The sequence below is a fragment of the Pseudorhodoferax soli genome, from assembly GCF_003337555.1.
Classification (GTDB): domain Bacteria; phylum Pseudomonadota; class Gammaproteobacteria; order Burkholderiales; family Burkholderiaceae_C; genus Pseudorhodoferax; species Pseudorhodoferax soli.
In genome coordinates this window covers 1-57,671 of sequence record NZ_QPJK01000007.1, presented here as the reverse complement: position 1 = coordinate 57,671, position 57,671 = coordinate 1, and the positions used below count along the sequence as shown (strand labels likewise).

Below are 57,671 nucleotides of genomic sequence, written 5' to 3'. Positions count from 1 at the left end.
AGCAGACGACTTCTTCGAACTCTTCGGCAAGCAGGTCACTTCACGTGCAGCCGATGGGAGCTCGGCGGCGAGCCCGGCAGGCCTGGACTTGGCCGCGTTGGGTGGCGTGGACCAGCAGGAGACAGCCGATGCTGCCGCCACCGCTTATGCTCCGACGTCCGCTGCGGCACCGGCACCTGTGGCGGCGACACCAGTTGTTGCCGCACAGACCGACGCATCTGTGCAGACATCGGACGCTGGCCGAGAGGCGGTTCCGCCCGCAGTGGTTGCAGCCTCTCCGGCTAAGCCGGCTTCCGTGTCTGCGGCATCGACCGCTGCGGCGATGGACGTCCTGACGGCCGAGCTGATCAAGGTGTGGATCTCCGACCAGATCGCGGTGGTCACCCTCAACCGGCCGGGAAGCCGCAACGCGATGACCTACGCGATGTGGCAGGCCATTCCTATCATCTTCGGCGCGCTGGCGCGCAACCCGGAGGTGCGCGCAATCATTCTCACGGGCGCTGGAGAGGACTTCTGTGCGGGCGCGGACATCGCGGAGTTCGAGGCGGTCCGTGGCAATGCCGCGCAGGCCACTGAGTACGAGGTCGCGGTCGATGGCTGTTGCGACGCGATCGCGAATGTGTCGAAGCCGACGATCGCGGTGCTCAAGGGCTATTGCCTGGGCGGTGGCGCGCACCTGGCGATGTCTTGCGACTTCCGGTACGCATCGACGAATGCTGTCTTCGGCATTCCGGCCGCGCGCCTGTCCATCATCTACGGCGTGAAGGGTACTCGCAAGCTCCTGAACCTGGTCGGCTTGCCGGAGGCTAAGAAGATCCTGTTCGGCGCACAGCGGTTCACCGCTGATCGCGCACTGCAGATCGGCTTCGTCGACCACGTCGCCACGGGCGGATCGGTGTCTGCGCGAAGCTGGCTCGACCGGCTGATCGGCGGCGGCAGGAAGGGTGAGGCCGACGTCGGCGACCCAATGGCAGACGCACGGGTGTTCGCACAGTCGCTGGCGGGCAACGCTCCGTTGACCATTTGCGGCGCGAAGGCGTTGCTGAACGGCATGGCGATGGGAACCGGCGCGCTCGACCTGGTGCACGCCGAGGCCCTGATCACGGCTGCGGCCGCGAGCGACGACTACCGCGAAGGCCGGGCGGCCTTCGGCGAAAAACGCGCCCCGCAGTTCAAGGGCCGCTGAGCGAGGAAAACGTGAAGCCGGCACCGTTCGACTACTGCTGTCCCGACTCGGTCGAGGAAGCCCTGGGCATCCTCACCGAGCGCGGCTCCGACGCCAAGGTCATGGCCGGGGGCCAGAGCCTGACGCCGATGCTGAACTTCCGGGTCGTACGCCCGGAGATCATCGTGGACATCAGCCGGCTCATCGAGCTGGACTACGTCTGCGACCGTGGCGACGGCGGCCTCACGGTGGGCGCGCTCACGCGTCACCGCGTGATGGAGACCTCGCCCCAGGTGGCCAGGGTGTTCCCGGTCATCCCCGAGACCATGAAGTACGTGGCTCACCTGGCCATCCGCAACCGCGGCACGATCGGTGGCAGCCTGTCCCACGCGGACCCTGCTGCCGAGTTGCCAATGCTGAGCCGCCTGCTCGACGCGACGATCGTCGCGCAGTCGGTGCGTGGAGAGCGTGTCATCGCCTCCGAAGACTTCTTTCTGGCGCCGCTGACGAGCTGCCTGGAGGACGACGAACTGGTCGTTCGCGTCGAGTTGCCCGGAATGGCGCACAACGGTTGGGCGTTCGAGGAGTTCTCGCGGCGCGCGGGCGACTTCGCCCTGGCGGCGGTCGGCGTCATGTTCGACGTGCGGGAGCGCGAGATCGTCGATGTGCGCATCGCCATGATGGGCGTGGGCGACACCCCGTTGCGGCGGCACGAGGCGGAAGCATCGCTCCTCGGCCGCAGCTTGGACGAGAAGACGATGGGCGTTGCCATCGATGCCGCCTGCGATTCGCTGGAGCCGCGCCAGGACCTGCAGGCCTCGCCCGCGTTCCGGCGCCACCTCGCGCGGGCCGTCATGGAGCGCGTCATGCGCAAGGCGTGGAAGCGCGCCACAGGAGAGACCGCATGAGCGAACGCGTCATTCCGCTGCATCCGGTCTGGATGCTGGTGAACGGCCAGGTCGAGGAGCACCGGGTCGAGCCGCGGCTGCTGCTGTCGGACTTCCTGCGGCACACGCTGGGCCTGACCGGAACCCATGTGGGCTGCGAGCACGGCATCTGCGGCGCGTGCACGGTGATGGTCGACGGAGACAGCGTCCGCTCGTGCCTGATGCTTGCGGTGCGCGCCCATGGCGCGGAGATCACCACCGTGGAGGGCATGGGCACGGTCGACCAGCTCAGCCCCATCCAGGAGGCCTTTCGGGAGTGCCATGGGCTGCAATGCGGCTTCTGCACGCCAGGGATGCTGGCCACCTGCCACGACGCACTCCTGAAGTACCCCCTGGAGTCCGATGAGGAGATCCGGGATGTCCTCTCGGGGAACCTGTGCCGTTGCACGGGCTACCAGGGAATCGTTGAAGCACTCCGCGTGTGCGCAACGGCCAACAACGCACTGCGCGAGGCCGCGGGCACCGACGGCGAAGAGAAGGAAAAGCGATGAAGATGCATCTTCTGTGTGGCGGGCGTCTTCGGATGCGCAAGAGCGTCTACCTCCCGGACGCGGAACGCACCGAAACGATCGAACTGCCGGTGTCGAGCGTGTTGTTGCGCCATGCCCAGGGAAACGTGCTGTTCGATACGGGCTGCCATCCCAGCACCGTGACCGATGCCGAAAGCCGCTGGGGCCCGATGGCCAAGGCCATGGTGCCCATCGGCGGGCCGAACGACAACGTGCTGTCCGAACTCGCCGCCCTGGGGATGCAGGCGCAGGACATCGACGTGGTCGTGGCCTCGCACTTCCATTCCGACCACTGCGGCTGCAACGAGTTCTTCAAGCGTGCCACCCTGGTGTGCCACCAGAAGGAGCTCGAGGCGGCGCAGGGCCCGGATGCAGTCCAGAAGGGCTATATCCCGGCCGACTGGCAGCATCCGATGCCGACCCGACTGATCGAAGCGCAGCACGATCTCTTCGGCGACGGCCGCATCGTCCTCGTGCCCTTGCCCGGTCACACGGCTGGAGCGATCGGGGCGCTGGTGTCGCTGGACCGCGACGGCCAGTTCCTGCTGGCCTCCGACGCTGTGGCCCTCCGGGCGAACCTGGAACGCGAGATCATCCCGAGGAATACCTGGGACGCAAACCAGGCATCGGCCTCCCTGCAAGAGATCCAGCGCATCGAGCGCTCAGGCGCCACGGTGGTCTTCGGCCATGATGACCAGCAGTGGAGTGAGATGCGCAAGGGGGCCGACGCGTATGCGTGAGCCAGGCGTCGACGCCTCCCGAGATCTGGACGAGCTCGACACCGGCAAGCTTGTCGGCAAGCCGGTGCGGCGCGTCGAGGACGCCCGCCTGCTGTCAGGCAACGGCCGGTACGTGGACGACAGGCCGTCGGCGCACGCCTTGCACATGGCTGTTTTCCGCAGCGACCAGGCCCATGCGCGCATCGATGCCATCCGCATGGACGCAGCGCGCGCCGTGCCGGGCGTGCGCGGCGTCTTCGTCTGGCAGGACATCGCCGGCCTGATCAAGCCGGCGGTCGCTACCTCCCGCATGAGTGGCTACCAGCCGACCGCCATCCACGCGCTGGCCAATGGTGTGGTGCACTTCGTCGGCGAACCGGTCGTGGCGGTGCTGGCCGACAGCCGCTACATCGCCGAAGACGCTCTGGAACTGATCGAGGTCGACTACACGCCGCTTCCGGTCGCGACCGATCCCGAGGAGGCCGCACACCCTGACGCTCCGCTCCTGCATGCCTCGCTCAAGAGCAACGTCCTGGTCGAGCGCGCCTTCGTGCGCGGCGAGGTCGACGAAGCGTTCAAGGGCGCGCCGCATGTCATCGGCGCACGCTTTCGCTTCCACCGCAAGACCTCACTGGCGATGGAGAACCGTTGCTACATGGCGGAGGTCGAACGCGGTCGAGACGCGCTGACCTTGTACACGTCGAGCCAGGTGCCCGGGATCATCCGCGACGGCCTGGCCAACCTGATGGGCATGCCGGGCAACCGCTTGACCGTCATTGCACCCGACGTCGGCGGCGGCTTCGGCGGCAAGACCTCCATGTACCAGGAGGAGATGCTGGTCTGCGTGCTGGCCCGCAAGATCGGCAAGGCGGTGAAGTGGACCGGAGACCGGCTCGAGGACCTGCTGTCCACCAGCCAGGCCTTCGACGAGCGCGTCAGCGCTTCGCTGGCCCTTGGTGACGACGGGCAGATCCTGGGGCTGCGGGCCGAAGTGGTCGGCGACGTGGGCGCGTACTCGATCTATCCCTGGACTGCAGGGATCGAGCCTGTCCAGGTCATCAGCTTCCTGCCAGGCCCCTACAAGGTGCCGTGCTACCACGGACACGTCAGGGGCGTGACGACGCCGAAGTCGCCGACCGGGCCCTACCGCGGCGTGGGACGCCCCACCTCGACCTTCGTCATGGAGCGGCTGCTGGACATGGCGGCCCTCGAGCTCGGCATCGACCCGGGAGAGATCCGTCGCCGCAACTTGGTCCGTCCGGACGAGTTCCCCTACAAGACCGCTGTCGGCATCGTCTGGGACCGCTCGGCCTTCATCGAAGGGCTGGATGCCGCGATGGAGCGCTTCGACTATGCCGCCGCACGCCGCGCGCAGGCGCGGGCACGCGCCGAGGGACGCTGGATCGGCATCGGCTTCGCTTGCTACGCAGAGCTGTCCGGTATCGGCTCGCGGATCTCGGCCTCGCCCGGCATGCCGATCAACACCGGCACCGACACCTGCGTGATCCAGCTCGACTCCACAGGCGCGCTCACGGCCTCGTTTGGCTGCGCCTCGCACGGCCAGGGCCACGAGACCACCCTGGGCCAGGTGCTCGCCGATGAACTCGGTGCACGCATCGAGGACCTGCGCGTCGTCACGGGCAGCAGCGCGGCTGTGCCTCACGGCACCGGCAGCTATGCCAGCCGCACGGCAGTGATCAGCAGCGGTGCCGGCATCCTGGCCGCGCGGGAGCTGCGTGCGCGGATGCTGCGCGTGGCCGCACACCTGTTGAACACCTCGCCGGAAGACCTGGACATCGTCCAGGGGGTGATCCGTGCACGGTCGACCGATGCAAGCCTGACGTTTCCCGAACTTGCCAACGCCCTGTACTCGCAGATGGGCCGCGTGCCCGCCGAAGTCCGCGAGGAACTATGCGTCACGCGCGTCTACGACCCAGTGGTGGGAACGACCAGCTCCGCCACCCACATGGTCCAGGTCGAGGTCGACCCCAAGACCTATGGCGTGCACATCCAGCGCTACGTGATCGCCGAGGACTGCGGCCGCATCATCAACCCGCTGATCGTGACGGGCCAGACCCGAGGCGCCCTGGCACAAGGGGTTGGCGCGGCGCTGCTGGAGGAGGTGGTCTACGACGCGGACGGCCAGCTGCTCACCGCCAGCCTCGTGGACTACCTGGTCCCTTCGGCCCCGGAGGTGCCGGACCTGGAGCTCGTTCATCTTCCCGCCGTCTCCCCCAACACCCTCGGTGGCTTCCGTGGCATGGGGGAGGGCGGAACCATTGGCGCGCCGGCGGCGATCGCCAACGCCATCTCCGACGCCCTCGCACCGCTGGGCGTGGGCATCACCGAACTTCCCGCGACACCGGAGCGCCTGTTCCGGCTGATCCACGCGGACCGACTTCAATCAACAAGGGAAGAAGCATGAAACTGGGACTCGAAGGAAAAGTTGCACTGATCACCGGCGGCGCGCGCGATGTCGGCCGCGAGATCGCCGTCGGCCTGGCCAACGAGGGCGCCGCGGTCGTTGTGAACTACAACGGATCAAAGGCTGCCGCGGAGGGAGTGGTCGCCGAGATCCGCGAGCGAGGCGGCAAGGCGCTCGCCATCGGTTGCGACATCTCCGACATGGAGGCCGTCCAGGCCATGGTGGCACGGACGGTGGCCGAGTTCGGCCGCCTGAACATCCTGGTCAACAACGCCGGACTGGTCATCCGCAAGCGCTTCGCCGACACCACGCCGCAGGAGTGGAAGCGCCAGATCGATGTGTGCCTGTACGGCACGCTGAACTGTACCCACGCGGCGTTGCCGCACCTCGAAGAGAGCAAGGGCGAGGGCCGCATCATCACCATCGTCGGCGACTCCTCGCGGATCGGCGAGTCCGGGTTGGCATTGGGCGCGGCTGCGCGCGCGGCCAACGTGGCGCTGATGAAGTCCATCGCACGCGAAACCCGCGCCGGTCTCACGGCCAACACGCTGGCCCTGGGCCTCATCGAGACCGCCCACGATCCGGAGTTCATCGCCGCCAACCGCGACAAGCTCACGAAGCTCTACCCGCTGCGCCGTCTCGGCCAGCCGAGGGATGTGGCGCCCATGGCGGTGTTGCTGGCCTCGGCGGAAGGCGGCTGGATCACCGGCCAGGTCGTCAGCATCAGCGGCGGCTTCAGCATGGTTTGAGCCCTTGGCCTGGCGCGCCACGCGCCGTCAGGACTGGCACTGGAGACAAGATGATTCGTACCGACTTGATCGCCCCGATCGGCGTGCTGGTTCACCGGCACGCCAAGGACCGCCCCGCCAAGGTCGCATTCGAAGACGCCCGTGGCGCTTCGGTCACCTACGGAGAGCTCGCTGCCAAGACGGCAGGCGCCGCCGGCCACTTGCAGGACCGGGGGCTCGACCCCGGCGACACCGTCGCCATCATGCTGCCCAACTCGGTGGACTGGGTGCTGTCGTGCGTCGCCATCGCCCGCGCTGGGTGCATCGGCGTTCCCATCAGCCACGAGGCCACCGAGGCCGAGGTTCGTTACCGTCTGGAGGACGCCCGCTGCAAAGCCATCGTGGTCGCGCCGCAGCACCTGCCGTTGATCGAGCAGTTGAGGCCAGAGCTACCGCACCTTCGGCTCATCATCCTCTCCGGCAGCGACGATCCGACGGATCAGCTTTCGCTGGCGCTGCTGGTGCAGAGCGCCGCGCGCTCCGAGCCGCGCGACCCCACGGACCTGCACGCGACCGCGTTCATCGTCTACACCTCGGGTACGACCGGACGACCGAAGGGCGTGATGCTCTCGCAGCACAGCATGCTGTGGGTCGTGGCCGCGTGCTGGGCGCCGATTGCCGGGTTGAGTGCCGACGATGTCCTACTGGCCCCGCTGCCGCTGTACCACTCCTACGCCCTGAACCTCTGCGTCCTCGGCGTGCTGGCGACCGGCGCCACGGAGTTCCTGCTCGAAAAGTTCTCGACCCAGGACGTGCTCGGCAAGCTTCGCAGCGGCCGGTACACGCTGATGCCAGGTGTGCCGACGGTATTCCACTACCTGCTCGAGGGCGGCCGTGCTGCCGGTGCGACTGCCGTACCCGGCGTGCGCTACTTCATCTCGGCGGGGGCTATCCTGCCTGCGGCTCTCAACCGCGACTTCGAAGCGGCGTTCGGCCGACCGCTGCTCGACGGCTACGGCATCACCGAGACGTCGACCATGGTGACCATGAACGCCCCCCAGGTTCCCCGCACGATGGGCTCCTGCGGCGTGCCGCTACCGGGCGTGGCGGTGCGCATCGTCGACGGCTCGGGCCAGGACGTTCCCGTTGGCGAGGAAGGTCAGCTGATCGTGCGCGGGCCCAACGTCATGCAGGGCTACCTGAACAAGCCGCAGGAGACCGCCGCAGCGCTCGCGGGCGGCTGGTACCAGACTGGTGACCTGGCGCGCAGCGATGACAACGGCTACCTGACCATCACCGGGCGGCTGAAGGAGCTGATCATCCGCGGCGGCCAGAACATCGCGCCGGCCGAGGTCGAGGAGGCGGTGCTGTCGCACCCGGCCGTGCTCGACTGCGCGGCAATCGGTGTCGCGCACCCGTTCCTTGGCGAGGTACCGGTCGTCTGCGTCGTGGCCCGCGAGGGGCACGCGATCGACGGCGAGGCCATTCGAGCGCACTGCGCTCAGCTGATCTCTCCCTACAAGGTTCCCCAGTCGGTGAACCTTGTGAGTTCCATTCCGCGCACTGGCTCCGGAAAGATCCTGCGCTTCAAGCTGCGCGAGGCGATCGGCTCCGTGGGAGCTGCCTGAGTCGCGCCGCAAGCTCCACCCAGCCGTACCACACAAGAAAACCATGACAGCCCTTCAATTGAAAGACCCGTCGCTGTGGCGGCACCAGGCCTGCATCGACGGCGCCTGGATCGACGCAGACGATGGCGCAACCATTGTCGTCACCAATCCCTCCGACGGCTCCGGACTGGGCACGGTGCCGCGGATGGGTGCCACAGAGACCTCGCGCGCGATCGCCGCGGCCCACGCGGCCGGCGGCGACTGGCGCCGCCGCACGGGCAAGGAGCGCGCGGCCATCCTGCGCCGCTGGTATGAGCTCATGCTGCAGAACCAGGAGGACCTTGCTGCGCTGATGACCGCGGAGCAGGGCAAGCCGCTGGCCGAAAGCCGCGGCGAGATCGGCTACGCCGCATCATTCATCGAATGGTTCGCCGAGGAGGCCAAGCGCGTCTATGGCGACACCATCCCGGGCCACGCCCCGGACAAGCGCATTGTGGTGATCAAGCAGCCGATCGGTGTCTGCGCGGCCATCACGCCGTGGAACTTTCCCGCCGCCATGATCACGCGCAAGGCCGGCCCGGCACTGGCCGCAGGCTGCACCATGGTGCTGAAGCCAGCGAGCCAGACGCCGTTCTCTGCGCTGGCGCTTTGCCTCCTGGCCGAGCGCGCCGGTGTGCCCAAGGGCGTGTTGTCGTGCGTGACCGGCTCGGCCGCCGCCATCGGCGGCGAACTCACGTCGAACCCGCTGGTGCGAAAGCTCAGCTTCACGGGCTCGACGGAGGTGGGCAAGGTCCTGTTGGAGCAGTGCGCCGGCACCGTGAAGAAAACCTCGATGGAACTGGGCGGGAACGCGCCGTTCATCGTGTTCGACGACGCCGACCTGGACGCTGCGGTCAAGGGTGCGCTGGTCTCCAAGTTCCGCAATGCCGGCCAGACATGCGTCTGCACCAACCGGTTCCTGGTCCAGGACGGCGTGTACGACGCGTTCGCGCGCAAGCTGGCAAAGGCCGCCGCGGAGATGCAGGTCGGCGACGGAGCCGCGTCGGGAACGGTCATCGGGCCGCTGATCGATGCCGGTGCGCTCGAGAAGGTCGAGGAGCATGTAGCCGATGCTAGGCGCCGCGGCGCGCGCGTGCTGGTCGGCGGGGAGCGCCTGGGCGGAAACTTCTACGCGCCGACCGTCCTGGCCGACGCGAAGCCCGAGATGCGCATCTTCAAGGAGGAGACCTTCGGCCCCGTGGCGCCGCTGTTCCGCTTCCACACGGAGGCCGAAGCGGTCGCGCTGGCCAACGACACGAACTTCGGCCTGGCCGCGTACTTCTACGGCCGCGACATCGCGCGTGTCTGGCGCGTGGCCGAGGGGCTCGAGTTCGGCATGGTCGGCATCAACGAAGGCCTGATCTCCACCGAGGTCGCGCCCTTCGGCGGCGTGAAGGAAAGCGGCCTGGGCCGCGAGGGCTCGAAGTACGGCATCGACGACTACCTGGAGCTCAAGTACCTCTGCATGGGGGGTATGTGATGGATGCGATGGCAAAGGACGTCCTGCTGGAAACTTCCGGCCTGCGTAAGGAGTTCAAGGGCTTCGTCGCCGTCGACGGCGTCTGCCTCAAGGTCCGCCGCGGCGACATCCATGCGCTGATCGGGCCGAACGGTGCGGGCAAGACCACGATGTTCAACCTGCTGACCAAGTTTCTGCCCCCTTCGGCCGGCAAGGTGGTCTTCAAGGGGCAGGACATCACGCACGCCGACCCCGCGACGACCGCGCGCATGGGCATCGTGCGCTCGTTCCAGATCTCGGCGGTGTTTCCGCACATGACCGTGCTGCAGAACGTGCGGATCGCTTTGCAGCGCGAGCTGAACAACACGTTCCACTTCTGGCGGCCGCGCCGCTCGCTGGATGTGCTCAACGACCGTGCGATGGCTCTGCTGTCGGACGTCGGCCTGTCTGGCTTTGCTCACGAGCAGACGGGCTCGCTTTCCTATGGCCGCAAGCGCGCGCTGGAGATCGCGACGACGCTCGCGCTCGATCCCGAGCTGATGCTCCTGGACGAGCCGACCCAAGGGATGGGCCACGAGGATGTCGGCATGGTCATCGAGCTGATCCAGCGCGTCTCAGCGAACCGGACCATCCTCATGGTAGAGCACAACATGAACGTGGTGTCCCGGATCGCAGACCGGATCACTGTGCTGCAGCGCGGCGCCATCCTGGCCGAGGGCTGCTACCGCGATGTCTCGAAGGACCCACGCGTCGTCGAGGCCTACATGGGGACTGCGGTCCACTGAGCGAGGAGATGACGATGGAAAAACGCTCCCCCATGCTGCGGGTGCGCGGACTGAACGCCTGGTATGGCGAGTCGCACATCCTCCACGGGATCGATCTCGAGGTCGCCGAAGGAGAGGTGGTCACGCTGCTTGGCCGCAACGGCGCGGGCCGCACCACGACTTTGCGGGCCATCCTGGGCATGACCGACCGGCGCGTCGGCGAGGTGCAGATCCGCGGCCAGGATGTGATGGGCCTGCCCGAGCACCGGATTGCCCACCTCGGCGTCGGCTACTGCCCGGAAGAGCGGGGCATCTTCGCCGGCCTGAGCACCGAGGAGAACCTGAAGCTCCTGCCAGTGGTGGGCGAGAACGGCATGTCGATCGAGGAGATCTACGAAATGTTCCCGAACCTGAAGCTGCGCGCCAAGAGCCCCGGCACGCGGCTGTCTGGTGGCGAGCAGCAGATGCTGGCCATGGCGCGGATCCTGCGCACCGGCGCCAAACTGCTGCTGCTCGACGAGATCACCGAAGGCCTAGCCCCGGTGATCGTCCAGAAGCTCGGCGAGGTGATCCTGCAGTTGCGCAGCAAGGGCTACACGATCGTGCTGGTCGAGCAGAACTTCCGCTTCGCGGCGCCGCTGGCGAACCGTCACTACGTGATCGAGCGGGGGCGGGTGATCGAGACGATCCACGGCGACGAACTCGCCGGCAAGCAGGAACTTCTTGACGAACTGCTGGCCGTCTGAGACCCCAAGAACCGACATCTGAGACACAGAGGAACGCACGATGGATGCACTGCTCACAATGAGCCCGCAGGCGCTGATCGCGCAGCTGCTGATCGGGCTGATCAACGGCTCGTTCTACGCCGTATTGAGCCTGGGACTGGCGATCATTTTCGGATTGCTCAACGTCATCAACTTCGCCCATGGCGCGCTGTACATGCTGGGCGCCTTCGTCGCCTGGGTCGGGATGACGCAGCTCGGGCCATGGCTGGGCCAGCCCGACCTGGTCGTCAACTACTGGCTGGCGCTTGGGCTCGCACCCCTGGTTGTCGCCGTCTTCGGGATGGCGATCGAGCGGACCATGCTGAGGCGGCTCTACCGCCTGGACCACCTGTACGGGTTGCTGTTCACCTTTGGGCTGGCGCTCGTGCTGGAAGGGCTGTTCACGCATTGGTACGGTGCCGCTGGGCAGTCCTACGCGGTGCCCGCGGCGCTGTCCGGGCCAGTGCGGCTGGAGCAGCTCCAGATCGTGTTGCCAAAGTACCGCCTGTGGGTGGTACTGGCCTCGGCCGCGGTCTGCTTCGTGACATGGTGGGCCATCGAGAAGACGAAGCTCGGCGCGTACATGCGCGCCGGCACCGAGAACCCCAAGCTGCTCAAGGCCTTCGGCGTCAACGTGCCGCTGCTGATCACGCTGACCTACGGCTACGGCGTGTTCCTGGCCGGCTTCGCCGGCGTGCTGGCGGCCCCGGTGTTCCAGGTGAGCCCGCTGATGGGGTCGAACCTCATCATCATCGTGTTCGCGGTGGTCGTCATCGGCGGCATGGGCTCGATCGGCGGGGCAATCCTGACCGGCCTGGCGCTCGGTCTGGTCGAGGGCCTGAGCAAGGTCATCTATCCGCAGGCTTCCGCCATCACCATCTTCGTCATCATGGCCATCGTGCTGATGGTCAAACCGGCGGGCCTGTTCGGCAAGACAGCCTGAGAGAAGCAGCATGAAGAATCCATCCCTGGCCGCGGCAATGCCGCTCAACGCCCCAAGAAGCGCAGCGCCTGCGGCGGCCCGCAACGCCAACGTCTGGTGGCTGCTCCTGTTGCTGCTTGCACTGGCGGTCCCGTTCCAGAGCGTGGTGTACCCGGTCTTCGTCATGAAGATCCTGTGCTACGCCTTGTTCGCCTGTGCATTCAACCTGCTGCTCGGCTATGCCGGCCTGCTGTCCTTCGGCCACGCGGCCTTCTTCGGCGGCGCTTCGTACGCCACGGCCTACCTGTGCACGAGCCTGGGAGTCGGGCCGCTGGCCGGCCTGGCCGCCGGTGCCCTGGTCGGCGTGCTCCTCGGCACCGCCGTGGGCGCGATTGCGATCCGGCGCACCGGGATCTATTTCGCGATGGTGACGCTGGCCCTGGCGCAGCTGATCTACTTCCTCGCGCTGCAGGCGCCGTTCACAGGCGGCGAGGACGGCATCCAGAACATCCCACGTGGCGAGTTGCTGGGGCTTGTCGACCTGAGCAACGACACGGCCATGTACTACTTGGTGCTCGCTGTCTTTTGTGCCGGCTTTGCGCTTGTCCACCGGGTGGTGCACTCGCCGTTCGGCGAGGTGCTGACCGCCATCCGGGAGAACGAGGCCAGGGCCACATCGCTGGGCTACCGCGTGAACCACTACAAGCTGTTGGCGTTCGTCCTCTCTTCGGGCTTGGCAGGTCTGGCCGGCTCGACGAAGGCCCTGGTCTTCCAGGTGGCGACCCTCTCGGACGTGCGCTGGCATGCCTCGGGTGAGGTGGTGCTGATGGCGCTGCTGGGCGGCGTCGGCACCTTGTTGGGCCCGATGGTTGGGGCCGGTGTGGTCGTGACACTGCAGAAGTATCTGTCTGGCGCGGGCTCGTGGAGCACCGTGATCATCGGCCTGGTGTTCATGGCCTGCGTGCTGGCATTCCGCCGCGGGATTGTGGGCGAGATTCAGGCATGGCTGGACCAGCGCGGTCGGCGCTGACGCGAGGCCTTGCACGTGGAACCACCCTGGACTTCGCACGCTTGAAAGCGTTGCAAGGCATGCCCGTGGGACCCCGCAGATGAGCAGCCATCCGCGTGCCGTCTATGTCGCACCAATGATCGATCGGACGACCCTGCCGGGCTACGGATCCATCGATCGGGTGCGCCCGGGCGATCTGAAATCCCTGATCAGGGCGGTTCGCCAGACAGGGTTGGAGACGGAGGAGGTCGAAGCGCTTCGCGTCGCGGCAATGGCCGATGCGCGGAGCGACCGACCGGACAACGGGTTTTGCATGACCCGTTGGTTCTCAGGCATGCGCGTGAAATGCGCGCATGGCCTGTGTGACGTCACAACCCAGACGCTGGTTTGGATAATCAACCCGATGTTGCATCGGTACATATCGAATTTATCGATCAATATCAGGTATGCGTAAGAACTGATATGCAAACGCGCCGATCCTGGTCGGCGAGATATGCCATCGAATAGATTTTCTCCGAGGTAAAACATCCTTGGACTACGCCAGGGGACATCCTCTGGGAGTAGCCATCTCGTCGCCTGCATTCGCACTTGCGCAGCAAGTGGGGGTGCAGCGCGGTCGTCAATTTCCCTGAGAGTGCCTGGCTCGCGACAATGAATCCGCGCGCTCATTAATTTTGCCTTCCACAAGGCGAATGAAGAAAATACGAACATCGTTATATCTCGGTAGACATAGCGATATAGACTCTGGCGTTCACTGCCTGTGGCAACCAACAAAGAAAAGGAGAATCCATGAAGAGACATCAGCGGCCTCGTCACCAATGGTGGATGCGGCGCGACCAAGGGAGCACAGGCAGGGGGAGGGCTGGCGCAAATGGTCCGTTGTTGGCGGCTGCGGTGTTGGCCAGCCCCCTGGCCATGGCCGCACCGGCCGGCGGCGTCGTCGTTGGCGGCGACGCTGCGATCGCGCAGAGCGGCAGCGTCACCAACGTCCAGCAGAGCTCCCAGCGGGCGGCGATCAACTGGCAGAACTTCTCCGTCGGTGCCAACGAGACGGTGAACTTCCTGCAGCCCAACGCGTCGGCGGTGGTCCTGAACCGTGTCGTCGGCAACGAGCGCAGCGTCATCGACGGCGCCATGAACGCCAACGGCCAGGTGTTCCTCGTGAACTCCGCCGGCATCCTGTTCGGCAAAGGCAGTTCGGTGAACGTGGGCGGTCTGGTCGCCAGCACGCGGCCCATCAGCGACACGGACTTCCTGGCAGGCCGCAACGTGTTCGGCGGCGGCGGCACCGCCAGCGTGGTCAACCAGGGGCGCCTCACCGCGGCCGACGGCGGGTACATCGCGCTGCTCGGTGCGAGCGTGTCGAACCAGGGCGTGGTCACGGCCACCAAGGGCACGGTGGCCCTGGCGGCGGGCGACCAGATCACGCTGAACTTCAGCGGCAACTCGCTGCTGGGCGTCAGCATCGACCAGGGAACGCTGGACGCGCTGGTGGAGAACCAGCAGGCCATCTACGCGGATGGCGGCACGGTGCTGCTCACGGCCAAGGCGGCCAGCGCGCTGCTGCGCTCCACCGTGAACGTGGGCGGCGTCGTGCAGGCGCAGACCATCGACGACCTGCTCGGCCGCGTGGAGGTCCGTGCACACGGCGGCACGACGTCCGTCACCGGCACGATCGATGCGCGGGCCATCGGTGCAGGCAACGGCGGCTTCATCGAGACCTCCGGCGACACCGTCAAGGTGGCGAACAGCGCGCAGATCCTGACGCGTGCCGCGCAGGGCAAGAACGGCAAGTGGCTGGTCGATCCCAACGACTACACCATCGCAGCCAGCGGCGGCGACATCACGGGCGCATTCCTCAGCAACTACCTGGACACCCAGGGCGACTACGAGGTGCAGTCGGTCGCTGGCGCCAAGAGCGGCCATGGCGACATCCACGTCAACGACGCGATCACCTGGGGAAGCGACAACAAGCTCACGCTCACGGCCCAGCGCGACATCAACATCAACAACGCCATCACCATCAACGGTGTGGGCGGGCAGCTGGCCCTGAACTTCGGTGGCGACTACCGCATCCGCACGCCCGCCAGCTATGCCGGCGCCGTGCTCGATGCCGACGGCAAGCCCGTGGCGAACACCGACACCAGCGGCGGCGTCTACGGCAGCGTGACCTTCAGCAACGATGCCAACCTGCGCGGCCTGACCATCAACGGCGACGTCTACACGCTGATCCACAGCATGGCCCAGCTCGATGCGCTGGACAACACGGATGCCGTGACCCTCGCGGGCAACTACGACACCGTCAACGGCAACTACGCGATCGCCAAGAACCTCGATGCCGCTGGCGTCACCTACGCCACTGCGCCGGTGTACTTGTTTGGCAACGGCACGGTGACCGGCCTCGGTCACACCATCAGCAACTTCACCATTGCTCCGGCGTTCGACTATGCCGGGCTGTTCGGCCAGGTGCTCGGCGTCGCCGTTTTCCGTGACATCGGCTTCCTGGACGTGGCCATCACCAGAGCAGTTACCGGCGTCGGCGCTTTGGTTGGTGGCGCACGAACGTACGGTGCCGAGATTCGCATCTACAACGCGTACGTCACTGGTGAGGTTCAGGGGAACTGGGGCGTGGGCGGTCTCGCAGGTAGTGGTGTAAACACGGTCGAGTACGCGTTCTCCGCCGCGAACGTGTCCGGCTTCTCTGGCGTGGGAGGGCTGGTGGGTGGCCTGGGCAGCTACTTCAACTCCAACCTCGAACCCTTTGGTAGCGGCTACGTTTCCTCCAAGCTCGCGCATGCGCACGCTACCGGAGTGGTTACGGCGTCGTACAGCGGAGCTGGCGGGCTTGCAGGTGGATTGACGGACACGACGGTCGACCTCGTCTACGCCAGCGGCAACGTAGGAGGCGCTGCAAACCTGGGTGGCCTGGCGGGAGAGCTGAGGCTGTCGGGCGGCCTTGTCGATGCCACGATCACGAATTCCTTCGCGACCGGGAACGTCACGGGCGAGAACAACGTTGGAGGCTTGCTGGGGCTCATGTCCGCAAGCATCAACAACGAGGCATTGGCAGGCCGAAAAGTCGGCGTTGACAACGTTCACGCGACTGGCAACGTGACGGCGACGCAGGGTGGGTTCGCGGGGGGGCTGATCGCTCAGATCGATGTGGGCAGCTGGAACATCTCGCGTTTCAGCAACCCACCAGAGTTTTTCGTCGCCAATGCCACTGCCAGCGGCGATGTGACCATCCTCGGGCAGTACACGGGCTCCTCGAATGGCACGAGCGCCAGTTCTGCTGGCGGGCTTGTCGGCGCGGTCCGCGGAACGCGCTACGGTGCTAACTTCTCCAACGTTTGCTGTGGCTACGGCGGGACCATCAGCAACAGCTCCGCGTCAGGGACTGTCGACGTGACCGGCAGCACCAACAGCGTTTTCGCCGGAGGCTTGGTCGGGACTGCTGCGAATACCGCCATCATCGGCTCATCGTCCTCCAGCGACGTCATCGCATCCACAGCGGTGACCGTCGGCAACGGTGCGTCCGCCGGCGCGTTTGGCGGTCTCGTCGGGTTTGGAACAAGCTCTTCGGTCGACAGCTCGTACGCAACCGGCAGCCTGACGGGTAATCCGGAGCGCTTGGGCGGTATTGTCGGCAGTGGGTGGGTGGTGATCGGCAGCAACAACTACTACAACACGGCCACTGCCGCAAACGGCTATGGCGATCAGAGTAACAAGGCGACAACTGGTGCGACCGACAACAGCCAGGGGCTGACCGGCGATCAGATGCAGGACATCCGGTACTACGCCAACGGCACCATCGGGCAGGTGCTGGCACAACGCGCGGCCGAAGCCGCCGCCGAGGAGGCCAGGCGCGCGGCCGAAGCTGCGGCGGAAGAAGCCCGCCGTGCGGCGGAGGCCGCAGCCGCGGCGGCGGAAGCGGCCCGTGTGGCGGCCGAAGCGGCTGCTGCGGAGGCACAGCGCGCAGCAGAGGCTGCAGCGGCCGAAGCGCAGCGCCTGGCAGAAGCAGCAGCGGCTGAGGCACAGCGCCTGGCAGAAGCGGCAGCTGCCGAAGCGCGTCGTGTGGCCGAGGCGGCCGCCCAGGAAGCCCGGCGCATCGAACATGCCGCCTACGTGCAGTCCGGCGTGCAGACGGCGAGCGCAGCCGTCGCGCAAGGCCTGGAAGCCAACGCGCGGCCTGCCGTGACGACCCCGCAGGGCTTACGCACACCCGCGGCCACCCTCGACCAGAACATCGTTGTCACCGAGACCAAGCGCTTCTCCGCCAACGTGCGCGAGATCGAAGTGGACGGCCAGAAGTTCTACCTCGAAGACGACGAACCCAACACTGGGATGCCCCAGTGACCGCGGCTGCGGCCGCATTTCAACAACGAAAACTGTAGGAGAGAGCATGAAAGCGCGTTTCATCCGTGGCGTGGGGGCATTGGGCATTGCGGCGGCAGCCATGTCGTCGCACGCGGCCTGCACGACCATCGGATCGACCGGCACAGTGGGTTTCAACCTGGCTGTCGCATCGAACTTCTACCTGTCGGCGCAGTCGATCGCCGCAGGCTTCCTGGCCATCGGCCCCAAGGCCTACGACATCTACATTTGCGAAGGTTCGTCAGCCGCGCTGTACAGCGCGATCGTGCCGAGTAACACGCCGCAGTACGCGATGTTCATGTCCGCCGACGCGCAGCGGCCGGCAGACATTGCCAGCATGTATTCGAGTCTGACCGCTTCGGCGCCATTCCGCTACGCGAACGGCACTCCGGTGTTCCTGCTGTCGCCCAACGCTTACGCGGCGACTTCGGGCAGCTACCCCGCCGTCAACTACCTCGTCACCGGGCTTTCTTCCTCTTCGAGCCCTCCATTCGCCGAAGCGGCTCGCTCGAGCACCGGTCTGCCAGTCATCAGCAACAATGTTGCCCTGAGCACGACTCCACCCACCCGGGTATCCACGCTGGCCGTCGCCGAGCCATCGCTGGCGCCTTACGGAGTGCAAGCACAAGTGATCCTGAACCTCATGGGTCAATGGGTCACCCCGACCTCGCGCGGGACCAATGTCACCACCGCTTGCTCGTCGGCCATCTGCGCCTACGACAACATCAACCTCACACTGAACGCGATCAACAACAACGCGGTGACGGCTGGCTTTGTGTCCTACGGCCAGGTCTGCCCGGCGCTGACGGGAACGACCTATGCGGCCGGCCGCTACGTTCTGTTCCCGAAGTACCCCACGAGCCAGGACGCCATCATGCTCAAGACGACAGATGCCACGGCCCAGACCAAGGCATCTGACTTCGCGACCTACATGTTGGGCGGCGCCGGCGCGACCAACTGGAACACCTGGCTGACCAACAACTGCTACCAGGCGATCTAAGCCTCGCCACCGTCTCGGTCGTGGCCATGCGGCCACGATCGTTCCGTTCCGGCCGACCGGAACCGACCAACCTGCAAAGAAGAATGAAAAGAGACAGCCTACGGCTCGCCCTGGCCCTTGCTCCCGCGGCCGTTGCGGGCCTCGCAACCGCACAGACGCCCCCCATCGACGCGGGACGGGCTGCCCAGGAGGCGCAGCCCTTGCGGCCGGCCGAGCCCCGCCAGCAGCCCAATCCGACGATCCTCCAACAGGAGGACCGGCCGCTGGCCCTGCCTGCCGGCAGGACCTTGCGGGTCGACAGCTTCGTGTTCGAAGGGGCCGACGGCATTCCTGCTGAAGAGCTGCAGGCGGCGGTCGCCTCCTACAAAGGGCGTGACCTGGCGATGCCGGACATCGAAGCCGTGGCAGACCGCGTGACCGCGCTGCTGCGCGAGAAGGGCTACCTCGTCGCCCGCGCCCTGGTCCCGCGCCAGGACGCGAGCGGCGGCGCGCTGCGCATCCGTGTGGTCATCGGCACCTACGGGAAGGTCTCGGTCCAGAACCGGTCGCTGGTGAACGACGCCTCCTTGTCGGGCTACTTCTCCGACCTGGGTGGCTCGAAGACCGTCACGCGGCAAGACCTGGAACGCTCCATGTTGCTGGTTGGCGAACTGCCCGGCGCGACGCTGCCCAAGGTGACGGTCGCGGCCGCAAGCGAGCCTGGTGCCTCCGACTTCGTCGCCCAGGTGGAGCCGGGCCCGCGCTACGGCGCATACCTGCTCGGCGACAACTTCGGCTCGCGCTACACCGGCCGAAACCGCCTGACGGCGGGGGGAACGGTCAATTCGCCGGCAGGCATCGGCGACCGCATCGACGCCTACGGCATGTCCAGTTCCAACGGCGATCTGCGCAGCGGCCGGATCGCCTACGCGGCGCCCCTGGGCAGCCAGGGCCTGCGCGGCGAGGTCGCGGCATCGCGGACGACCTACGAGCTCGGCAGCATCTACGCGCCCTTGGGGGCGCTCGGCACGGCACGCTCCTTAGAGGCCAACCTTTCCTATGCCTTGCAGCGCAGCAGAACGCAGAACCTGACGGTGCTGCTCAACCTGGTCGACCGGCGGCTCTACGACGCCGTGCAGACCGAAGGCAGCGCCACCACCAAGCACGCGCGCGCTGCGACGCTCGGTGCCAGCTTGGATCGGTTCGGCCAGCTCTTCTCGCGCGACGCCGCCTTCAGCGCCACCGGTTCCGTCACCTGGGGACGCCTGCGCATCGACGAGCCCGCCATGGCGGCCGCCAACCGGGCCGGCGCCAACACCGTGGGCGGCTACGGCCGCTTCAACCTGGGTCTGGCAGGGCGCGTGGCACTGAGCGACGCGTTGAGTGCGCACAGTGCGTTGGATGTCCAGCGCTCGATCCGCCGGAACCTGGACAGCAGCGAGCAGTTGCTGATCTCGGGCACGCGCGGTGTCACGGCGTACGAAAGTGCCGCCAGCGGGGACGACGGCTACCTCGTCAAGGCCGAACTGCGCTATGCCCTGCCGGCCTTGCCCCAGGGCACTCACGCGGTCAATGTGTTCACGAACCTGGGCCGCGTGAGTTTGCACGACGCAGGTTTCACCACGACCAACGGAGTCCGGCTCAGCGACGTGGGCATCGGCTACACCGTGTCGTGGCGGGCGTTGTATGCGCGGCTGCAGGCTGCCCGTGCCATCGGGGCGCGGCCGGCCCCCTACGCATCCGATGACCGCACGCGGGTGCTGGTGCAACTGGGCTTGATGATCTGACAAGGAGGAATGCCGTGAACCTGGACTGGCTGACATCTGCCGTGGACTACGGCGTCATTGGGCTTCTGGTCGTGCTCAACGTCGTCGTGGTGGCCATCGCGTTCGAGCGCGCCTGGTACTACCGGCGCCTGGACCTCGCTAGCATCGGCGACCGGGGCGAGCTGGAGCTGCAGTTGACGAGCCGGCTGTTCGTGATCGGCTCGGTGGCCAGCAATGCACCGTACCTGGGGCTGCTCGGCACGGTGTTCGGCATCATGCTGACCTTCCAGCAGATGGGCCAGAACGCGGCGATCGACACCTCGCACATCATGACCGGTCTGGCCCTGGCACTGAAGGCCACGGCCGCAGGCCTGATCGTCGCCTTGATCGCCGTGACGCTCTACAACGCGCTGTTGCGCCGGGTGAAGGTCCTGACCTTGCGCTGGGAGATGGTCCATGGATGAGCGCCCGTTCGAGTCCCTGAACATGGTGCCGTTCATCGACATCATGCTGGTGCTGCTCGTGATCGTGCTGACCACCTCGTCCCTCGTCGTCAGCGGCAGGATTCCCGTCAAGCTGCCCGAGGCGAGCGCCGAGCCGGCCGACATCCGGGAAACAGCGACCATCGAGATCGATGCGGCCGGCGTGGCGCATTACCTCGGTGAGCCGCTGGCGCCCGAGGCGCTGCGGTCGCGCCTGGGGGTGCTCGAGCGGACTGCGCCGATCCTGCTGCGGGCCGACCAGGCGGTTGCGCTGCAGCGCTTCATCGACGTGGCGGACCTGCTCAAGCAACTCGGCTTCACCAGGGTCGCAGTGCAGACCCAGGGCCGCGCGTCGTGATGGTCCGAGGCGCTCGGCGTGCCCACGGCATGGCCTGGGTGGCCTCGCTGGGCATCCATGGCCTGGCCATTGCGGCCTGGCTGGGCTTCGTCGCCACGCCACCTGACCCGGCGCCCCGGTCCAGGCTGGATCTGGAACTCTTCGGCTTGGTCAGCCAACGGCAGGTTCAAGCGCAGGCGCCGAGCAAGGCGCAGCCTCCGCCGCCGACCCCACCAGCGCTGAGTGAGCCGGCCGTGCGGCCGCCGGCGCCGCCACGCCTGGCGCCGCAGCCGCTGGTCCGTCGGCCATCCAGGCCCGCGCCGCGTGCCGACGCCGATCCGGTCCAGGTGGCGGATGCTTCCCCCGCGGTGCCGCAGGACGCGCCACCGGCAGCGCCGCCACCACCGGTGGAGGCGCTGCCGCGCCCCGATGCGCGCCAGGCCGAAGCGGTGCGTCCGGTGGAGGACGAACAGATCGCCATCGGGCGCTACGTGGCCGCCCTGGGCCGGACGCTGCAGCGCCATCTCGTGTATCCGCCACGGGCCCGGGAATCCGGCGCGACAGGTTCGCCCCTGATCGCGTTCACCGTCGCCGAAGACGGCAGCCTGGTCCCCGACACCGTGCGCATCCACCGCAGCTCCGGACATCCTGTGCTGGACGAGGCGGCCGTGCAGTTGGCGCGAGATAGCGGTCCATTCGCGCGGCCGCCACGGCGGATCGGTGTTGTCGTGGCCATTTCGTTTGCCGAGCAGCACTAGGCTCCTCGAGAGCCAACCAACTGGCACGCTGGGCCGATGAGAGGGTACGAACGGAATCGTGCATGGCGCAGTGGTCACGGCGGCTTCGGGCAGGGTAAATCCGGATTCGATGGCTATCACGTTCGATAAACTTCGATGTGACTTGCGTTGTTGGACTGTGTCTGTTGATCTGGCGGTGACGGCTTGTCTTGAGCATTGAATCCGTCGCGGTTCGATTTCTGCATCGGAGGCCACTGCCTCGCGCGTCAGGCGAACCGTACCTTCAGGCCCGGCGGCATCCAGCGCATGTCCTCGTTGCCTTTTACTGGAGGACCTATTCATGAACTCAGAATGTGCGTCGACGGATGACTACTTCTTCAGCCCCCGGGCCGCTGCACGTCGAATCCTGATTGACCAACTCGGGCAAGAGACAGCTACCAGGAACAGGAACTTTGCAGCCGGCTTCATCCGACGCATCAAGTCGCAGAGGATCTTCACCCACCCGATCCTCGATGCCTTGAGGGATGGTGCGTTCGATCGTGACACCCTGGCTGAGATCCATCTGGAGTTTCGCAATGCGGTGGTGACGGTTTTCACCGACGCGATACTTGCTGCGCAGTTGCAGTCGCGCACGCTGGAATCGAGGTTCGGACCTGCGAGCCACATGGTTGTCCGATTCCTCTTGTCGCTCAACCTGCTTGACGAGTTCGGCTACAAGCCGGGTATCGGCGAGGAAAGCTACTTTCGTGGACATCCTTGGGCCGCGCACTTCTGCATGTTCGACGAAGTCCTGTCTGAACTCGGGGTCGATGCGGACGCGCGGGCCGCGTACTCGGAGTCCGACGGTGCGCGGAGAGTACGACTGTTCATCGAATCCCAGTTCTCGGACTATCTCGGGCTCCTCGTCGTGCTGGCGTCGACCGAGGAGACGGCGATGGTTATCTGTCCTGCCATGCGCAAGGCCGCGGCACATGTGGGCATCGACGTCACCCGTGGCTACTATTTCGTCCACGGCACAACGGCCGATGCCGAGACCCGTGCGTTCGACGACGACCATCAGGAGGATGTGGCGTTCGCGTTGATGCATGCGATGACGCCGACCGACGACAGGAGAGCCTGCCGCCTGGCCGATGATTACGGTCAGGTCTGGCTGCAATTCTGGGACGACCTCTGGACTCGTGTAGAGCACCGACGGATTCGACCGTTGGAGGCCTAGGAAGCTTCCTAGGCAGTCGGCGCCGACCTTTCGAAGACGCTCCACCGAGGTGGAGCCAATGGGTTCGGCGCAGAGCGCCAGGCAGAGCCAAGTGGACGTCGTTTTCGGCGAGCGTAACGACACCTGCGCGCTTGAACCAGTAGAGCTAGGCCTTCCTCTGCTTCAGCCTTCTGTAGATCGTCGCCCGTCCGACTCCCAGCTTCTTCGCGGCGATTGCGACAGATCCATCGCTCTCTGCGATGACGTCATCGATGGTTCGGGCAACGAGGTCGCGAAGATCGCGGTGCGATTGAGCTGCCTGACCGCCTTTCACGAGCGGACCAAGTTCGAAGTCGGCGAACGCCAGCTCTTCTCCCTCTCGAAATGCGGCGGCGCGAAGGACAGCGTGCGAGAGTTGGCGCACGTTCCCCGGCCAAGGAAACGCCTTGAGCTGCTCGCGCAGGACCGCGGACGCACAGGACGGGTGCAACCCATGCGTCTCAAGCACAGTGTCGAGAACAGCGTGGAAGTCTGAGCGCTCCCTGAGCGGAAGCAGCCGCATCGTGTAACCCGATATTCGGTGCAGAAAATCTTCCCTGAATGTTCCGTTGCGCACCAGCTCGTTCAAGCTTCTATGTGTCGCGCAGACCACTGACACATCGACCTTTCGCGCCTGCCTCGCGCCAAGTGGAAAGATCTCCCCAGAATCGAGAAATCTAAGCAGTGCCACCTGAAGCGAAAGCGGCGTGTCCCCAATCTCGTCGAGGAACAGCGTTCCTCCCTGTGCTGCCTGGATCTTCCCAATGAAGCCGCTCTTCTTGGAGCCGGTGAACGCACCTTCCTCGTAGCCGAAGAGCTCGCTTGCCTGAAGCTCCAGTGGAATGCCGGCACAGTTGACGGCGATAAAGGGCCTGCTGGCACGTGGACCCGAGGCGTGCAGAGCGCGTGCCATAAACTCCTTGCCCGTCCCGGTCTCACCGGCCACCAGGATCGGAAGGCCTGCGCGCGCGGCGCGCAGGCCCTTGTCGAACAACGCATTCATGCGCGTGTCGCCCAGACTCAGGCTCCGCTCCGGTCGGTCCTGCGTTCTGACCGGGGGGGCGGTCGGTCGTCGGTCATGGTGTGGCAGCCTCGATGCCCTGAGTTCGCGCACTTGAAGCTGCACGCCGTTCAGAAGCCGAATCGAGGAACACGCGGAGCGTCGAAACTTCGTTGCCCAACTGCTGAAGCTCTCGGCCGAGATCGCCTCGAAGTCCGGTAAGGCACCCGGTTCGGCGCAACCAAGAAGGTAGCGAGCCGTTACGCTGGCGTAGGTGCATCGACCCGACTCATCTAGCGCGATCCAGGCACCGCTGTCATCCGAGACATCGGATAAAGCATTGCAGGTGTCGAGCTCCAACAGGAACTGCGCCGGCAGCTCCAGAAACAGGCGGCGTTCGATCCTCCTGGCGCATCGGGCGGCGTGCCAGAGCGTGCAATCCACCTTGGCCGGAATGTCGCGGCTCACATCGAGGGCACCGACGATGAGTCCCTGGGGATCGAAGATGGGGACTGCGCTGCAGTGGAAGGTCTGGATCTCCGAGTAGAAGTGCTCGGCGCCAAGCACGCGCGCAGGGCGCCGGTCATGGAGCGCAACCGACATCGCGCTGGTTCCGATGGCTTCCTCGGATAGGTCTACGCCGACACGCAGAGCACGCTGAAGCAGGCTGCTTCTTTGCGTGAGCGCGCCGTCCACAGCGAGAGCATTGCCACGAGGATCCGTTAGCAAGACGGCATAGCCGGCGCCGCCCAGTGCGTCGGCCAGCGAGACAAGCTCCGGTCGGGCTGCTTCCATCAGTTGGTGATTCGAGTCGAACAACTCGGCGACGAGCGAACGCCCGATGGGCTGAAAGTCGATCTGATCGTCCGCGCCGCAACCCATTCGGACGCATCGACTCCAGGAGTGGAGCACTCCGTCATCGACGAGGTCGCCGAGAGATGTCCCCGTGTCGAAAAACGCGTTCCGCGCTTTCCATATGTCGTTCGGGCGGTACGTTGGCCGGGGAGTTGCCAACGTTCTTTGGGATGGGGCGAATGGCTGTTGCATGGTCCCGGATAAATAGCTGGCTCTTCGAGCGGGGTCAATCAGATATGTCCCCAGCTTCTCGTGCTGCCAGCCTTCGATGTCGCCAGCCCGTTGTTGGCTGGGCACAGCGTTGCGTCTCGGCATGTTCCATGCCGAGACATTCGGTCTCAGTTCGAGACACAAGCTGCGTGCGTCCGCCGGGACTGCAGGTGGTGTGAGCGCATGCAACGTGGTTCCTTCACTGGGGAAAGACTGGCCTGTGCCCGTGAGCTCCACAGTGGTACGGCCCTTGCTCAAGCCTCGTTGCGCGGCGAACCTCAGCCGCGCAATCAACCAACCATTTCTCTGGAGACAGTTCATGCAAGCAGATGCCGTTCAACATCCCTGGGAGGGAAAGGTACTGATCGATTCGTGGCGGCCCGCGCGTGGAGGGTTCCTCGAGGTCAGGGCGCCTGCCACCAACGAGCTTCTGTGCCGGCCCGGTGTCGCCGATGTCGAGGACGTCGCGATCGCGGCGGATTTCGCTGGCGCCGCCCAAGTAGGATGGGCCCAGACGCCGTTTGACCAGCGTGCAGCGGTTCTGCGAAAAGCGGAACAACTTCTTGCAGAGAGAGCCGACAAGTTCGTTGGCTGGCTCAGTCGAGAAGCCGGGTCCGCCGGGCTGAAGGCCGGCTGGGAGTTCAACGCGGCGCGGGAGCAGCTCTCCATGGCCGCAGCGCTCCCGATGCACGCCATCGGCCAGCTGTTTCCCTCGTCCGTACCGGGGCGGCAGAACCAGTGGCGCCGTGTTCCCATCGGTGTGGTCGGGGTCATCTCACCGTGGAACTTTCCGCTGCTGTTGTCGATGCGCTCGATCGCTCCGGCCATCGCCCTCGGAAACTCCGTCATTCTCAAGCCAGACCCTCAGACGCCCGTGGTGGGGGGTATCCTGCTCGGAGAGCTGTTCGCCGACGCTGGTCTACCGCCAGGCGTCCTGAGCGTGCTGCCGGGTGGCGCAGAGACGGGTGAAGCCATCGTGCAGCATCCGGGCATTCGGATGATCTCGTTCACCGGCTCTACGGCGGTCGGGAGGCGGATTGGCCAGACCTGCGGTGGCCTGCTGAAGAAGTGCTGCCTTGAGCTTGGTGGCAACAATGCCTTCGTCGTGCTGGACGATGCCGACTTGGAAGCAGCCGCCTCGAGCGGCGCCTGGGGAGCGTTCCTTCACCAAGGTCAGATCTGCATGCAAGCAGGTCGCCATCTCGTGCACCGCAGCGTTGCGCAACGCTACGCCGAGTTGCTGACCGCGCGTGCATCCAAGCTGCGGGTCGGCGACCCAGCTTCCGGTCCCGTCGACCTTGGTCCGATCATCAATTCCAGGCAGTTGGATCGGATCGAAAAGATCGTCCGGGACTCCGTCGACCAGGGGGCCAAGGTGCTGGTCGGCGCGCGCAAGGACGGCCAGTACTACTGGCCTACAGTCCTGTCGCACGTCAGCCCATTGATGCCGGCCTTCACCGAGGAAATCTTTGGTCCGGTCGCACCTATCACTGTGTTCGACACGGATGAAGAGGCCGTGCAGCTTGTGAACAGCTCCCCGTTCGGCCTCACGGCCGCCATCCACACGGCGAAGACAGGCCGTGGGGTCGCCATGGCGCTGCGCTTGAAGACCGGCATGGTCCACGTGAATGATCAGACCGTAAACAACGAGTTCCACGTCCCCTTCGGTGGGATGGGCGCCTCGGGGAACGGGGGACGCTTCGGAGGGCCTGCAAACATCGACGAGTTCACCGAGGCGCAGTGGATCAGCGTGATCGAGGAACCGGTCAAGTATCCCTTCTGAACGACCACGAGCCACACCGCTCGGCTCGCGGGGGCCGAAGCGGTGCGTCCAGTGGAAGTCCGTTGGCTCGTGGTCGGTCTCTTCCTGCGTGCCCGGGCTTCGGCGCAGCCACGCAGAGGCGCTTTCAAGCGCCAGGCTTGACCGTCCTGTCCCAGTCTGGTACGGCTGCGAGCAGCGCGCGCGTGTAGGCCTCGCGAGGATGCATCAGTACCTCATGCGCTGGACCTTGCTCCACGATGCGCCCCTGGTGCATGAAGATGACCCGATCGCAGATCTGGCTTGCGACGCGCACATCGTGATGTGATGAAGAGGATGCCGATCCAGAGTTCCTGCTGGACCCCCTTCGCTTTGACAAGACCTGCAAGTGGATGCGGATCGTTTGAAGTCAATTTTCATGGCGACGTCGAAAGTGCTGACGTCTCTGAGGCGTGAACGGCCTCAAGCGATTTCGGCAGTACCGTCTGTCGCGGCGATCGTGCGGATTGACGCGATTAGCGCCAGGGCCGTCGGCGCCAGGCGCGCGCCCGCGCGCAGCGTGATGCCGATCCGGCGCGTCAGCCCGTCCAGGGTGATCGGCAATGTGCACAGTTGACCGCCCTCGATCTCGTGCCGCAACTGGTGAGCCGACAGCACGGTCAGCATCTGACCCTGCAGCAACAGGCCGCGCACGAGGGCCTGGTCGCCGGTCTCCACCGTCGCGTGGGGTGCTGGCTCGCCGTGTGCCAGAAAGTGCTGCGCCAGTGACTCGCGCAGCGGTGTACCAGGCCGTGACAGGACCCAGGGCCAACCGCGCAGGTCGGCCAGGGTCAGGCGGCGACGTCTCGCCAGCGGATGCCGGGTCGACGCGATCACGCCGAGCTGCTCGGTGAACAGCGTCTCGCTGGTCAACGCCTTGTCGGCGGAAGGCCGCAGTGCGCCCACGATGAAGTCCAGCTTGCCGGCAAGCAGGCCGGCGCATAGGTCTTCGTACGGGCTCTCCAGCGAATGGACGCGCAAGCCGGGGTGTCGCTCCAGCACGCTGGCCACGGCGTGCGGCAGCAACTGCACGCGGGCCAGCGGAAGCGCGCCCACGGTGACCAGACCCTGCAGACGGCCCGTGGTGGCAGCGATGTCGTCCTCCAGATGTCGCAGTGCCGCCAGCACTCGGTCAAAGCGGATAAGCCAACGCAGGCCCACTGCGCTCGGCAGCAGACCGCGCGGCGTGCGCAGGAACAGGCGCTCGCCCAGCGCCTGCTCCAGCCGCGAGAGCGCGGCGCTAACGGCGGGCTGCGTCACGCCCAGGCGCAATGCGACGGCAGGCATGTGCTGCATCTCGGCCAACAACGAGGCCGCGCGGAGCCGGCGGTCGTCCAGCAGAGCTTCCTGCACCGATGCCGGCGGTACGCGTACGCGCCCTTGCCTGGCTTCGTCGATGACGGGCGCAAGCTCCGCGTCGATCGATTGCCAACGGTCCAAGGCCACTTGGCCCGCCACCGTCAGCGCCATGCCCAGACCACGGCGTTCGAACAGGGGAACACCCAGCGCATGCTCGAGCTGCGCGATCGAACGGCTGACCGCGGAGGGCGCGCGCCGCACCGCATCGGAGGCGGAACGCACACTGCCAGCCTGGGCGACGGCCGCGAAAACATGGAGCAGGCGCAGGATGGTCATGGGGTAGGGCGATCAATGGATTCGAACGCCCAGTGTTGCAGAAAGCAACCCCGGATCTGACGGCTGCCCAAAGAATGGGCCATACGGGGCGTGCCTTGGCCTGCCTTGCACCACCAATAGGAGACAAGCATGACAATCGACCACCGCAGGCGCGGCCTGGTGCGTGCGCTACCGCTGCTGGCGTTCAACGCATGGCCGGCACGCGCGGACACCACCTATCCGGATCGTCCGGTCCGCTTGGTCGTGCCGTTCGGCGCCGGCGGCAATGTCGACGGGGTGGGACGCTTGCTGGCCCACGCCCTGGCGCCGTTGCTCGGACAGCCGGTGGTGGTGGACAACCGCCCGGGCGCCGGTGGCAGCCTGGGCGCGACGACGGTGGCCAAGGGCCAGGCCGACGGCTACACGCTGCTGGTGGGCTCCAATGGCCCGTTGACCATCAATCCATTCGTACAGGCCAAGCTGGCCTATGGCTTGCAGGATTTCGAACCCGTGGCGCTGGCTGGCGTGGTCCCGCATGTGCTGCTGGTCCAGAACGAGCTGCAGGCCAGAAGCCTGCAAGACCTGGTTGCACTGAGCCAGCGCCAGGCGCTCAGCTGCGGTTCTTCCGGCGTGGGCAGCGCGACCCACCTGACGATGGAACGCCTGAATGCCGCCACGGGCGCCCGGCTGCAGCACGTGCCTTACCGCGGCGGCAACTCCCCGGTGCCCGATCTGCTGGGCGGAGCGATTCAGGCGATCTCGATGGAGTTCTCGACGGCCTTGCCGCTGCACCGCACCGGCAAGGCGCGGATCCTGGCCATCGCCGCGGCGGCGCGCAGTCCGCTGGCGCCGGAACTGCCGACCTTTGGCGAAAGTGGGGCGCCGGGGTTCACGGCCAACAGCTATGTCGGACTGCTGGCGCCGGCCGCGACGCCCGCCGCTGCGCTGCGCAAGCTGCAGGCGCTGGCCGAGCAGGCGCTGGCCGCGCCAGAGCTCGTCGAACGCCTGCAGAGCCTGGGCCTCACCGCCGCCGGTCCGCAGGAGCGTCAGGCCGCGGCCTTCGGCGCCATGCTGCGCGCCGATCTGGAGCGCTCGCGCGAAGCCGTGCGCGTGGCCGGCATCCGGCCCGAGTGACGCAGATGGCCGGTCCCCAGGTTCCGCCGCCCAAGCGCCATCCGCGCCGGCCCCGGCTCACGCTGCCGCCCGGCAGTTGCGATACGCATGTGCATGTCTACGGCCCGGCGGCGCGTTTCGCCTTCGTGCCGCATCGTCCGTACACGCCCGACGATGCACCGGTGGAGCGGGTGCAGGCGCTGCACGGCTTGCTGGGCGTCCAACGCGCCGTGTACGTTCAGGCCACCGTGCACGGCCACGACAATGCCGCGGTGCTGGACGCGATCAGCCGCGCGCCGCAGGACCACCGCGGTATCGCGCTGGTGCGCCCCGACGTCGGCGATGCCGAGTTGCACGCGCTGCACGCGGGCGGTGTGCGCGGCGTGCGCTTCAACTTCATCCGGCACCTGAACGACGCGCCCGATCCCGCCGCCGTGCTGCGCCTGGCTGAACGCGTCGAGCGGCTGGGCTGGCACCTGGAACTGCACTTCAGCGCGCAAGACCTGCTCGACCATCTGCCGATGCTGCACAGCATGCCGTGCGCCTACGCGATCGACCACATGGGCCGCACGCCGGTGGCGGCCGGCCTGGAGCAGGAGGCCTGCCTCGCTTTGCTCGGCCTGTTGGCGGACGCGCGGGCCTGGGTCAAGCTCAGCGGACCGGAACGCATCTCGACCCATCTGGCCCAGGGCGGCGGCTTTCCCTACGACGATGCGGTGCCGTTTGCGCGCCAGCTGCTGCAAGCGGCGCCGCACCGCTGCGTCTGGGGCACGGACTGGCCGCATCCCAATGTGCGCGAGATGCCCGACGACGGCGACCTGGTCGACCTGCTGGCGCACTACGGCGACGCCGCCGTGCTGCAGCGTCTGCTGGTCGACAACCCCGCGCGGCTGTACGGCTTCTGACGCTGCCAGCCGCGCTTGCACTTCCAACTGGAGAGATCGAACATGGGAATCACCTTGGGGCTGATCGGATATGGCGAGGTCGGCGGCATCTTCGGCCGGCAGCTGCGCGTGCAGTCCGGCGTGGACGCCGTCGTGGCCTGGGACCTGCGCTTTGCCGATGGGCAGCACGCCGCTGCCGCGCGGGCCGACGGTGTCGTGCCGATGGACGGCATGGCCGCGCTGTGCGCGCGGGCCGATCTGCTGATCTCGGCCGTCACCGCGTCCAGCACGCTGACCGTGGCGCAGGAGGCGGCCCGCCATGCGCGAGCCGGAACGCGCTACCTGGATCTGAACTCGGCATCCCCCGGGACCAAGATGCAGGCCGCGGCCGGGCTGCAGGCCGTGGGCGTGGCCTACGTGGAGGCGGGCGTGATGACCTCCGTGCCGCCCTATGGCATCCGCGTGCCGCTGCTGCTGAGCGGCCTGCATGCCGCTGCCATGGCCGACACGCTGCAAGCCTGGGGCATGGACGCCAGCGTGGTGAGCGAGCGCTACGGCGTCGCCTCGGCCATCAAGATGAGCCGCAGCGTCATGATCAAGGGGCTGGAGGCGCTGGTGATCGAGAGCTACACCACGGCGCGCCACTACGGCGTGGAAGAGCACGTGCTGCCGACGCTGCAGGAGACCTTCCCGCAGATCGACTGGGCGCAACAGGGCAGCTACTTCTTCAGCCGCGTGGTGCAGCATGGCAAGCGCCGCGCGGAGGAGATGTTCGAGGCCGCGGCGACCGTGCGCGAGGCCGGCATCGAGCCGCTGATGGCGTCGGCCATCGCCCACAAGCAGGCCGGTGTGGCACAGCAGGCCAAAGCAGGACTGTTCGACGGCGTTGGCCCCAAGGACCCCTGGCAGGTCTACGCGGACCGCCTGCTGGCGCAAGCGAAGGAAAAGGAACAGGGATGCGCGCGCTGATCCACACCGCACGCCGCCGCCTGCTGTGGGGCGGACTGGCCGCCTTGCTGGTGGGGGGATGCGCCGCACCGTCGGCGTCGCCACCCGAACGGAGTGTGCTGGCGCCGACCGGCACGCTGCGCGTGGGTGTCTACCTGGGCAGCCCGACCTCTCTGGTGGTCGACTCGCAGGGCCGCCGCGCCGGTGTGGCCCTGGAGATGGGCCAGCGCCTCGGCCAGTGGCTGGGCGTTCCCGTGCAGGCCGTCGAGTACCCGCGCGTGGCCGAGGTGGTGGAGGCCGTCCGCCAGGGGAAGGTCGATTTCACCGTCACCAATGCATCCCCGGCGCGCGCGCAGCTCGTGGACTTCAGCGCGCCGCTGCTCAACCTGGAGCTGGGCTACCTGGTGCCGCGCGGCAGCCGCGTGGACCGGATGGACGGCATCGACCAGGCCGGCGTGCGCGTCGGCGTGAGCCAGGGCAGTTCGTCCCAGACCGCGCTGGGCCGCCAGTTCCGCCAGGCACAGGTCGTGCCGCAGGCCTCGCTGCAGCAGGCGGCCGCGCAGTTGCGCGACGGCCAGCTCGATGCCTTCGCCACCAACAAGGCCATCCTGTACGAGCTCGCCGACCAGGTTCCGGGCGCGCGCGTGCTCGATGGCCGCTGGGGCCTGGAACACATGGCCATGGCGATCCCGAAGGGGCGCCAGGCCGCGCTGCCGGCGCTGGAGAAGTTCGCCGCCACCGTGCGCGAGGACGGCACGCTGGCCGCGATCGTCGGCCGCGCGGGCCTGCGCGGTACTGCCGCCCCCTAGAACCATTTTCCAAGGAGCATCCATGCCCAAGAACCTTTCCATCCTGCGCCGCGCATTGCTGGCCGCGGGCGCAGCCATTGCCGTCTCCGGCGCCCTGGCACAAAGCTATCCCGACAAGCCGATCCGGCTGGTGGTCGGCTATTCCGCAGGCGGCGCGGTGGACATCGTCGCCCGCACCGTCGGCCAGAGTATGTCCACCAGCATGGGCCAACCCATCATCGTGGAGAACAAACCGGGTGCCGGCACCAACATTGCCGTGAAGTCCGTCATCTCGGCTCCGCCAGACGGCTACACCTTGATGCTGGCAGCCAATGCGCTGGCCGCCAACATGGCGCTGTACCAGCCCGCGCCGTTCGATGCGGAACGCGACCTCGCGCTGATCGGGCAGGTCGGCCGTGTCCCTGTCGTGATCGCGGCGAATCCGTCCGTGCCCTACAACGACATCGCGCAGCTGATCGTCGCAGCCAAGGCCAAGCCGCGCAGCATCGCGTTCGCGAGCCCGGGCAACGGCGCCACGCCGCACATGGCGGTCGAGCTGTTCGCCAAGGCCGCCGGCATTGCGCTGCAGCACGTTCCCTACCGTGGTGGTGCGCAGGCCATCACCGACACCATCGGTGGCCAGGTGCCTCTGGTGGCCGTGAACGCGCTGGAAGCGCTGCCGCACGTCAAGAGCGGCAAGCTCAAGGTGCTGGCGGCCCTGAGTGCGGCGCGCACCAGCATCTTCCCGGACGTGCCGACGATCGCCGAGTCGGGCTATCCCGGCTTCGAGGCATCGGTCTGGTACGGCCTCGTGGCGCCTGCCAGCACGCCGCCCGCGGTTCTCACCAAGTTGCAGGCAGAGCTGCAGAAGGCCCTTGCCACCGCGGAGGTGCGCGAGCGCATGACCAGCGTGGGTGGCGAGGTCACTCCGGGGACCAGTGCGCAGTTCGCTGCACTGGTACGCTCGGAGCGCGAGCGTTACCAGAAGCTCGTGAGCGAGACCGGCATCAAGCCGGACTGATGGTCGAAGGAACCGCATGACGCTGCTTTTCACGCCGTCCCGCCGCCGTGCCATCGGCTGGCTGGGCGTTCCGCTGCTGGCCAGCCTGGGACCTGCCCGGGCCGCTGAGGACTTTCCCGCCCGGCCAGTGCGCATCCTGGTGCCGTTCACGCCCGGTGGCTCCAGCGACATCCTGGCGCGGGCCATCGGCCAGGAGCTGGGCCGCGGCTGGAAGCAGCCCGTCGTGGTCGAAAACCTTCCAGGTGCCGGCGGCACGCTGGCCTCCGAGCGCGCCGCGCGTTCCCCGGCCGACGGCCACACGCTGTTCATGGGCCACACCGGCACGCTGGCGGTCAACCCGGCGCTGTACCCCAAGCTGCGCTTCGAGCCACTGAAAGCCTTTGCGCCCGTGGCCGCGGTGGCGCGCGTGCCCAACGTGCTGGTGGTACACCCGGGCGTGCCGGCGTCCAGCCTGGCCGAGCTCGTGGCGTACAGCAAGGCCAAGCCCGGTGCGCTGGCCTATGGCTCGGGCGGCAACGGCAGTGCGGCGCACCTGACCATGGAGTACATCAAGCTGCAGACCGGTCTGCAGGCGCTGCACGTACCCTACAAGGGCACGGCGCCGTCGGTCAACGACCTGCTGGGCGGTCAGGTGCAATTGCTGTTCACGGGCGCGCCGGCGCTGCTGCCACACATCAAGTCGGGCGGCATGAAGGCCCTGGCCGTGTCCAGCCCGCGCCGCCTGCCTCAGTTGCCGGACGTGCCCACCGTGGCCGAGACCGGCCTGGCGGGCACCGGCGGCTTCGAGGCCGACCAGTGGTATGGCCTGGTCGCGCCAGCCGGCACGCCGGGCGCCGTGCTGCAGACCCTCAACACCCTGGTCAACCAGGCACTTGCCAGCGAGGGCGTGCGAGCGCGGCTGGTCAGCGAGGGAGCCGATCCGATGCCGATCACGCCGCAGGCCTTCGGTGCTTTGATCGAGAAGGACAGGGTGCGCTGGGAGTCCGTGGTCAAAACCGCCAAAGTCAGCGTGGATTGATACCAACCAGGAGACTGAGATGTTGCAGAAGAACGTGGTGCGCTGGTGCAAGATGATGGCGGTGGCGTTGGTGCTTCCCTGGGGATGCGCGCAGATCCCCACGGCGCCGCGGGCGCCGGAGCAGGGCCTGACCGAAGTGCTGTGGCTGGGCCAGGCCGCGTTCCGCATCACGTCGCCCGGCGGCAAGGTCATCGTGACCGACCCCTGGCTGCGCCAGAACCCGTTGACCCCGGCAAAGTACAAGGACCTGGCCGCGCTGGGCAAGGTCGACGTGCTGCTCGTCACGCACGCCCATGGCGACCACTTCGCCGATGCGCCGGCGCTCGCGCAGCTGAACCAGGTGCCCATGTACGCGCCGGGCGACATGAACCAGACCGTGAACCTGCTGGGCATCTTGCCGCCCAACCTGGCACCGCGCTTCAACAAGAGCGGCACCGTGGAGCCGGCACAGGGCATCAAGGTCACGGCGGTGCGCGCCGAGCATTCCAGCATCCTGGTGTGGAAGAACGCCAGCACCGGCAAGGACGAGCCGTACCCCGCTGGCGAGCCGGTCGGCTACATCATCGAGCTGGAGAACGGCTTTCGGATCTACCACATGGGCGACACCGGGCTGTTCGGCGACATGAAGTTCATCGCCGACTACTACAAGCCCGACCTGGTGCTGATGCCCATCGGCGGGCACTTCACGATGGACGCCAAGGACGCCGCGTTCGCCACGCGCGAGTGGCTGCGTCCGCGTTGGGTGATCCCCATGCACTACGGGGCGAATCCGCTGGGCAAGGGTCGGCCGGAGGACTATGTGCAGGCGGTCGGCGGCGGTGCTGTCACAAAGGTGCTGCCGTTAAAACCGGGCGAGAGCGCCAACTTCTGAAGATGGTGCGTCTTCGGAAGTGAGAGGAAGATCGATTTGGCTGCGCAACGGTGCGTGGAGCAGTGCGCACATTCTTAGGCCTCGCTACCCGCATCCGCGGCGTCAAGCTTGAGTTGTGTGGCATTTACAGCTTTGGCCGTTTGGCCGAGATTTTCACGCGGCTCGCGCATTGGTGGACTGGGGGGAGGGCGTTCTTGCGCCACCGGTGTTCAACGACATGGCTTGAGCCCTTGTATCTTGACGCCAACCGCCCATTGATCAAGATGGTCGAAAGCGCTAGGGTTGGACGTCGTGACGCTCGAGCGGTTCTGGCGTTGTAGTTCGTTGCTCCCAGGAGCCCGGTTTGCCGGAGCCCGCGCCTGAACCGAGAGCGCAACGCCGGTCTCTCATCGGTAGCCCGAACGGTTGCTGTGACGTGCGGCCTTGGTCATGCAGCCCGCATGTTCGACATGGATGTGCGCATGGGCGAACCGACGCTTGAGCGCATTGTGGGAGTGGATGTTGCCAAGGGCTGGCTGGCTTTCTGCGCTGATTCTCCGACACCAGACTTGGCCGCCCATACGAGCTATGAAGGTGCCTTGCTGCGTGGGGTATGCGATGTAAAGGGCACTGTTGCATAACCCGATCTGAGGTCGAGCCCCTTCCCCAGACGGAGTTATCCCACGCGTACCGTTCGGGGCGTGCCCAGGCTGTAATGCAACAACGCCGTTCGTGACGCCTGCAGGAGCTTCTCAACGCAGCCCACGCCAAAAGGATGAGGGCGCAAGCTTCTGTAAGAACAGCGCACATTCTCGATAGAACCAAGCCACACAACCCAACAGAATGGCCCCCGTGCGGGGGACCATTTGATGTCCATGCGCCGGGGCGCGAAGGTCATGGAACGGACAGGCCACGAGTTCGAACCCGGTGCAGAGCAGGGCAAGTTGATCTTGATTCGGCACGATGCAGGAGGCAGTCAATGGCATCTCTCCTGCGCTGGACTGTTCGAGTCGCAGGAGACACGATGGAGAATCTTGATGTGAGAGTTTTGCGCACGCTATGCGGTTGGCGCCAAGCCGGCCTTAGCGCAGTGCTCGTCACTGTGATCCGAACGTGGGGATCCTCACCTCGACCTGTCGGGTCGGTCATGGCGCTTTGCGAAACCGGTGCCGTCGTAGGCTCGGTGTCTGGCGGCTGCATCGAGGACGATCTCATCCACCGCTTTCGTGGACAAGTACCTGGTGTTCAGCCGCACAGACACGCGCATGCCATGCAGAACGCTTCGCCCGAGCGTTTGATTTACGGCATTTCCGCGGACGAGGCCCATCGTTTCGGCTTGCCTTGTGGCGGAACGATCGAGCTGATGCTGGAGTTCAACCCTTGTGCTGTTGAGCTGGAGGCTCTGGTCGCGTCATTGCGTGAGGGGAAGCTGATGGAGCGTCGTCTCGAGTGCGGCACTGGGCGCGCGGTCCATTGGCCATCGACGAGTCCTGCCGGACTTCGAGACGACGGCCATTGGGTGACCAACACCTTCGGCCCGGAGTACCGGATGCTGCTCATCGGTGCGGGCCAGTTGGCCGAGTACCTGTCCACGATGGCCTTGTTCAGTGGGTTCATGGTGACGGTGTGCGACCCTAGGGAAGAGCACTTGAGTTGCTGGTCGCTCCCCGACGTCGAGTGCCTAAAGGGAATGCCCGACGATGTCGTTCGAGCGTTCCGACCGGATCGCCGCAGTTGCGTGATCGCGTTGTCGCACGATCCGAAGCTCGATGACCTCGCGCTGCTGGATGCGTTGGAGACCGAAGCGTTCTACATCGGAGCCATCGGTTCACGGCGCAACAGCGATGCTCGACGCGCCCGGATGATCGCCCATTTTGAGCAGACGCCAGCTTCGCTCGCGCGCCTTCGCGGCCCCATCGGCTTGTACATCGGAAGCAAGACCCCCGCGGAGATCGCGGTAAGCGTGATGGCAGAGGTGCTCGCCGTGAAGAACGAAGCGCCTCTTGCGCGGGGGGTCGAAGTGGGTCGCATGAAGGACGCGCTGGCGGGTGCCATCTGATGTTCGCGGATCGGTCCTGGGTGCGCGGGCTTCAAGGGTTCTCTGCAGTTCCCTTAAGCCACGGCGCGACCGCAGGCTAGGGTCGCGGCTTTGCGGTCGGGCTTGCTGCACGGGCGCCCGACCCTAGAATTCGGCGATGGAAACCAAAAAAAGAGTCAAGGCCGCGGACCGCACGCTCGATCTCTTCGAGGTCTTCCGCAGGGAGATGCGGCCGATGAGCTTGTCCGAGATCGCCGCGGCAATGGAGATCCCGGTGAGCAGCTGCCACGGCCTGGTGAACACGCTGATGTCGCGTGGCTACCTGAGTCAGCTTGCCGCGCAGCGCACCTACTACCCAACGCGCCTGCTGTACGAGCTGGGAGGACATCTCGTGGCCCACGATCCGGTGCTTTCGCGGGTCACGCCCATCCTTGAGGCGCTGCGCGACAAGACGGGTGAAACAGTGGTGTTGGCCCGGCGGCAGGATCGCCTGGTGCAGTACATCCACGTGATCGAGTCGTCCGAGGTCATTCGCTACAGCGCCAAGGTCGCCGACCTGCGTTCGCTGCATTCGAGTGCATTGGGAAAGGCATTGCTGGGCGCGCTGGAGGTTCAGGTCCGAAGCGAACTGGCCGAACGACTCGTCTACGAGAAGGTCACGTCCAACACGATCGTCAGTCCACGGCGACTTCTGGCTGACGTGGCAGCGGGCGAGGCCCGAGGCTGGCACATGACCCGCGGCGAAAGCGTTGTGGACGTGCAAGCGGTCGCGAAGTCCACCTTGCTGGGTTTCGATCCGCATGCCGTCGCGATCGCAGGGCCGCTCTCGCGCATGGAGCCGCTGATCGAGAAGCACGCGCGCAGCCTGGCCAGCGCGTGTGCCGAGATGGAAGTCGCGACGCGCTGACCGCCACCACCGATTGGCGTCGGGTGGTGGCCGAAAGACCTAGTTCGAGTAGCGTCCGCCCGTCACGTGCAGCAGTTCGCCGGTGATGAAGCCGGCGCGCTCGGAGGCCAGGAACAGGACGGCATCCGCGATGTCGCGTGGTACGCCCAAACGCGGCAACGGCGTCGCCTTGAGCCATTTCTCCTTGATCTGGTCGTAGGCCGGGAGACTGCGCATCAACTCCGTTTCGACGAAGCCCGGTGCGATCGCGTTGACCGTGATGTTGAACTTCCCTTCCTCGTAGGAGATCGCCTTCGTGAAGCCCACGAGGCCTGCCTTGGCCGCGGAGTAGCTGCTTTGGCCGGGGTTTCCCATGTGTGCACGCGAGGAGATGTTGATGATCCGTCCCCAACGCTGGGCCATCATGTGCGGCACGGCTGCTTTGGAACAGAGGTAGGCGCCCTTGAGGATCACGCCGGTCACGAGGTCCCAGTCCGCCTCGGGCATCTTGGTGAGGTAGTTGTCCTTGGGGAATCCCGCGTTGTTCACCAGAATATGCAGCGTCCCGAAGGCCGAGACGGCCTGTTCGGTGAGGCGGGCCACGTCGTCGGCCTTCGTCACGTCGGCGACCACGCCGATGACCTCGTGCCCATCTCCGCGCAGCTGGTTCACGGTTGCCGCCGTCGTCTCCGGATCGATGTCGGTGACGACCACACGCGCACCTTCCTCGGCCAACGCACGCGCCGCCTCTGCGCCGATGCCACGGCCTGAACCGGTGACAATCGCGACCTTTCCTTCCAATCCTAGCTTCACGTCAGTTCCTTCTCGGTTGATTCGCGCGACGAGTCAGTCGGCAGTGATGTTGGCCTTGGCAACCACGTTCTTCCACTTATCCAGCTCCTGCGCAAGATAGGCAGCAAGCTGATCGGGCGACTTCGTCGACACCTCCACGCCCGCACTGGACAGCCGCTCGATGACCTGTGGGTCGGACAGCACCTTGCGCAGTTCCCCGTTGATGCGCGCGACGACGGAGGCCGGCGTCCTGGCGGGCGCGAAGAGCGCGAACCAGGCTGCAACCTCATAGCCCCGCACCGACTCGGCAACGGTCGGCACATCGGGAAAGCTTGGCGAGCGCGCGGCCCCGGTGAGCGCGAGGACCCGCACCTTGCCGGAACGGATGTGCGGCGCGGCCGATACTGCCGGCTCGATCATCATGTCGACCTGCCCACCCATGAGGTCCACCAATGCTGGACCGCTCCCTTTGTACGGAATCTGCCGCATGCTGATGCCGGCCATCTCCTCCAGCAGTACGGAGGCCACATGCTGCGAGCCTCCATTTCCCCCGGTCGCGTATGTGAGTCCATTCGGTTGGCTCCGCGCCAGCGCGATGAACTTGGCCATGCTGGAGGCGTGAAGGTCCGGCCGAACAAGCAGCGCGAACGGCGTAGCGCCGATGAACCCTATCGGCGCGAAGTCGCGGCGCGGGTCCCAACTGAGCCTCTTGCTGACCACGGGGTTGATGGCGATGCTGCCGATGGTTGCCAGTCCGATGGTGTGGCCGTCAGGCTCCGAGCGCGCCAATGCGTCCAGGCCGATGGCGCCGGTCGCTCCGGGACGGTTGTCCACGACCACGCTCTGCCCGAGTGCCGAGGCCAGTTTGTCCGCGACCGTGCGCGCAACGATGTCTGTCGACCCGGAAGGAGGGAAGGGAACGATCATCCTCACCGGCTTGCTCGGGTATCCGGCTTGGGCGATCGCGAAGAAGGGCAGGGCACAGGCCCCAGCGCCTGCCGCAAGCAACAGCGCTCGCCGTGTCGAGACACTCACCTTGGATTCTCCTCGTAGGGAACTTCCCTTTGCACCAGGCCCCAGACATGGCGCGCAGTCGGCAGCTCCTGTTCCTCGTGGATATGTCCGACGAGGCCGGCGGCGCGGCTCACAACCGCAAGACCTCGCATGATCTTCTGGGGGATGTCAATCTCGCCGAGCAGCGCGGCCACGGCGCCGGTGACGTTGATGGTGAGATGGCGCCCGAACGCCGCGTCGACCTCGCGGGATAGCAACTCCAGTGCTTCGATGTGTCGTCCGGGCGCGCCCGACTCCCTGGCCAGTGCAAGCAGCTTGGGCGAGCGGGGATCGTCGGGCTTGTGGAACGGGTGGCCAAAGCCGGGCACAGGATTGCGCCGTTGGGCGTGCTCGGTGGCGATCTTCCGGGCGCGCGCTTCGGCGCCTTCGCCTGCCTGCAGGATGTCGTCGATCAGGCAGGCTGCCCCTTCCATGGTGCCGATGAAGGTACCTCCGACGCCGAGCAGGCCCGCAGCGACCGCCGACTGCATCGCCTCGGGTGTGGAGTCGTAGATGAGGCGGGCGACGATCGAACTCGGCGTGAAGCCATGCTCCATCAGTGTCACCAGCACGGCGTCGAGAATGCGGGTCTGCAACGCGGTTGGCATTCTGCCGGTGAGCTGCAGAACGATCATCTCGGTGAAGCTCAACTTGCCGATGAGGTCCTGCACCAGATCGTAGTCCCTGACATACACGGCGGCTTCCGTATGACGCGCGATGCGCGTCCGGGGAGGGGACGACGCTCTCATTGCACGCTTCCTCGATTCCGCACCACGAGCTGCCACTGGCTTTCCATCACGTCTTCGCCGCGTTGGTTGACGGCAGTGCGCGCGAAGGTGACCGTGCCCCGGTCCGGCTTCTTGCCGGGCTGCTTGTCGGTAACGCGCATACGCACGTGCAGGGTGTCGCCGATCTTGCAGGGTCGACGAAATTTGCATTGGAGATCGGCCAGGCCCAGGATGGACGGCTCGAGGAACTTCATGAGCGGTAGGCGCGTGCACAGACCGGATGCGATGGCCAGTACCAGGAGCCCGTGCGCGATACGTCCTTCGTGCTGTGTGGTCGATGCGAAGGTGGCATCCACGTGCAGGGAGTTGTAGTCCGCGGACAGGCCCGCGAAATTCACGACGTCGGCTTCGGTCACGGTCCGCCCCGAGGTCGTGAAGGTGTCGCCCACCTCCAGATCCTCGTAGTGGATGACAAGGTCTTGAAGTTTGCCAAGCAGGCGATCGTTCATCAGGGGCTCCATTCCGTTCGTGGTTGTGGACATCGTCAGTCTCGGTCGGCGCCGAACGCCGAAATGCCTAGCAGCTCGCGGCCGATGATCAGCGTCTGGATCTCCGTCGTGCCTTCCGGGATCACGGCACCACGGGTGTCCCGAAAGATCCGCTCGATCGGATAGTCGGCGCTGTATCCCATGCCCCCGTGCACTTGCAGCGCCAGGTCGGCAACTTCATGGGCGGCCTGGGCGCTGTACAGCTTGGCGATGGAGCAGGCCATCCGGCCTGGCCTTCCGCGGTCCAGTGTGCGGGCGGCGCGGCGTACGAGTTGCCGCGCTGCCTCGGTACGCACCTGCATGTCGACCACCATCTTCTGGACCAACTGATAGGAGCCGATCGGTGCGCCGAACTGTCGGCGGGTCTTGGCGTACTCGACAGAGAGATCGAATGCCGCCTGGGCTGCTCCTACAGCGCCTGCCGCGACGGACAAGCGCCCGAAGCTCAACGCCAGCAGGATGTTCTTGAGTCCATTGCCGACTTCGCCCAACACATTGGCCTGCGGAATACGCATGTCCTGAAAGCTGAGCTCGGAGGTCGTGGTGGCGCGCAGGACCATGGTGTGGACGCGGCGCTTCTCGAACGCGGTCTCGCGGCTGTCCACCAGGAACGCCGTGATGCCATCCGGCTCGCCTGGTCGGCCTGCTGTCTTGGCCATCAGGATGCCAAGTTCCGCGATCGCGCCGTTGGTGATCCAGAGCTTGCTTCCGTTGATGATCCAGTGACCCCCCTCCTGTACCGCACGGGTCTCTATGCCCGCAACATCGGACCCATGGTTCGGCTCGGTGATGCCGACCCAGACCCGAAGCTGGCCGGCAAGCAGGGGAGCGAGATATTTCTCCTTCTGCTGGGGCGTTCCCAACCTCGCGATCATCAGCGCCGCCATGTTCATGGTGTTGAGGATCGCCCGCAGGCTGTGCCACTGGTAGCCGGCTTCCTCCATCAGAACCGCGAAGTCCATGTAGGACAGGCCGTAGCCACCCTGGTCCTCGGGCAGAAAGCCGCCGAGGTAGCCGAACTCTGCAAGTCGTGCTGGCAGCGTCCAGTCGAACTCGCCGCGCGCCTCGAACTCCGCTACGGTCGGGCGCACTTCCCGTTCCATGAAACGTGCCACGTTCTCGCGCAGCAACTGCTGCTCCGACGTGAGGTCGTCGTCTTCCAGATGTCTCATGCCTGGGGTCACCTCTTGTTGCTTGTCTCGATTTTTGAATTCACAATGTCGAAACTAATTTTTCCATAGGGAAATCGGAGAGTCAATGACGATGAACGATTCCGACGGCAGCGCGGCAGCTTCGCTTCCATTTCATGGCGTCCGCGTCCTGGACGCGAGCCAGGGCCTGGCGGGGCCTTACTGCGGCTCGCTGCTCGCGCAACAGGGAGCGGAGGTGATCAAGCTCGAACCGCCCCTCGGGGACTGGAGTCGTGGGATCGGCCAGCGCTACAACAACCACACTGCCATCGACCTGATGGCCAACCGTGGCAAGAAGAGCCTGGCGATCGACATCAAGCGCGACGGAGCGGCCGAGGCGGTGCTGCGCCTTGCCGAACGCTGCGACGTGTTCATCGAGAGCTTTCGCCCAGGCGTCGTGGACAAACTCGGAATCGGCTATGAACAGGTTCGGGCGCGGAATCCGGATGTGGTCTACCTGTCGGTGAGCGGCTTTGGGCAGCAGGGTCCTGGGGCGCAGCAGGCGGCGACCGACACTGTGATCCAGGGCTTCTCGGGGATGATGAGCCTCAACACGGATGCGCAAGGGCGGCCACGGCGCCTGGGCTTTCTCGCGGTCGATACCCTTACGGCGCTCTATGCGTTTCAGGCGCTGGCCTCCGCACTGTATGGGCGTCTGCGTGGGCAACCGGGGCGTCACATCGACGTGAGCCTCATGCAGTCGACGGCGGCTTTTCTCTCTGCAAAGCTGATCGAAGGATCGCTGGAGGGCGACGATCCCGTTGCCCTCAACGTGCCCGCCGGCGTCTACCGAACGCGCGATGGATGGATCGCGGTTACGCTCAGCAAGGAGTCGCAGTACGGCGCACTGTGCCGGGCAACAGGACGCGCTGATCTCGCGGAGGAACCTGACTTTGACAGCTTCGTCAAGCGTGCGCGGCACGCTGCGCATCTGGAGACCCAGTTCGCGATGGCGCTACTGGAGCGCGGAACCCAAGATTGGCTCGCTCATCTGGCGGCCCATGGTGTCGTCGCGAGCGAGGTCAACACGCTGGGTACCTGGTTCAGGCATCCCTTGGTCGAGGCGGTCGATGCCGCGCCGGAGGTTTCCGACCCGAGCTGCGGTGTCTTTCGGATGCCACGCACGCCCGGGGTGAGCGCACCGCGTCCAGGCGATCCACGCTACGCATGGCCCGACGTGGGCGACTCAAGCCACGCCTTGTTGCAGAGCATCGGCTGCTCGCAGGCAGAGATCGACAGGCTGCTTGCGCCGTGACGCAGTCTGCCTGATGGCGGGACGCCTGATCGTTGCAGTCAACCAATCAGCCCGAGCGCGAGGGCATCGAACCCAGAATTCACAACCAACGGAGACAAGCATGAAGCAGGACCAACAACAGACGCCGAGGCGCAGAGACATCGTGCGCGCCGGCCTTGCGGGAGCGTTTGCGGTGGCGGCGCCGTTCACCATCTCGCCGGCTGCCCTCGCGCAGCCCGCTTTTCCGAGCAAACCGATGAAGATCATCGTCCCCTTCGCACCAGGAACGGGAAGCGATGTCATTGCGCGCACGTTCGGGCAGAAGATCGGCGAGGACACGGGACAGGTCGTGGTGGTCGAGAACCGGGAGGGTGGCGGCGGCATCGTTGGCACGATGGCCGCCATGCAGGCCGCGCCGGATGGGCATACGTTGCTGATGGTGGCCAATCCCTTCACCATCGTGGCTGCGACGAGTCTCAAGCCGCCGTACGACCCGCTGAAGGACTTCGTCCCGGTTGCCAAGGTCGCGATCGTTCCCATCGTTCTGACGATCGCCAACGCGCTCAACATCGGCACCATCCAGGAACTGATCGCCTACGCGAAGGCCAATCCGGGCAAGCTGAACTACGCCTCCTCCGGTCAGGGGACACCGAGCCAGCTTGAGATGGAAATCTTCAAGCAGGCCATGGGGCTGGACATCGTCGAGATCCCGTACAAGAGCACCGCCCAGGCCATGACCGATGTGATCGGGGGGCAGGTGTCGATGTACCCATCCGCCATGCCGCTGTGCCTGCCGCATGTGCGAGCCGGCAAGGTCAAGGCACTTGGCGTCTTCGACTCGCAACGCTCGGCGCAGTTGCCGGACGTTCCCCATCTCGCGGAAGCATTGGGCCAACCAAACTACGTGGCAACGCCGCTGTGGTATGGGTTCGTGACACGCGCTGGCCTGCCTAAGGATGTCGGCGTACGCCTGCACGAGCTGGCGGTCAAGGCAATGTCCTCGAAAGAGGTCATCGACCGCTTGACGCCCCTGGGAGCCCACCCGATCTCGCCGTCGAACGAGCAGTTCATCAAGGAAATGCAGGCGGAGATCGACAAGGCATCGAAGCTCTCGAAGACCCTGGGGTTTGCGAAATGAGCGCGGCAGCAGAAGCGAAGGGTGGATCGCGGCGCATCGCTCCGCGCACTCCGGTCTTCGAGGACTTCGTCGAAGGTGATGTCCACGTCAGCTACAGCCGTACCGTGACCGAAAGCCATCTTGTGGGCTTCACTGCAATGGCCGGGCTGCAACTGCCACTCTTCATCGATCGGGAACACGCGCGCGCGGCAACCGCCTTCGGGGGGCCGATTGCGCCCGGATTTCTGACTGCGTCCCTCTCCGCGGGAATGATGGAGAGCATCCTTGGACCGAACACGCTCGCCGGACTGGGCATGGACGCGTTCCGCTTCCTCCAGCCTGTGCGCGTGGGCGACACCTTGCATGCTGAAGTGCGCATCTCCGGGACGAAGGAAACCCGCGATCCGACCCGGGGGGTGGTCTCCCTTGCGATCTCCGTGCTGAACCAGCGCGACGAGGTCGCCTTGGACTACACGGCTCGCGTGCTCATGAAGCGCGCCTGAGCGAGGAAGGCATCACGCCTTCGCGCTCAGATCACGCGCTCTGCCGACAGCGCGTCGACAGCGGACGCCGGCATGTGCAGCAGCTCTTCGAGAACCTCACGTGTGTGCTCGCCGAGAAGCGGCGGCGCACGTCGGTAGCTCACGGGCGTGGCAGACAGTCTCAGAGGACTTGCAAGCGTGGGGGCGGTTCCGAGCGGGTGGGGCATGTCCACCCGCAGGCCTCTGTGCAGCACCTGCGGATCCTCGAAGACTTCGTGCAGGTTGTTGATCGGCCCACAGGCAACACCGGCTTGCTCCAGGTGCTCCTGCCACCAGCGCCTGGACTGCTTGGCCAGCAACTCGGTCACGATCGGCGTCAGGATGCCACGGTTGATCACGCGTTGCGAGTTCGTGGCGAAGCGTGGATCGGCGGCAAGCGAGGGGCGGTCAGCCACTGCGCAGAATCGCTGGAACTGCGCGTCGTTGGCGACGGCGAGGATCATGTGACCATCGGCCGTGGGAAAGACCTCGTATGGCACGATGTGCGGGTGTGCGTTTCCCAGTCTGCGAGGGATTTGGCCTCCGCAGAACTGCGACAAGACCTGCGTCACGTTCACGGCCACCGCCATGTCGAGCAGTGCGCAGTCGATGTGCTGGCCTTCGCCGGTACGCTCCCGGTGCGCCAGCGCGGCACACAGCGCGATGGCAGCATTGAGTCCTGTCATGTAGTCGATGATCGGGATGCCCACTTTCTGGGGGCCGCCGCCCGGCAGGCCGTCCATCTCTCCGGTGATGCTCATGAGCCCGCCCATGCCCTGGAACACGAAGTCGTAGCCCGGGCGCTCGGCGTACGGACCATCCTGGCCGAATCCGGTCAACGAGCAATAGATGAGGCGCGGGTTGATCTTCTTCAGATCCTCGTATCCCAGCCCGTACCGGTCGAGGTTGCCGACCTTGTAGTTCTCGATCAGGACGTCGCTTACCCGCACCAGTTCGCGCAGGATCTCCTGGCCGCGCGGCGTCGCGATGTCCAGCGTGATCGACTTCTTGTTCCGGTTGCCCGCGAGAAAGTAGGCGGACTCGCTGGTGTCGACGCCTTGCGCATCCTTCATCCACGGTGGCCCGAAGGTCCGCGTGTCGTCGCCATGGCCAGGCTTCTCGATCTTGATCACCTCCGCCCCAAGGTCGCCGAGGATCTGCGCCGCGAGCGGAGCCGCAAGGATGCGGGACAGGTCGAGAACGCGAATGTGGGGAAACGGTCCAGCCATACTGCTCCTGAATTCACTATGGAGAAATTGGTTTCGACATTGTAAAATCGAGAAATGACCACCGCAACCGCAGGCAACATGGAATTCGAGTCCCGGTGTCCAGGCGAAGGCCCAGCGGGCCCACTTCGAGGCTTGCGGGTCGTCGAGTTCGCCGGCATTGGCCCAGGACCTTTCGCCGCGATGCTGCTGTCCGACATGGGAGCCGACATCGTGCGCATCGACCGTCCCGGTGCCGGGGCCCGTCCCGCGCATGACGTCGTCTCGCGTGGCCGCAGGGTAGTGGAGATCAACCTGCGCACTGCCGACGGCGTCGAGCAGGCATTGGCCTTGCTCGCCAAGGCCGATGCGCTGCTCGAAGGATTTCGGCCGGGGGTCATGGAGCGCCTTGGCTTGGGACCCGATGTCGTGGCGGCGCGAAATCCGCGGCTGGTGTACGGACGCATCACCGGCTGGGGACAGGATGGCCCAAAGGCGCTTCAGGCCGGTCATGACATCGACTACATCGCGCTCGCCGGACCGCTGGCGACCTTCGGTCCTCGCGGCGCACCGCCGCTTCCCCCGCAGAACCTGGTCGGTGACTACGGAGGAGGTTCGTTGTACCTCGTGATGGGAATGCTTGCGGCTCTGCTCGAGGCGCGCGCGAGCGGCAAAGGCCAGGTGGTCGATGCGGCCATCGTCGATGGATCGGCCTCGCTGCTTTCGCTCTACATGGGGCGGCTCGTGCGTGGCGACTGGCGAGCCGAGCGCGCCAGCAACATGCTCGATGCGGCATCGCACTTCTACCGCTGCTACGAGACGCGCGATGGCCTGTACATGGCGGTTGGCGCGATCGAACCGCAGTTCTACGCGGAGTTCTGCGCGCGCATGGGGTTGGATGCCGCGGATCTTCCGCAGCACGACCGCGCGCGTTGGCCGGAGTTCAGCGACAGGATCGCTGCACTGTTCCGTCAACGCAGCCAGGTGGAATGGGCGGCGGTGTTCGAGGGGGGCGATGCCTGCGTCGCGCCGGTGCTCGCGCCGCGCGAAGCAGCTTTGCATCCCCATATCGCGCATCGTGCTGTATATCGTGACCTTGGAGGGGTGCTGCAGCCCAACGCTGCACCGCGGTTCTCGCGTAGTGGTCAGGGAGTCCAAGGCCCTGCACCGGCAGCCGTGTCGCACGTCGACGAGGTTGTTGCTGGCTGGACCCTGTAGAGCCGGCCCTGCGATGTCTGCGATGGCATGAGCGGCGCTGACAGGATGAACTCCGCCCACAGGCCGCTCGCGGCGCGATCCGCAGTCCTTCCGCTGTCGGAGAATCTACTCATCAAGCGGTCACAGGGATGGCGGACCGCGCGAGCTGGCCATCTCTTGGGGGGGCAAATGCTCAATGCGCCGGCTTGTGCTCCTTTCCGCACCTCAGAGCTGCCCAGCGTTACCATTTCGGCCGAGGAAAAGGGGATCGGAAGTCCCTGGCGAGGAAGGTAGGAGACGCAGATGGATCAGGAGGTCATGAGGCTGACGGGCTTGCGGCCGCTTGAAGGACGGCGGTGGCCTTGGTCCGGCATCCAGGTTTCGAGGGAACGACTGCCTGCAGGCGAATGCGAGTACGACCTCGCGAGCCATGTCGGAGTCGGCCTCGCGTGCGCTGCGCAGGGCAAGCACGAGTTTCGTCCTGATGGCGCACGTTGGTCGCGCTGCAGCATCAGTCCCGGTGCCTTGTCTTTCGGTCCAAGCCATGCCGGCCAGGCGCGTTGGACAGGCAACGTCGAGTCGGTGAGCATCTGGATCGAGACAAGCTGGCTCATGGGTCCGCAGGGCAAGTGGCCATTCGCTCTCCCTTTGTCAGGCGCTCCGATCTGGGGGCTGAAGGATCCGGCTGCTGCGCGGATGATCTCCGAGATCCTCGCCGACTATGAAGCTGGCTCTCCGTTGGGGGTCGCCTACTCCGAATCTCTGGTCATGGCCGTTCTGTACCGCATCAACGGTTTGGCCATGCGGCGGCTTCCGACCATGAAGTCCCACGACGATCTGCGGACAGTGTCGAGAGCCATCGATTTCGCACATGCCAATCTTGACCGGCGACTTTCCGTTGGCGACCTCGCCGCGGCCGTCGACTTCCCGGGGGACTTGTTTGCCTTCTCGCGCCTGTTCAAGCGGCACGCAGGTGTGTCGCCCCAACGGTTCGTGCTGGAAGCACGCTTGGACAAGGCCAAGCACATGCTGATGGGTGGTTCGGCGAATGTGACCACCGCAGCGATCGCGTGCGGCTTCACCAACATCAGCCACTTCTCCGATGCCTTCAGGCGTCGATGGTTGGTCAGCCCATCGACAGTTCGTTACGAACGAGGAAGCTAGCCAGTCGGAACCCTCTCGCTTAGACCGCTCAGACTTGCTGCAGGTTTGGTTGCCCTTCGCCGGCGATCACTTCAACGAACGCCGTCGTGCACGCCGATCTCCCGCACAAACGCACTGAGCTCGTGGAGGTTCAAGACGATCACACCAGCGTAGCTGGTCGCGATGAGACCCATCTTGCGCAGTTTCGAGATCGCCGCATTCGTACTCGAACGGGAAAGTCCGGCCAGCTCACCCAGCTCTTCCTGCGACATGTGCACGACCGGACTCGCCATCGGGTTCAGCGTGGAGTTGAAAAGGTTGTGAAGCGTTCCTGCGATGCGCCCGGTCGGGTCGGTGATACGGCCGATCTCGAGCATGGCCAGGAATTGCCCCGTGCGCTCGTTGAGGTGATCGATGATGTACCGACAGAACGAGAAGTTGGTTTCTAGAAGCCACATCAAGGTCGGGCGCGGTACGTGGATCACTCGTGTTTCGCGCATCGCGAGCAGGTCGTATCGGCGGGGCTCCCACTTGATCACCGAGCCTTCGCCCACCCATGACCCACTGGGCACGGCAGTGAACATCATGGTGCTCCCGGTGGCAGTGATGGTGCTGACCTTCAGAAGTCCTTCACTGACTCCGATCCAGGTGCTCGCCGCGTCACCTGTGCGCGCGACGACTTCGCGGACCCCGTATGTCCTCTCGTAGCAGTCCGTCAGCACGCGCTCCTTGGAGGAGGGGGGAAGCATCTTCACCCAGTCCAGGCTCGACACCAATGTTTGGAAGTCCGCTCTGCTTGTCAGGCCCGTGAACGGAGCCTTCATTTCGGTGGCGCCAGTTCAGCATGCCGCCCGAAGAAGCCTCCGAAGGTGGCGAATGCACTAGCGCGCTTGCTGCATCGAAAGCTGTCCTGCGGCCATCGTCCATGCGGCGGCAGGGGGAGATATCTCCGTGGCACTTCGGGCCTCAGGGGATTGAGCTTGGGGCCGCCTTCGGGTCTGTCGGCGGGTACTGCCGTTGCGCGGCTGCGTGGGGCCTGCGACAAGCAGAGTGCGGGTATCTCGTGCTCGTGTGGCAGAAATCGATTAGGAGCTGCATTGGTAGCGGTGTGCATCGCGTCTCTCGTGCGTGTTGCGCTGCGTGCAGCAAGCGCGCGGGAAAGGACTAGCCTGTGGCTCGGGCGAGAGGGTGCCACGGCCGTAGGCAATTGCTTTGGTGTTCCTGCGCGGAGGGACCGGGACCTAGGCTTGAATGACAAATGGACCAAAGAAACTCTGGAAAACCCTCAGTTCGCTAGGCGACGCGCCAGGCGTGAGCACAACACCTGCGGCGAGGTCTCGGCGTCGTTTCGACCACTTGAAGGGGCGCTGGCAGCCGGTTGGACGCAGCGCCCGACTGGGACTCGTTGCAGCATCTCGTGGTCGTCGCTCAGCTTGACCTGGGACCGCAGGCCCTTCAGCGCCCCTGGCGACTGAGATAATTGCGCGAGAAGCATGGCGCACTTCGACCGTCTGAAGCCCGCTGTCCTGCGGCGACCATGCTTTGCCTTGATCCACGCCGCAAAGCGGCTACTTTCTTGATTCGATCAGCGGCAGCACCAGGACCGAAGCTTGCGCACCTCCGCCCCTGATCGACACTGTTCCGGCTGGCGCGTCCGACACGACGACGGAATCGGTACTTGAGATCTTCAGACGCAGGCGATGGCCTGCGTCAATGCGCCAGTGCTTGCTCGGGATCGTGATGTTGATCGAGTAGAACTGGTTCGGTACCAAAGGAGTGGGACTCTTGTGAGATTCGCGATGGCTTGCCTTCAAATAGCCTGCGAGACCAAGGGATGCCTCCGTTCCGTCAGGCGACACATCCGAAACAGAGGCAATCAGATTGCCGTCGCTCGCGGAGAATGCCACGTCCAGAGTCACGTTCATTGGACCTGCCAAAAGGCGGGCTTCGGAGTACGGCTGCGTTGTATAGAGCAAATCCTCACTCGTATTGCCGTCGGACACTTGGTACGTGTCCGTATGGCTGCTTCCCGGTTGACTGTTGAGCACGCCGTCGGCTTGAAAGTACATGGTGGTGTTGACGACGGACCTGGGCGGCCAAGAGGAGTACGCTCGATCCTGTCCACCTTGAACGGGCTCCTCGAATGCAATCACCTTGGGGAACCTTGGGACACTATCCTGCCGAAGCCATTTATCGAACCAAGCCAAAATCACCGACTCTTTGAGATCCGTGCCGACCGCACCATGACCCTTGGGGCCAAGGATCATTGAAAAATCATCTCTCGCATTCAGGGTTGGAGTGATTGCATCGGCCGCAGCGATAAAGATGTCATGGTATCCATTGATGTAGAGGGTTGCCGCGGATATTTCCCCCGGATCAATGGCCTGCTCCTCCCAGTAAGCGTCGTAGGTTGGGTGAGCGGCCCACTCGTTTGGCAGGCGAGTACTGCAGCTCTCCTCTCCAGTCAATGTGCTGCAGTTGTAAGCCCAAGCACCACGTGCATCTCCATTCTCCGCGGTGCGTATGCCTCCCGGATAGGCGAACTGAAGATACATGTCCGTCGCACCGGAGTACGGGACGATTGCCTTCAGGCTTGGCGGAGAGGGTTGTCTCCCCGCAACAAGTAGGGAAGTAATTGCGCTGTAACTTCCGCCGACTTGGCCAATCCGCCCGGTAGAGAATGGTTGAGCACCAAGCCATTCCACTACATCGTAGTTGTCGATCTGCTCTTGCTTCTGCCACGGTTCCACAAGTTCAACACTCTGCGGAGCTGGACTTCCACCCCCGGTGCCCTGTGAACCCCGAGTTTGACAGCGGAGGATGTTGTACCCCTTCCTTGCCAGTGCGGGGGAAAATATGAAACTTTCACCCACTTGAGAGAACGGCGGCATCGTTCTACCGTATCCATGGTAGGCAGCAACGATTCCGGGGAACTTCCCGGAAGCCAGTGATCCATCGGCAACGGCTGGGCGATACAAATCGCAGGTCAGGTTGAAGCCATCTCGCATCGGAAGGAGAATGTCAGCCGTTTTGTTGATTCCGAACGTATCCGGCCGCGAGTAGCTGTAGAGCGCCGGGATCGTCGCGCCGGTTTCCGCCTCGGTTTCGTTCTCGCTGCCCCCACAGGCTACGAGCGCTGAACACATGATCGAAGAGTAGATGAGAATGTTCTTCATGTGATTTTCCTATTGACGAATGACGAACGAGACCGATCCCACTCGGACCAGATGAGTCGATTTCAGAGATGGGGCGTATAAATGAGCGTCGTCTAAAAGACGCCAGTATTTTGGGCCCATCGCGCCCCGCCGAGATTCTGTCGCTTGCGATATGTATCGTTAGGGAGATAAACGCAAGCGACAGGAGTTGGAAATTCGCGCTACCCCGATCGTAAGCAGACTACTTCAGTACTTCCGCCGTCCCCAAGCCATTGACGCCGAATTCCAAGTAGGTCCCCTTCAGGGGTTTTACGCCGATGCCTGGTTTCGAGAAGTCGCAGACGCCATTTGGGAACACGGCGCGAAGACGAGTGAAGAGGTCCAATGCCATTCCAGGGTAGTCGCCCGCCTGGATAGCCTTGAGTTGGCACTTGAGCACATCGTCAGTGAGAGGCGCTCCAGCAACAATGCGAGGGTTACTGTAGACCGGCATCAGCGTGCCACATCGTCCGTTATTGCTGGCATCGAACGACTCAAGAATCACTTCGCCCGTATTCAGGTAGCAGCCATCGGACAGGCCAGCAGGCTTGTTGCTCACAACCTTCTCCATGGCCGATGCATAGCTCCTCTTGTCGGCCTTGACGCTCGACAGCCACTGGTCCATCGCCAGAAGGGCGATCTTGTCCAGATTGGCAGGTGATTGGGCTGATCCTGGCACCGGCGGCGTTCCATCCGCTTTCAGCATGACTTGGTTCGCTGCGCTACCGTTGGAGCGAACAAGCCGTTCGCGCATCGTGATCGAGCGAAGAGAGTCGTGTACCTGTGCGCCTTTGCCAGGATCCGTCCTCGTGTCGATGATGGGAATTCCACCAAGGTTTCCACCTTCGTTGACACGTCCGAATTCATACATGGCATTTAGCGCAACGTAGCTACCCTGTGTGCGGCCCGCCTGTAACGCCCCATCTACCGTATAGCCCCCGGCAAGTTCATTCAACTCGACGAACTTTTCGGCGGAGATTTTCCCATTTCGATAGGCGCCAAGCCCATACTGCAGACCTTCATTGTCGTAGGCTCGAGCGGGAAAACCGGTAAGGGGATCGATTCCCAGAAGGTTCTTGATTCCCGAATAGAGATCGCAACGCGCCCCAGATGGATTGGTTATGGGGTCGTAAGCGGTGCCTGGGGGCATCGACAGAGGGCAGGTGTTGAAGTCGTAGAGCAGACCAGAGCCGTAGTTTGTCTCTGGAATGTTGGTGGCCGTAGCTACGACCCAAGTTGGACTGTAGATGGATTCCCACTGAGGACAGGTTTCCCACGTGTTCCATCCGGACGCCGCCGTCTTCTCCTCGTCCGTCCAGACCTCATTCCCGTTGTCGAAGGCCCGATGCATGAGCGAGCAGTCCACGTCGGATGGAAGGGTCGTGTGGGTATCAGGAAATGAGCCCGATGGAACGATTCCGTCTAGGATTCCCGGATAGTTGTTCGCGATGAGATGTTGCTGCATGGCTCCGCCCGAGCCCCCCCAGCCCATGACATAAATCGGCTCTCCGTATGTCTTGATGAATCGCTCTTTCACCATTGAAGCGGTCTCTGCCGACAACACATCACTGCCGTTGTTCTGAAACAGATTGAGCGTTGACGTCAGCAGTGCGAAGCCGCGCGACAACTTTTCATGTTCGTCACCGAACGGTCCAGAGGCAATCACGTCAACATTCGTTCCGAGCCGAAAGCCTTGTCGATAGCCTGAGCCGACGCCCCCGCCAAAGATGTACATGGCCTTACCATTCCACCCTTTATAGGCGGCCCCGGGAGCGATCTGCGGCTCCGTGTTCGGGTCGTACAGCATCGCAATCTGGTAGATGCCTCGATTCAAGGTGCCCGTCTCGACGCGCACGATATAGTTCACGGTATTTCCATTGAGCGAGGTGGTCGTGCTCATGTCTGCGGGAATCGCGAAAGGAGCCGCAAGATTTTTCCACTCTCCGCTCGTAGTGCGGTACACATAAGTTGTCCGGGTTGGCGCGTTGCAGTTTTCGTCGATTGCTTTTCCGAAGGAAGTTCCATCACGCAGCATCAGTCTTTCCGTCTCGCATGCCCACGGCATTTGATGTGGTCCGGAAATTATGGGGCCGTTCTTGTCGTGGTTGACCAAGGTTGCCTTAGCGACACCGCCCTTGGCAAGCACGGTGACGACATTGGGGCCAATGGAGAGGCCATCAATGAGTCCTACGAGCACTTCACCTGACTGTTTGAAGTTCGCCGTAACGTCGACAGCTTCCCGGGTCACCTTCACGTCAGAGCCCACGACGCCTTCGGGCAGTGAAATCTTCAGAAGGGCGGATCCGTCAGAGACCATTTCAGGCCGACTTGAAAGCACGGTAATGGTCGCCGGCTTGGCGTCGGCTGAGGTTGCTGGGGTTTCTCCACCGCCACATCCAGAAAGCAGGGCCGCAACAGCTACTGCCGAGACAGCTGTTTTACCCGCGTCTCGGATATTCGGAAAATATTGGATCACAATGTCTCCTTCGTCATTTTGGGCTGAAACTCGGAAATCCAAGATGAACTGAGTGGAGTGCAACTGGCGATTAGGCGCAAATCTATGCGATCTCCACTGAATCTCTCTGTGAACGACTTGATGCCGTTTGTACGAGCGTTGAAACGACGGTTTCTTGGGAACTTCTTGGAGTTTCGCCAGCGATCATAGGAAGTGGGTAAATCAAAGACTGTTTGCCCAAAGACAGTCTGCCCAGTGACTTCGTCAGCGTTTTCCCGACCTGGATTCGCCCGAAGCGCCAGTCGCAGAGGGCGGGTTCCTTGATGCGTTCTCGTCGATTCGACCGTTTGCGCGCATCACCGTCAGGACGTTGAACTCTGAGGCACGCGTGCTCAGACCAGGCGCCGCGCTCAGGAGTCGCATGAAGGCCTGCATGTCGCCCGTCGGCAGCGCCGCGAAGTGCTCCCGCTCCGCGGCGGCTCGTTCCGATGTTGAGCGCAACGCGTAACGCTCCAGTTCGAGCGTGAAGTCGAGGTGGAGTTGGTCCAAGGGAATCGGCGACCATTTCGCAGGTTGAAGGGAAGGTGCAGTCGAGCAGGGCGGTGTTGAGGCATCACTTGGATGCCATCCACGCTCCGCTCGTATCCGGCAGGACGCGCTTCCGCACGCCGACGGCCTTAGGCATCAAACGCTTGGGGGCAGTCGCGGGCAGATGATGGGTAGGGCAGAGATTGGTGGAGGGCTGTCGCGCACCGTTCTGTGCAGCTGGAATGGCGGCGGGGCGGCAACCTTGACGCAACGCAGGACAGGGACTTCGAACCCCTCACGGCAAGCCCGACCAAGTAGGGCTTGCACCTTGTCAGTCAAGGCGACTCCGGACTGGGCGCTGACGCGCCGGTGGTGTGCACAGTGACAGCAGCCTGCCCACCGCGGCCCAGGGCTACATCGCCGAGCGAAACAATTGGGCTGTCATCCGCGGGATCGTGACAAGCGCGGCTGTTCTATGCCTGAGCCTTCAGAGTTACTGCACGCATCCTGACGCCTACGTCAAGCTCGTTCACCTCTGCACGGCGCGCTCTGGCAGCCCCGCGCATTGACTTGACGTTGCACGGAGAGTTGAAAAGCCATCGCGACTCCGCGATGCGCTGAGTGAAGGCGCGCCCGGCGCGGCGGCTCGCCTGCGGCGTGGGCCGGGGTTGACACCGATCCGACCACTGGCAAATTAGGCGAACGGCCACAGGGGGGCAACCCTGCGGCCGTTCTGACCACAACGCACCCAATACGGAAAGGACGTGCATCATGGCTATTTTGATTATGGCCTCACGAATGGGGCATTTCTACGCAAGCGTCGCATCGGCACACCGTGGCGGGCTGAGGCCTGCCACGAACCATAAGGAGGTCCGCCATGGCTGATTCTCCTGTAGTCACCAGAGGCACCGTGCCGTTGCCTGAACCCTATGCGTCTTGGCGAAGCAAGTTCCAAGAGGCCAAGTCGGTCTTGGATGGGCTTGTGATGCACCACTGCCGCGACTCGCTCTTTTCATTTACCTACGGCTGCATCTGCTTCACTAACTCGACCATCCGAGACGTACGCCGCTCCTATGAGGTCGACCATCCCGCGGGGGAGCTCATGTACGACCTTGTCCAGGCGGAGGGACTCATCGCCCTGGCGCTCAGCTTGATGGAGTCGGCGGATGATGGGCCTGCAGCCAACAGAGATGCCCTTGCTACACCAGACCCGTTGCTTGTTCACCGGCTCTGCCGCGCATGTAGCCGATGCATGCAACAGGTGCTCAGCGTCCTGCCGGTCGAAGCTCTCTACATGTCGGAGGAATGAGCATGAAGAGGAGACCAAATTTCGTCGAGTCAAGCGCGGCTACCTTGCCGGCTGGCTACTCGGGCGTCCATACAGGGATCGTGGCGTTGCTTGACGCAACGCGGCAGGCAACGGCCCGAAACGTCAATGCCTTGATGACCGCGAGCTATTGGGAGATCGGTCGACGGATCGTTGAAGCCGAGCAAAGCGGCAATCGCCGCGCGGGCTACGGCGAACAGTTGATCGCGAGGTTGTCTGTCGACTTGACATCGCGCTTCGGCCGCGGGTTCAGCGCCGACAACCTTGAGAACATGCGGCGATTCTTCGCAGCTTACCCCCGGTCCTTCATATCGCGGACGCTTTCCGCAAGGCAGGGACAGAACGCAACACTTGAGGGAAATTCCGAGACACTGTCTGAATCGCCCCGGTTTTCGCGGAGGCTCAACACTCTGAGAGGATTGAGCTATGAGCAAGTCGAACAAGTTCTCGCCCGAGGTGCGTGAGCGCGCAGTGAGGATGGTGCAAGAGCAACGCGGGGAGTACCCGTCGTTGTGGGCGGCCATCGAGTCCATCGCCCCCAAGATTGGCTGCGTGCCGCAGACCTTGAACGAATGGGTCAAGCGCGCCGAGGTCGACGCCGGCGTGCGCGAAGGTGTGACGAGCAGCGACGCACATCGGATGAGGGAGCTCGAGCGTGAGGTCAAGGAGCTGCGCCGGGCCAACGAGATACTGAAGCTGGCCAGCGCGTTTTTCGCCCAGGCGGAGCTCGACCGCCGCCTGAAGTCGTGAAGGCCTTCATCGACCAGCACCGCGATGCCTTCGGGGTCGAGCCGCTCTGCAAGGTGTTGCAGGTTGCCCCGTCGGCCTACCGGCGCCATGCCGCGCTGCTGCGCGAGCCCCACAGGCGCTGTGCCCGAGCCAAACGCGACGAGATGCTGATGCCGCAGATTCAGCGCGTTTGGCAGGCCAACATGCAGGTCTACGGTGCCGACAAGGTGTGGCGGCAACTGGCGCGCGAAGGCACTGCCGTGGCCCGCTGCACGGTCGAGCGGCTGATGCGCAGCATGGGGCTGCGCGGCGTGATGCGCGGCAAGGTCGTGCGTACCACCATCGGCGATGCCAAGGCCCCATGCCCGCTGGACCGGGTCAATCGGCAGTTCCGTGCCGAGCGGCCGAACCAGCTGTGGGTCAGCGACTTCACCTACGTCCCCACCTGGCAGGGCTGGCTGTACGTGGCCTTCGTCATCGACGTGTTCGCCCGACGCATCGTGGGCTGGCGAGTGAGCAGTTCGATGCGCACGGACCTCGTGCTCGATGCGTTGGAGCAAGCCCTGTACGCCCGGCAACCCGAACGCGATGGCAGCCTGGTTTGCCACTCGGACAGGGGCTCGCAAGGTGGATTCAACCGGTCGACGCAACACCTTCAATCAAGGAGGTGTCTATGGGCCGACCGGCGGGTTGGATGCAGAGGTTGACGGGGCGTGGCGCG

General features: G+C 64.9%; 50 protein-coding genes, 2 pseudogenes and 1 other annotated feature (1 of these 53 running past the window's edge). Of the genes and pseudogenes, 39 read left to right on the top strand and 13 right to left on the bottom strand.

Going from position 1 to position 57,671, the window contains the following annotated elements; genetic code table 11:
• The 20 genes from DES41_RS38855 to DES41_RS23250 all read left to right on the top strand — a co-directional run.
• Nucleotides 1-1,186, top strand: the 3' portion of a protein-coding gene (locus tag DES41_RS38855) for an enoyl-CoA hydratase-related protein (RefSeq protein ID WP_211333058.1). Its footprint begins 398 nt before the window's first position; only the last 1,186 of its 1,584 coding nucleotides appear in the window; its start codon lies beyond the left edge, outside the window; the stop codon is at nt 1,184-1,186.
• An 11-nt stretch (nt 1,187-1,197) separates the two neighbouring features.
• Nucleotides 1,198-2,073 carry an FAD binding domain-containing protein gene (locus DES41_RS23340; protein WP_114470076.1) on the top strand — a complete coding sequence of 292 codons (876 nt, stop codon included), beginning with the start codon at nt 1,198-1,200 and terminating at the stop codon, nt 2,071-2,073.
• Nucleotides 2,070-2,603 (top strand): (2Fe-2S)-binding protein, encoded by a 534-nt coding sequence (locus DES41_RS23335; RefSeq protein ID WP_114470075.1) that lies wholly within the window; start codon nt 2,070-2,072, stop codon nt 2,601-2,603. The genes DES41_RS23340 and DES41_RS23335 overlap by 4 nt, the downstream gene beginning before the upstream one ends.
• Nucleotides 2,600-3,361 (top strand): N-acyl homoserine lactonase family protein, encoded by a 762-nt coding sequence (locus DES41_RS23330; RefSeq protein WP_114470074.1) that lies wholly within the window; start codon nt 2,600-2,602, stop codon nt 3,359-3,361. Before DES41_RS23335 ends, DES41_RS23330 begins: the two co-directional genes overlap by 4 nt.
• Complete coding sequence (locus DES41_RS23325; RefSeq protein WP_245965843.1) at nt 3,309-5,765, top strand: xanthine dehydrogenase family protein molybdopterin-binding subunit; 2,457 nt, start codon at nt 3,309-3,311, stop codon at nt 5,763-5,765. The genes DES41_RS23330 and DES41_RS23325 overlap by 53 nt, the downstream gene beginning before the upstream one ends.
• Nucleotides 5,762-6,514 carry an SDR family NAD(P)-dependent oxidoreductase gene (locus tag DES41_RS23320; protein ID WP_114470072.1) on the top strand — a complete coding sequence of 251 codons (753 nt, stop codon included), beginning with the start codon at nt 5,762-5,764 and terminating at the stop codon, nt 6,512-6,514. The genes DES41_RS23325 and DES41_RS23320 overlap by 4 nt, the downstream gene beginning before the upstream one ends.
• A gap of 50 nt (nt 6,515-6,564) precedes the next feature.
• Nucleotides 6,565-8,121, top strand: coding sequence for a class I adenylate-forming enzyme family protein (locus DES41_RS23315; RefSeq protein WP_114470071.1), 1,557 nt, complete (start codon nt 6,565-6,567; stop codon nt 8,119-8,121).
• 43 nt (nt 8,122-8,164) lie between these two features.
• Nucleotides 8,165-9,619 (top strand): NADP-dependent succinate-semialdehyde dehydrogenase, encoded by a 1,455-nt coding sequence (gene gabD / locus DES41_RS23310; protein ID WP_114470070.1) that lies wholly within the window; start codon nt 8,165-8,167, stop codon nt 9,617-9,619.
• An 8-nt stretch (nt 9,620-9,627) separates the two neighbouring features.
• On the top strand, nt 9,628-10,383 hold the full coding sequence (locus DES41_RS23305; protein WP_114470414.1) for an ABC transporter ATP-binding protein: 756 nt from the start codon (nt 9,628-9,630) through the stop codon (nt 10,381-10,383).
• 14 nt (nt 10,384-10,397) lie between these two features.
• A complete protein-coding gene (locus DES41_RS23300; RefSeq protein WP_245965842.1) occupies nt 10,398-11,108 on the top strand; it encodes an ABC transporter ATP-binding protein in 711 nt (236 codons plus the stop codon).
• 40 nt (nt 11,109-11,148) lie between these two features.
• Nucleotides 11,149-12,069: a branched-chain amino acid ABC transporter permease gene (locus DES41_RS23295; RefSeq protein WP_114470068.1), complete on the top strand. Its 921-nt coding sequence runs from the start codon at nt 11,149-11,151 to the stop codon at nt 12,067-12,069.
• A 37-nt stretch (nt 12,070-12,106) separates the two neighbouring features.
• Complete coding sequence (locus DES41_RS23290) at nt 12,107-13,078, top strand: branched-chain amino acid ABC transporter permease (RefSeq protein WP_114470067.1); 972 nt, start codon at nt 12,107-12,109, stop codon at nt 13,076-13,078.
• 79 nt (nt 13,079-13,157) lie between these two features.
• A complete protein-coding gene (locus DES41_RS23285) occupies nt 13,158-13,511 on the top strand; it encodes a hypothetical protein (protein WP_147282940.1) in 354 nt (117 codons plus the stop codon).
• Nucleotides 13,512-13,972: 461 nt separating this feature from the next.
• Nucleotides 13,973-17,413: a two-partner secretion domain-containing protein gene (locus DES41_RS23280; protein ID WP_170168268.1), complete on the top strand. Its 3,441-nt coding sequence runs from the start codon at nt 13,973-13,975 to the stop codon at nt 17,411-17,413.
• Between the two features lie 46 nt (nt 17,414-17,459).
• Complete coding sequence (locus DES41_RS23275; RefSeq protein ID WP_114470064.1) at nt 17,460-18,431, top strand: substrate-binding domain-containing protein; 972 nt, start codon at nt 17,460-17,462, stop codon at nt 18,429-18,431.
• A 26-nt stretch (nt 18,432-18,457) separates the two neighbouring features.
• A complete protein-coding gene (locus DES41_RS23270) occupies nt 18,458-20,197 on the top strand; it encodes a ShlB/FhaC/HecB family hemolysin secretion/activation protein (RefSeq protein ID WP_114470063.1) in 1,740 nt (579 codons plus the stop codon).
• A gap of 14 nt (nt 20,198-20,211) precedes the next feature.
• Complete coding sequence (gene exbB / locus DES41_RS23265) at nt 20,212-20,640, top strand: TonB-system energizer ExbB (RefSeq protein ID WP_114470062.1); 429 nt, start codon at nt 20,212-20,214, stop codon at nt 20,638-20,640.
• On the top strand, nt 20,633-21,016 hold the full coding sequence (locus DES41_RS23260; RefSeq protein ID WP_114470061.1) for an ExbD/TolR family protein: 384 nt from the start codon (nt 20,633-20,635) through the stop codon (nt 21,014-21,016). Before exbB ends, DES41_RS23260 begins: the two co-directional genes overlap by 8 nt.
• A gap of 29 nt (nt 21,017-21,045) precedes the next feature.
• Nucleotides 21,046-21,753, top strand: a complete 708-nt coding sequence (locus DES41_RS23255; protein WP_114470060.1) for a TonB family protein — start codon at nt 21,046-21,048, stop codon at nt 21,751-21,753.
• 319 nt (nt 21,754-22,072) lie between these two features.
• Complete coding sequence (locus DES41_RS23250) at nt 22,073-22,948, top strand: hypothetical protein (protein WP_114470059.1); 876 nt, start codon at nt 22,073-22,075, stop codon at nt 22,946-22,948.
• A gap of 145 nt (nt 22,949-23,093) precedes the next feature.
• Here DES41_RS23250 and DES41_RS23245 read toward each other — a convergent pair whose 3' ends face one another.
• Nucleotides 23,094-25,013 carry a sigma-54-dependent Fis family transcriptional regulator gene (locus DES41_RS23245; protein WP_114470413.1) on the bottom strand — a complete coding sequence of 640 codons (1,920 nt, stop codon included), beginning with the start codon at nt 25,011-25,013 and terminating at the stop codon, nt 23,094-23,096.
• Between the two features lie 337 nt (nt 25,014-25,350).
• On the opposite strand from DES41_RS23245, the gene DES41_RS23240 reads away from it, so the two are divergent.
• Complete coding sequence (locus DES41_RS23240; RefSeq protein WP_114470058.1) at nt 25,351-26,814, top strand: aldehyde dehydrogenase family protein; 1,464 nt, start codon at nt 25,351-25,353, stop codon at nt 26,812-26,814.
• A gap of 124 nt (nt 26,815-26,938) precedes the next feature.
• Here the strand turns inward: DES41_RS23240 and DES41_RS39880 are convergent, their stop codons facing one another.
• Both DES41_RS39880 and DES41_RS23230 read right to left on the bottom strand, forming a co-directional pair.
• A complete protein-coding gene (locus tag DES41_RS39880) occupies nt 26,939-27,019 on the bottom strand; it encodes a hypothetical protein (protein WP_425466391.1) in 81 nt (26 codons plus the stop codon).
• 233 nt (nt 27,020-27,252) lie between these two features.
• Nucleotides 27,253-28,464, bottom strand: coding sequence for a LysR family transcriptional regulator (locus DES41_RS23230; RefSeq protein ID WP_114470057.1), 1,212 nt, complete (start codon nt 28,462-28,464; stop codon nt 27,253-27,255).
• Between the two features lie 129 nt (nt 28,465-28,593).
• On the opposite strand from DES41_RS23230, the gene DES41_RS23225 reads away from it, so the two are divergent.
• From DES41_RS23225 to DES41_RS23185, 10 genes are all read left to right on the top strand, one after another.
• Nucleotides 28,594-29,577 carry a Bug family tripartite tricarboxylate transporter substrate binding protein gene (locus DES41_RS23225; protein ID WP_114470056.1) on the top strand — a complete coding sequence of 328 codons (984 nt, stop codon included), beginning with the start codon at nt 28,594-28,596 and terminating at the stop codon, nt 29,575-29,577.
• 5 nt (nt 29,578-29,582) lie between these two features.
• Complete coding sequence (locus DES41_RS23220) at nt 29,583-30,461, top strand: amidohydrolase family protein (protein WP_114470412.1); 879 nt, start codon at nt 29,583-29,585, stop codon at nt 30,459-30,461.
• A gap of 42 nt (nt 30,462-30,503) precedes the next feature.
• Entirely contained in the window at nt 30,504-31,409 is a 906-nt protein-coding gene (locus tag DES41_RS23215; RefSeq protein WP_114470055.1) for an NAD(P)-dependent oxidoreductase, read from the top strand.
• On the top strand, nt 31,397-32,197 hold the full coding sequence (locus DES41_RS23210; protein WP_114470054.1) for a transporter substrate-binding domain-containing protein: 801 nt from the start codon (nt 31,397-31,399) through the stop codon (nt 32,195-32,197). The genes DES41_RS23215 and DES41_RS23210 overlap by 13 nt, the downstream gene beginning before the upstream one ends.
• A 22-nt stretch (nt 32,198-32,219) precedes the next feature.
• Nucleotides 32,220-33,197, top strand: a complete 978-nt coding sequence (locus tag DES41_RS23205; protein ID WP_114470053.1) for a Bug family tripartite tricarboxylate transporter substrate binding protein — start codon at nt 32,220-32,222, stop codon at nt 33,195-33,197.
• Between the two features lie 16 nt (nt 33,198-33,213).
• Complete coding sequence (locus tag DES41_RS23200; protein ID WP_114470052.1) at nt 33,214-34,215, top strand: Bug family tripartite tricarboxylate transporter substrate binding protein; 1,002 nt, start codon at nt 33,214-33,216, stop codon at nt 34,213-34,215.
• A 19-nt stretch (nt 34,216-34,234) separates the two neighbouring features.
• The gene (locus tag DES41_RS23195) at nt 34,235-35,086 is read left to right on the top strand and encodes a metal-dependent hydrolase (protein WP_245965841.1); all 852 of its coding nucleotides are present in this window, start codon (nt 34,235-34,237) and stop codon (nt 35,084-35,086) included.
• A gap of 440 nt (nt 35,087-35,526) precedes the next feature.
• Nucleotides 35,527-35,706 carry a hypothetical protein gene (locus DES41_RS37950; protein WP_147282938.1) on the top strand — a complete coding sequence of 60 codons (180 nt, stop codon included), beginning with the start codon at nt 35,527-35,529 and terminating at the stop codon, nt 35,704-35,706.
• A 383-nt stretch (nt 35,707-36,089) separates the two neighbouring features.
• Nucleotides 36,090-37,124, top strand: a complete 1,035-nt coding sequence (locus tag DES41_RS23190; RefSeq protein ID WP_114470051.1) for an XdhC family protein — start codon at nt 36,090-36,092, stop codon at nt 37,122-37,124.
• Nucleotides 37,125-37,260: 136 nt separating this feature from the next.
• Entirely contained in the window at nt 37,261-38,010 is a 750-nt protein-coding gene (locus DES41_RS23185) for an IclR family transcriptional regulator (protein ID WP_114470050.1), read from the top strand.
• Nucleotides 38,011-38,049: 39 nt separating this feature from the next.
• On the opposite strand, the gene DES41_RS23180 is transcribed toward DES41_RS23185, so the two are convergent.
• From DES41_RS23180 to DES41_RS23160, 5 genes are read right to left on the bottom strand one after another with little or no spacing between them, the layout of a single operon-like run.
• Nucleotides 38,050-38,823 (bottom strand): SDR family NAD(P)-dependent oxidoreductase, encoded by a 774-nt coding sequence (locus tag DES41_RS23180; protein WP_342769686.1) that lies wholly within the window; start codon nt 38,821-38,823, stop codon nt 38,050-38,052.
• Between the two features lie 12 nt (nt 38,824-38,835).
• Complete coding sequence (locus tag DES41_RS23175) at nt 38,836-39,816, bottom strand: Bug family tripartite tricarboxylate transporter substrate binding protein (RefSeq protein ID WP_147282937.1); 981 nt, start codon at nt 39,814-39,816, stop codon at nt 38,836-38,838.
• Nucleotides 39,813-40,583 (bottom strand): citryl-CoA lyase, encoded by a 771-nt coding sequence (locus DES41_RS23170; protein ID WP_114470047.1) that lies wholly within the window; start codon nt 40,581-40,583, stop codon nt 39,813-39,815. The genes DES41_RS23175 and DES41_RS23170 overlap by 4 nt, the downstream gene beginning before the upstream one ends.
• Entirely contained in the window at nt 40,580-41,071 is a 492-nt protein-coding gene (locus DES41_RS23165; protein WP_114470410.1) for a MaoC/PaaZ C-terminal domain-containing protein, read from the bottom strand. Before DES41_RS23165 ends, DES41_RS23170 begins: the two co-directional genes overlap by 4 nt.
• A 35-nt stretch (nt 41,072-41,106) precedes the next feature.
• On the bottom strand, nt 41,107-42,282 hold the full coding sequence (locus DES41_RS23160) for an acyl-CoA dehydrogenase family protein (protein ID WP_114470046.1): 1,176 nt from the start codon (nt 42,280-42,282) through the stop codon (nt 41,107-41,109).
• A 91-nt stretch (nt 42,283-42,373) separates the two neighbouring features.
• Between DES41_RS23160 and DES41_RS23155 the strand changes: the two genes are divergently transcribed.
• The 3 genes from DES41_RS23155 to DES41_RS23145 all read left to right on the top strand — a co-directional run bounded on the left by DES41_RS23155 (nt 42,374) and on the right by DES41_RS23145 (nt 45,154).
• Nucleotides 42,374-43,555, top strand: coding sequence for a CaiB/BaiF CoA transferase family protein (locus DES41_RS23155; protein ID WP_170168266.1), 1,182 nt, complete (start codon nt 42,374-42,376; stop codon nt 43,553-43,555).
• 100 nt (nt 43,556-43,655) lie between these two features.
• On the top strand, nt 43,656-44,672 hold the full coding sequence (locus tag DES41_RS23150) for a Bug family tripartite tricarboxylate transporter substrate binding protein (RefSeq protein ID WP_170168265.1): 1,017 nt from the start codon (nt 43,656-43,658) through the stop codon (nt 44,670-44,672).
• Nucleotides 44,669-45,154, top strand: a complete 486-nt coding sequence (locus DES41_RS23145) for a MaoC family dehydratase (RefSeq protein ID WP_114470043.1) — start codon at nt 44,669-44,671, stop codon at nt 45,152-45,154. Before DES41_RS23150 ends, DES41_RS23145 begins: the two co-directional genes overlap by 4 nt.
• Nucleotides 45,155-45,180: 26 nt before the next feature.
• On the opposite strand, the gene DES41_RS23140 is transcribed toward DES41_RS23145, so the two are convergent.
• The gene (locus DES41_RS23140) at nt 45,181-46,401 is read right to left on the bottom strand and encodes a CaiB/BaiF CoA transferase family protein (protein WP_114470042.1); all 1,221 of its coding nucleotides are present in this window, start codon (nt 46,399-46,401) and stop codon (nt 45,181-45,183) included.
• Nucleotides 46,402-46,479: 78 nt separating this feature from the next.
• Between DES41_RS23140 and DES41_RS23135 the strand changes: the two genes are divergently transcribed.
• Nucleotides 46,480-47,595 (top strand): CaiB/BaiF CoA transferase family protein, encoded by a 1,116-nt coding sequence (locus DES41_RS23135; RefSeq protein ID WP_114470409.1) that lies wholly within the window; start codon nt 46,480-46,482, stop codon nt 47,593-47,595.
• A 282-nt stretch (nt 47,596-47,877) separates the two neighbouring features.
• Nucleotides 47,878-48,738: a helix-turn-helix domain-containing protein gene (locus DES41_RS23130; protein WP_114470041.1), complete on the top strand. Its 861-nt coding sequence runs from the start codon at nt 47,878-47,880 to the stop codon at nt 48,736-48,738.
• A 71-nt stretch (nt 48,739-48,809) separates the two neighbouring features.
• Here DES41_RS23130 and DES41_RS23125 read toward each other — a convergent pair whose 3' ends face one another.
• The 4 genes from DES41_RS23125 to DES41_RS37940 form a co-directional block, all read right to left on the bottom strand.
• On the bottom strand, nt 48,810-49,541 hold the full coding sequence (locus DES41_RS23125) for a Crp/Fnr family transcriptional regulator (RefSeq protein WP_114470040.1): 732 nt from the start codon (nt 49,539-49,541) through the stop codon (nt 48,810-48,812).
• A gap of 744 nt (nt 49,542-50,285) precedes the next feature.
• The gene (locus DES41_RS23120; RefSeq protein WP_114470039.1) at nt 50,286-51,893 is read right to left on the bottom strand and encodes a CocE/NonD family hydrolase; all 1,608 of its coding nucleotides are present in this window, start codon (nt 51,891-51,893) and stop codon (nt 50,286-50,288) included.
• 220 nt (nt 51,894-52,113) lie between these two features.
• Nucleotides 52,114-54,387, bottom strand: coding sequence for a DUF6351 family protein (locus DES41_RS37945; protein ID WP_147282936.1), 2,274 nt, complete (start codon nt 54,385-54,387; stop codon nt 52,114-52,116).
• A 243-nt stretch (nt 54,388-54,630) separates the two neighbouring features.
• Complete coding sequence (locus DES41_RS37940; RefSeq protein ID WP_147282935.1) at nt 54,631-54,915, bottom strand: hypothetical protein; 285 nt, start codon at nt 54,913-54,915, stop codon at nt 54,631-54,633.
• Between the two features lie 856 nt (nt 54,916-55,771).
• On the opposite strand from DES41_RS37940, the gene DES41_RS23110 reads away from it, so the two are divergent.
• The 3 genes and pseudogenes from DES41_RS23110 to DES41_RS23100 form a co-directional block, all read left to right on the top strand.
• Nucleotides 55,772-56,203, top strand: a complete 432-nt coding sequence (locus DES41_RS23110; protein ID WP_147282934.1) for a hypothetical protein — start codon at nt 55,772-55,774, stop codon at nt 56,201-56,203.
• Between the two features lie 2 nt (nt 56,204-56,205).
• Nucleotides 56,206-56,598 (top strand): annotated as a pseudogene (locus tag DES41_RS23105) (DUF1016 N-terminal domain-containing protein); the annotation flags it as partial.
• Between the two features lie 49 nt (nt 56,599-56,647).
• Nucleotides 56,648-57,576, top strand: a pseudogene (locus DES41_RS23100) (IS3 family transposase); the annotation flags it as partial.
• Nucleotides 56,926-57,042 (top strand) — a sequence feature (AL1L pseudoknot). It overlaps the preceding pseudogene by 117 nt.
• Nucleotides 57,577-57,671: the final 95 nt, after the last annotated feature.

Coding starts and splice junctions, on each gene's coding strand:
- DES41_RS23330 (WP_114470074.1), top strand. CDS start 2,600: ATGAAGATGCATCTTCTGTGTGGCGGGCGTCTTCGGATGCGCAAGAGC.
- DES41_RS39880 (WP_425466391.1), bottom strand. CDS start 27,019: ATGCATCCTCGCGAGGCCTACACGCGCGCGCTGCTCGCAGCCGTACCA.
- DES41_RS23295 (WP_114470068.1), top strand. CDS start 11,149: ATGGATGCACTGCTCACAATGAGCCCGCAGGCGCTGATCGCGCAGCTG.
- DES41_RS23130 (WP_114470041.1), top strand. CDS start 47,878: ATGGATCAGGAGGTCATGAGGCTGACGGGCTTGCGGCCGCTTGAAGGA.
- DES41_RS37950 (WP_147282938.1), top strand. CDS start 35,527: ATGTTCGACATGGATGTGCGCATGGGCGAACCGACGCTTGAGCGCATT.
- gabD (WP_114470070.1), top strand. CDS start 8,165: ATGACAGCCCTTCAATTGAAAGACCCGTCGCTGTGGCGGCACCAGGCC.
- DES41_RS23285 (WP_147282940.1), top strand. CDS start 13,158: ATGAGCAGCCATCCGCGTGCCGTCTATGTCGCACCAATGATCGATCGG.
- DES41_RS23210 (WP_114470054.1), top strand. CDS start 31,397: ATGCGCGCGCTGATCCACACCGCACGCCGCCGCCTGCTGTGGGGCGGA.
- DES41_RS23160 (WP_114470046.1), bottom strand. CDS start 42,282: ATGAGACATCTGGAAGACGACGACCTCACGTCGGAGCAGCAGTTGCTG.
- DES41_RS23255 (WP_114470060.1), top strand. CDS start 21,046: ATGGCCTGGGTGGCCTCGCTGGGCATCCATGGCCTGGCCATTGCGGCC.
- DES41_RS23225 (WP_114470056.1), top strand. CDS start 28,594: ATGACAATCGACCACCGCAGGCGCGGCCTGGTGCGTGCGCTACCGCTG.
- DES41_RS23335 (WP_114470075.1), top strand. CDS start 2,070: ATGAGCGAACGCGTCATTCCGCTGCATCCGGTCTGGATGCTGGTGAAC.
- DES41_RS23220 (WP_114470412.1), top strand. CDS start 29,583: ATGGCCGGTCCCCAGGTTCCGCCGCCCAAGCGCCATCCGCGCCGGCCC.
- DES41_RS23155 (WP_170168266.1), top strand. CDS start 42,374: ATGAACGATTCCGACGGCAGCGCGGCAGCTTCGCTTCCATTTCATGGC.
- DES41_RS23135 (WP_114470409.1), top strand. CDS start 46,480: ATGGAATTCGAGTCCCGGTGTCCAGGCGAAGGCCCAGCGGGCCCACTT.
- DES41_RS23270 (WP_114470063.1), top strand. CDS start 18,458: ATGCGGCCACGATCGTTCCGTTCCGGCCGACCGGAACCGACCAACCTG.
- DES41_RS23250 (WP_114470059.1), top strand. CDS start 22,073: ATGAACTCAGAATGTGCGTCGACGGATGACTACTTCTTCAGCCCCCGG.
- DES41_RS23150 (WP_170168265.1), top strand. CDS start 43,656: ATGAAGCAGGACCAACAACAGACGCCGAGGCGCAGAGACATCGTGCGC.
- DES41_RS23320 (WP_114470072.1), top strand. CDS start 5,762: ATGAAACTGGGACTCGAAGGAAAAGTTGCACTGATCACCGGCGGCGCG.
- DES41_RS23290 (WP_114470067.1), top strand. CDS start 12,107: ATGCCGCTCAACGCCCCAAGAAGCGCAGCGCCTGCGGCGGCCCGCAAC.
- DES41_RS23300 (WP_245965842.1), top strand. CDS start 10,398: ATGGAAAAACGCTCCCCCATGCTGCGGGTGCGCGGACTGAACGCCTGG.
- DES41_RS23145 (WP_114470043.1), top strand. CDS start 44,669: ATGAGCGCGGCAGCAGAAGCGAAGGGTGGATCGCGGCGCATCGCTCCG.
- DES41_RS23165 (WP_114470410.1), bottom strand. CDS start 41,071: ATGAACGATCGCCTGCTTGGCAAACTTCAAGACCTTGTCATCCACTAC.
- DES41_RS23125 (WP_114470040.1), bottom strand. CDS start 49,541: ATGAAGGCTCCGTTCACGGGCCTGACAAGCAGAGCGGACTTCCAAACA.
- DES41_RS23170 (WP_114470047.1), bottom strand. CDS start 40,583: ATGAGAGCGTCGTCCCCTCCCCGGACGCGCATCGCGCGTCATACGGAA.
- DES41_RS23140 (WP_114470042.1), bottom strand. CDS start 46,401: ATGGCTGGACCGTTTCCCCACATTCGCGTTCTCGACCTGTCCCGCATC.
- DES41_RS23215 (WP_114470055.1), top strand. CDS start 30,504: ATGGGAATCACCTTGGGGCTGATCGGATATGGCGAGGTCGGCGGCATC.
- DES41_RS23275 (WP_114470064.1), top strand. CDS start 17,460: ATGAAAGCGCGTTTCATCCGTGGCGTGGGGGCATTGGGCATTGCGGCG.
- DES41_RS23305 (WP_114470414.1), top strand. CDS start 9,628: ATGGCAAAGGACGTCCTGCTGGAAACTTCCGGCCTGCGTAAGGAGTTC.
- DES41_RS23245 (WP_114470413.1), bottom strand. CDS start 25,013: ATGCAACAGCCATTCGCCCCATCCCAAAGAACGTTGGCAACTCCCCGG.
- DES41_RS23200 (WP_114470052.1), top strand. CDS start 33,214: ATGACGCTGCTTTTCACGCCGTCCCGCCGCCGTGCCATCGGCTGGCTG.
- DES41_RS23280 (WP_170168268.1), top strand. CDS start 13,973: ATGGCCGCACCGGCCGGCGGCGTCGTCGTTGGCGGCGACGCTGCGATC.
- DES41_RS23185 (WP_114470050.1), top strand. CDS start 37,261: ATGGAAACCAAAAAAAGAGTCAAGGCCGCGGACCGCACGCTCGATCTC.
- DES41_RS23120 (WP_114470039.1), bottom strand. CDS start 51,893: ATGAAGAACATTCTCATCTACTCTTCGATCATGTGTTCAGCGCTCGTA.
- DES41_RS23205 (WP_114470053.1), top strand. CDS start 32,220: ATGCCCAAGAACCTTTCCATCCTGCGCCGCGCATTGCTGGCCGCGGGC.
- DES41_RS23190 (WP_114470051.1), top strand. CDS start 36,090: ATGGAGAATCTTGATGTGAGAGTTTTGCGCACGCTATGCGGTTGGCGC.
- DES41_RS23325 (WP_245965843.1), top strand. CDS start 3,309: ATGATGACCAGCAGTGGAGTGAGATGCGCAAGGGGGCCGACGCGTATG.
- DES41_RS23195 (WP_245965841.1), top strand. CDS start 34,235: ATGTTGCAGAAGAACGTGGTGCGCTGGTGCAAGATGATGGCGGTGGCG.
- DES41_RS23110 (WP_147282934.1), top strand. CDS start 55,772: ATGGCTGATTCTCCTGTAGTCACCAGAGGCACCGTGCCGTTGCCTGAA.
- DES41_RS23230 (WP_114470057.1), bottom strand. CDS start 28,464: ATGACCATCCTGCGCCTGCTCCATGTTTTCGCGGCCGTCGCCCAGGCT.
- DES41_RS23260 (WP_114470061.1), top strand. CDS start 20,633: ATGGATGAGCGCCCGTTCGAGTCCCTGAACATGGTGCCGTTCATCGAC.
- DES41_RS23315 (WP_114470071.1), top strand. CDS start 6,565: ATGATTCGTACCGACTTGATCGCCCCGATCGGCGTGCTGGTTCACCGG.
- DES41_RS23240 (WP_114470058.1), top strand. CDS start 25,351: ATGCAAGCAGATGCCGTTCAACATCCCTGGGAGGGAAAGGTACTGATC.